Here is a 57,671-nt window from a genome sequence, read left to right on the forward strand (position 1 = left end):
GACGTTCTCCTCGCAGGTGAGCCAGCCCCAGGGGCTCGGGCCGCCCGCGCAGTTCCGGTTGGTGCCGGCGAGCACGAGGTTGCTCGAGCGGCGCTCGAACGTCGCGGCGTCGAGCACGAGCCGCGTGACGCCGCCCATGCTCGCGGCGTCGTACGCCTCCGCCGGCGCGCTCTGCCCGGCTTTGTAAGGGCCGATCGCCCTGTCCGCCGGCCCGTTCTCGTGATTCCTGAGCAGGACGACGGTGCCGTCGGGCCCAGGAAAGCACCCCATGCCGTCCGGCCGGCCGGGCACCCGATAGCCGTCGTCCATGTCGGCGCCGGCGCGCTCGAGGATCCGGTAGGTGAAGCCCGCGGGGAGATCGAGGATGCCCGCCGGGTCGCGCGCGAGGGGCCCGAACCGGCCGACCGCACGGGGCTGCGTCTTCCGAGAGAAGATCAGGGAGAACGGCAGGGCCAGCGTCGCGACCGCCGCCCCGCCGAAGCGCAGGAACGATCGCCTCGGGACGCGTCGTTGCATGAGAACCATGTAGAGCAGCGAGCGGTCCGGCGAAAGCCGTCGACCTCGCGTCGCGAGGCTGGTCCGGGGCTGGCGCGGAAGAGGTCAGCGGGCCTGTCGCGTCGCGAGAGCGCCTGTCGGGAGCTCACGCGACCGTCCTGGCCTCACCCGGGCTGGACTCCGTCGGGAGCGGTGGGGACCAGGTCCTTCGAGGATGCGCGGCCGATGAGCCGGCGCAGGATCTGCTTCGCGCCGATCGCCCCGCCCGCCCCCACGGCGAACACGAGGGGCGCCGCTGCGCCGCCCGTCACCGCGATGAGGCCCGCCGCGAGCAGCACGCCGGCGCCCGTCGCGACAGCGCCCGTCGAGGCCTCCTGGGCCGCGTGCGCGAGCGCTTCCTTCTTCGTCATCTGGCCTCGCTGGTAGGCCGTGACCCCCTCGTACGCGCCGAAGGCGCCGTCGATGACGAACCCGATCCCGGCCGCCTTGCCCGCGCCCTTCAGGACCTCCCGGCCGGCGGTCTTCATCGCCTCGCGGGCGAGCGCCTTGGCCGCCACAGCCGACGCGCCGTCGGCGAGCGCCGCCTGGCCTGCCTGCCGCGCCGCCTCGTGCACGACGAGCGCGCCCGCCTGCTTGCCGCCCTGATCGACGAGGATCTTCGCCGCCGTCGTCGTCGCCTGCGCGCCGAGCGAGAGCCCCGGCGCGAACGCGTCCACGACCGCCGTGGTGTTCTCGACCATCGCGCGCCGCAGGCCCTCCCGCGCGCCCTCGTCGAGGAGCCCCTTGCCCGCCGTCGAGAACAGCGCCTCTGCCGCCCCGCGCACGGCGACCGCGCCGCTCCCTGCAACCGAACCAAGGATCTTGTTTCGTCGTGAGCTCATCTCGACCTCTGCTCTCGCGCGTCTTCGCCTCGAGGAGGGGTAGCGCCCCGGGGCGGAAAGACAAGCTCAGCGCCGCGCGCCCGCGGGCGTCGCGCGCGGGCGAGATCCGTCCCCGCGCACTGGACGCGCCGCGGCCGCGTCGAGGGCGCTCGGCCCGTCGCGCCGGGCCGCTGCGCGCGCTCGCGCGCCGACGTCAGAACCTCACGCGCAGGCGCGAGCCGAGGCCGCCCGGCCACGGCGCGAGCGAGAGCTCGGCCGACCGCAGCGCGCCTCGCGCCGCGGGCGCGCCTTGCGCCGCCGACGCGGGGCTGGGAGGGCTCAGCAGGAGCAGCGTGACGCCGGCGCCGATGCCGACGAGCCCGACGCCAGCGAAGACGCCGGCGAGCGTCGAGGCCGTCCTGCCCGTGTCGTAGTCCCCCTGGAGCGACGGCGGGCACACGTAGGCGCCGTCGCCGGCCGGGGAGCACCCTTCCTCGACCGCGGACACCGCGCCGGCGCGCACCGCCAGCGCGACAACGGTCGCGATCGCTCCTGCGCCGCCGACGCCGAGCGCGATGTAGCCGCCCGTGCGCGCGCCGCTGGAAGACGGCACCGGAGCGGGGGCGCTCGGGGCGGCGGGCGCATCGCGCGCCGCGATCGGCGGCGGCACGGTGAGCGCGACGACCCGGCGGGCGCCCGGCGTGAGCTCGATGCGCTCCGTGAGCGGCGCGGCGCCGCCGTAGAACAGCTCGATCGTGTGCACGCCGAGATCGCGCTCGAGATCGATGCCGAGGAGCCTCGGGTCGAGGGGCTTGCCGTCCAGCGCCACCCGGACCTGCCGCCCCTCGGCGCCCTGCACCTTCAGGGCCAGCGTCCCGACCTTGCTGCCGAGCGCCCGGTAGCGGAGCTCGGCGTCCTCACTCCACCCCGCGTACTTCGCCTCGGTGGACTGGAGCGCGGCGCGCCGGAGATCCCACCAGTCGCGCCGCGCCGAGGCATAGAGGCCGAGCGCCTCCTCGCACTCGGCGATGTTCCGCAGGGCGCCGAGCCCCTCGGGGTAGATCTCCAGCGCGCTCCGGAAGGCGATGATCGCCTGCTCGCACTGGCCGGCGCCCCGCAGCTCACGGCCGCGGGCGAACAGCGTCTTCGCGTCCTCCTCGGCCCCGGCGGCGAGCGCTGGCGCCGGCGCCGCCGCGAGCAGGGCGGCGGTGCAGAGCGTGAGGAGCTGTCGCTCAAAGAATCTCACTCTTGTCGATCTCCTTGCGGCGCCGGGACGCGGGGGGCGGGGGCGGCGACGAGGGCGCGGCCGTCGCCGTCGCGCGGGGAGCTGCCCCGCCTCCGGCGGGACGGGGCTGGGCCCCGCGCGGCTGCGCAGGCGCGGCCGCCGGGGCGGGCGGAGCGGACTCCTCGGTGGGAGCCTCGGCAGGCTGCCCCGCCGCGCCAGGCTGCTGCTGCGGCGGCCGCGGCGGCGGCGGGCGCAGCGCGGCCTCCTGGAGCGCGCCGCGCAGGGCGGGGGACAGGCGCCGCGCAGGGCGATCCGCGCGCGGCGGATCGAGCAGGCTCCACGCGAGCGCCGTCGCGCCCACGAGCGTGCCGAGGCACGCCAGCGCCACCGCCGTCATCGCCGCCGGCCGCCGCGCCAGCGGGACCTCCGGCGGCGGCTCGGGCGGCGGCGGCGGCGCCGAGAGCGCGGCGCGGTAGGCCTGGACCATCTCGCGGATCGAGGCGAACCGCTGCGCCGGATCCTTCGCGAGGGCGCGCGTGAACCAGCCGTCGAGCCCCTGGGGGAGCGACCGACGGAGCTTCGTGACGGGCTCGAAATCGCGCGTGCTCACAGCGACGATGAGCTCGGCGATCGTGTTGCCCTGGAAGGGCGGCCAGTCCGTCAGCACCTCGTAGGCGAGCACGCCGAGCGCCCAGATGTCGGCCCGCGCGTCGACGGCGAGCGGCGTGGCGAGCTGCTCCGGGCTCATGTAGTTCGGGGAGCCCAGCATGACGTCGGCGTCCGTCTCGCGCGGCCGATCGAGGCCGAGGTTGCCGTGCAGCGCCTTGGCGATGCCGAAATCCGCGACCTTCACGGTGAGCGCCGCGCCGGGCTCGTCGAGGAGCATCACGTTGGACGGCTTGAGGTCGCGGTGGACGATGCCCATATCGTGCGCGACCGTGAGCGCGTCCGCGATCTGATCGAGCACGTCCGCGAAGCGGCGCGGATCGGTCGGCCCCTTCTCGTTCAGCTCGGCGAACAGCGTCCGTCCCCGGATGTACTCCATCACCAGGTAGGGGACGTCGTCGTGGATGCCGGCGTCGTGCACGGCGACGATGTGCCGCGTGCGCCCGCCCAGGCGGGCCGAGATCTGCGCCTCGAAGCGGAACCGCTCCAGCACGGTGCGGCACCGCTCCGGGTCGCCGGTGAGCGCAAGGCTGAGGAACTTGATGGCGAGCTCGGTCTTGAGCGTGACGTGGACGGCGAGCCAGACCTCGGCCATTCCCCCGCGCCCGAGCGGCCGGAGGAGCCGGTACTTGCCGTCGACGACCTCATCCGCGGCGTGCTGCCAGATGTCGGACTCATCCGCGCTGGCCGGTCCTTCCGCCGCGCTTGGGCTGACCCTGAGGGTCGTCGGCATGCGGGATGAGGCGACGCTCACACCCGGAAGGATAGTGGATGCCACGCGCGGGACTGGCACTATTCGACAGCGATCGCCGTCGGCCGCCCTCCGGCAGCGCGGCGCTTCACGCCGCGGCGTCGGCCAGGAGCTCCGCCCGCGCCGCGTCGGGCCGCGGGGCCGCCCTGCCCACGCCGCGGTCGAGCGCGTCGCAGAGGAGCGCGCCAGCGCCGGGGACCACGTTGTCGATCGCCTCGTCGGCCTCGCGCGGGCTCAGCCACCAGAGCGGGTTGAGCCGCCGGGGGAGATCGCGGAAGGAGCGGGCGGGACGGCTGACCTCCACCGTGAGGGCGAGGGTGCCCAGGTCGGCGTCCAGCCAGTCGTCCATGTCGCCGATCGTCGGGTACCAGCGCGCCGCCTGCCGCACCTCGCACCGATCGCGCGGCAGCGCGCGGCAGAAGGCGTCGCCGAGCGCCCGGTAGAGCGGCGCGCGAATGGCTGGGAGATCGCGTACGGAAGGCGCCAGATCGGCCATGTCATCGCGGCTTGAGGCGCCCTGCCACAGCGGCCGGGACCTCGAGCGCGAGGCCGGCGAAGGCCCGGGCGGTGTCGAGGAGCGCGGCGAGGCCCGAGGACGCGCGCCACCCGCCGGTCACGCCGGTCCAGTGCTTCATCGGAAAGAAGATGTTGCCGTCGGTGTGCGGCGCCGCGCGATCCAGGAAGGTCGCGCGGGTCGTGTACGCGGCGAGCACCCGCTCCGTGAGCGCCGGGAAGGCGACGAACGCCGCGGCGGTGATGCGGCCGGCGACGCCGACGTACGTGGCGCGCCGCGGCCGCTCGGCGAGGGAGACCATCGCGGCCGCGACCCGCTCGGGGTCGACGATCGGCCGGATCGGCTGGACGGCGCGGCCCGTGTAATTGCCGGCGTGCTGGTAGATCGGGGTGTCGACCGACGCGGGAAGGAGCGTGCAGACGTGAATGTCCGGGGTGCTGGCGAGCTCCTGTCTCAGGCAGGACGCGAGCCCGAGGATCCCGAACTTGGAGATCACGTAGGCGCTCATCGTCGGCGCGCCGAACTTGCCGAGGGCGGAGACGTTGTTGATGAGCACACCGGCGCCCTGCGCGCGGAAACAGGGCAGCACGGCCCGCACCCCGTGCACGTAGCCGAGCAGGTTCGTCTCGATGACCTGGCGGTAGGTCTCGTAGGGCGCCTCGTCCGCGCGCGCGTAGAGGAACACCGCGGCGTTGTTCACCCAGACGTCGATCCTGCCGAACACGTCGATCGCGGCGCGGGCGAGGGCCCTGACGGCGCACTCGTCCCGCACGTCCGTGGGGACGGCGAGCGCGCGCGCGCCGACGCTGGCGCACTCGGCGGCGACCTCCTCCAGGGCCGACGCGTTCCGCGCGGCGATGACCACCCTCGCGCCGCGCCGCGCGAACGCGATCGCCGCCGCCCTGCCGATCCCCGAGGACGCCCCGGTGATAACGACCACCGAATCGCGAACGCACTTCCGCATGACTGACAACCTCCCGCGCGGTCTGCTGCTCGCCGAGAGGAAAGCAACGCGCGGGCCACGCTGGCTCGGATCGTGTACAGGGAATCCGAGGTAGCGCGCGACTCCGCGCCTGCCGCGCGGGGACGTTTGCGCCCGTCACGCCATGCGCCGACAGAGGGCATGGCGTCGACACCGCGCCGCTTTTTCCAGGAGGATGGGCGGCCCGGAGAAGGGGTGCTCCGCCCGCGGAGGACCCCTGGGCCGCGTGCCCGCTCAGGGCGGGCTGCGCCGCGTCACCCGGAGCGGCGTCCCGTTCTTGATGCGCAGGGCTATCGACAGCGCTGGCACGGCGGTCCGGCGCGGCGAGCCGGCGGCGAACGTGTAGCGCTGGACGAGGCGCGCCAGGATGAGCTGCGCTTCGGCCATAGCGAACGTGCTGCCAATGCACTGGCGCTGGCCCGTTCCAAAAGGGATCCAGGCCAGCTTGTGGCGCGAGGCCGTGCGCTCCGGCGTGAAGCGCCCCGGATCGAAGCGTTCGGGATCCTCCCAGCAGTCCGGATGACGATGGATGGCGTACGTCGGGGCGAGGACGAAGGTGCCCGCCGGGACATGAAAGCCGTCGATCTCGTCATCGACGACGGCGACCCGCACCAGCCACCAGAGCGGCGGGCGCACGCGCAGCGCCTCCTGGAAGACCATGCGGGTATAAGACAGCCTGGCGAGGTGCGAGGCATCCGGTCGGCTCTGGCCGACCACGCGATCGACCTCGGCGCGCAGCTCCGCCATGACGGCGGGCTCATGCAGCAGCAACTGCAGTGTCCACGCGAGCCCGGTCGAGGTCGTCTCGTAGCCAGCCAGGAACAGGGTCACGACCTCATCGCGCAGCTGGTCGGCGGTCATCCGCTGGCCGGTCTCGGGATCGACAGCGCTCATGAGCGTCGCGAGCAAGCCCCCGCTGTCCCCGGCGCGCTGCTGCCGGCGCTGGCTGCGCTCGATGATCTTGAACAGGACCGCGTCCATGTCGCGGAGCGCCTGCTGGTAACGGCGCCTCCCGGGGACAGGGACCCAGGAAGGCAGCTCCTGCGCGACGATGCCGCGGAAGACGTAGCTGAGGGCGAACGTCACGCGGGCGGTGAGGAGCTCGATCTCCTCGCGGTCGATGTCGCCTCCGAGCACCGCTCTCGTGATCAGCTTCATGATGATCGGGCTGACGGCGTGCATCGGGTGGAGCGGTGAGCCCGTCCTCGCGGCGGTGTCCCAGACCTCGAGCTCGTCGTCGATGGCATCGACCATCACGCCGACGAGCTCGTCGAGCCGCTCGCGGTGAAAGTGCGGCTGCATCATGCGGCGCTGGCGCAGCCAGTAGTCCCCTTCGCTCACGCCCAGGCCGTTGCCCAGCAGGGTCCTGATCGAGTCCCACAGCGCGCCGCCTTTCCCGTACTTCGAGCTGCAGTCCCGGAGGACATGCTGGACGTGCCGCGGGTGATTCACGACGATCATGCTCAAGGGACCGAGCCGCAGCCTGTACACGTCCCCGTGTCGCGCGCGGGCCCTCGGGAAGAACTCGGCTTGCTGGCTGAGCAGCGCCGGCAGCGACCCGAGCAGCGGTAGCCCGCCGCCCACGAGCGGCGGCATGCGCGGGGCAGTGAGCGGTCGGCTGTCCGGAAACAGCGCAGAATCGGCTCCGATGTTCAATGCCACTCGTCCTCCTGTTCCCTCTCCCTGCTCCGCCGACAGGGCCCTCCTCTCGGTGGAGGGCCGGCGTGCGCTTCACAACGAGAAATATTTCTCGTTGGAGTACCGGTGGGTGATCAAGTACCAATCGAAGGTGCCGCGGATGATCGTGTACCCCGTACGAACGTACCTCGTGATCGCCTCCGCCATCCCCTCGTACCCGTCGACGAGCTCCGGGAGATCCCTCTCTATCTGGACCATGGCCTTCACCATGTCGTCGGCGAGCTTGCCGGCCAGGTCGCAGGCGCTCTGCAGCCCGATGCCGTGCTCGCGCTGAAGGAGGGCGATGAAATTGGCCTCCCCGCTCTTCACGTCCTTGTAGAGCCCGAGGAGCTCGTTGTGGATCACGATGACGAAGGCGACGAGCTCGGTGATGCTCTTGACGTATTGATCCTCCAGCACGGGCTGCATGCGCAGCCCGTGCGCGCGCTCGAGGAACACCGCGGCGAGCGGCATGAAGTAGCTGCTGCCGATGTTGTCCCGCCTCCGCATCAGGTGGGTGGTGGGCCCGAGGACGGCGCGCCCGTCCTGGAGCGCCTGGACCCTCAGCCCTTTGAGGTGGAACTGGAGGGCCCCGGCGAAGGCCTTGAAGAGCGGCGGCGACGCGAACGCCTCGATCTCCTTGAACCACCGGTGCCACGCCCTCACGATGTGATCGTCTCCCGCTGCAGGCGAGTCTCCGCGGGCGATCTGTCCGACCCTCCGGATGTAGTCCAGCTTCTTCGAGGCGTCGGCGTTCACGTTGTCAATGACGTCGTCGATCGCGAAGAACAGCGCGAGGGATATCGCCCCGTACAGCACGAGCTCCTTCGGATGATCTGGGAAGATCAGCCCAGAGCAGTCGTCTAGCTTCATGCCCACCAGGACGTCATGACCTTCGGTCCCCCGTTCGATGAGCTCCGCGCTCACCATCCAGTCAATGTACGGGGACCGTATCTCCTCCAGGTGCTCGCTCACCTTGTACTTCCCCGGGAGGAGCAGCTCCGGGGGCCTGATCTTCTCGAAGTCCGGGACGTCGATGTCCATGCCGCGCAGACGTTCGCCGAACTCCTCGGCCCTGCCCGATCCCTGGATCACCCCAAACGCGGCTCGCTCGTTCATCTCGCTCTCCTCTCGGCGGCGCCACCCCGGGAGCCCGCCGGTCGTGCGTTCTGGCTCAATCGCCGTCGAGCGCCTTCAGGGCGAACGCGGTGACCAGGGCCTCCGAGCCGACGTAGATATCGGAGCGGCCCAGCTTGTAGATGGGTGATATAGGCCATGAGCCATCCGACTTCTGTGCCCTTCGCAGGGCGTCCCTCTCGGGTGCGTTGTCGACACGCAGGCGGTTGGCCGCGATGACCCTGAGCGCGAGCTCCAGGGGGACGTCGCTGCTCCCGATCCGCGCCCTCAGCAAGCCCTCGACGACGTGCGCATACTTCTGCGTGAACCTCTCGAAGTCCAGCAACCTCGACGCCCAGTAGAGGAGCACGTCCGGCGTTAGATAGTAATAGAAGGCGTCCGGGCGCGCGATCTTCTCCGGGCGCAGGGAGTCGATCAGGTACTCCTCCGTGGGCCGCGCCTCGTCCTCCCTCCCCAGGAGGTAGGCCAGGTACAGCGCATTGGCGCAGGGGATCGGGTCGATCCTGCAGCGCCCTTCCCGCTCGCCCCTCGGGGGCATGTACACGTGGATGACCCCGGCTTCGTCGACGTTCTGCAGCACCTTCGAGACGGCCGAAAGAGCGACTCCGATGGGAGCGGCGCCGACCTTTATCAGGACCGACAACGCGAGCCCGGTGTCGTCCACGTCGCGGGGGAGCAGGCTCGCATCGACGAAATACGAGAAGAGCCCGTTGTCGTGGCTCTCGCCGAGAAACTCCGTGAGACGGCGCTTTACCCTGGAGCTCAGCCTGCTGTTCATCAGGAGGTCCAAGATGATCGCGGAGGTGAAGATCTCATCCGGCATCTCGATGCGGGACGTGAAATCCGGCGCCCTGCTCAGGTTGGCCTGGTAGCAGCGGTCGACGTCGAAGGTCTGGCTGAGGTATCGATAGCCCCGGTCGATCGGGTCTTCATCTCTCCTGCCCAGCGCGCTCAGCCGCTTCAGTATCCCTGCCTCACCCTCTCGCGGGCTCAACACGTCGGCTTGTGTCGAGCACATGTCAACCGTTGACTGTCCGTCGGTGTGGGACGCGCGATCGCTCAGCATAGACGACCCTCCTGCTGCATGCAGCGGATGCTGACAGCTCCGTTCAGTCCACGACAAAATCGCGGAACGAACCACCGATGTCAACGCCGATGCGTGGGCATGTGATCGATGCCTACATGTCAGTCCAGCCGCGTCCAGGAAGGGGCCAGTGACGGCGCATTCGTTATTTGTGTTATGATAACGTGGGCTTGCGCGATGACTCGCCGCAGGTCATTTCAGCGTTCTGGACAATGAAATGTTCTGGGCTCTGAACGAGCACCGCGCCCGCGAGCCATGCATCTGGGCGGGGAGCGCTCGCGCGATGTCGCCCGCTCCGGGTGGGGGCGCATCGCGTTCGCGGCCTCGGGTCGTGGCCCAGTTTGCCCTGGATAGAATCGATTTGCGGGGCGGACGGCAGGCAGACCATGGATCGATCGATCCTGACCGCATGCTCGAACCCGGTCACGGCCGGGCGCCTCGTCGCGCGCGTCCGCGGAGCCGCGGTCGGACCGCGGCGTCGGCGCTGCATCGCGCGTCGGCGGGCCTCAGCGCCGCGCGGCGACCTGAGGCCGGGACGCGACGGCGTGGGTCACATCCACGTCCGCCTGCATCATGCGCAGGCAGGTCTGCAGGCCGTGCCGGAGATTGCGGAGCGTGAGCATGGGGCCGAGATCCACGCGCAGCGCGGTGAGCGTCTGCGCCACCGCGGGCCGGACGCCGGTCAACATGCACCGGGCGCCGAGCAGCTCCACCGCGCTCACTAGCCTCAGGAGCCGATCCGCCGTCGAGGAGTCCATGATCTCGACGCCGGTCACATCGATGATGACGAAGCGGGACTGCTTCCGCGCGATCTCCTCGAGCAGCTGGTCCGTCACCTCGCCGCTGCGCCGTGAGTCGAGCATGCCGATGATGGGCAGGACGAGGACGTCATCCCAGATCTCCAGGATCGGAGTCGACAGCTGCTGGACGGTGAGCCGCAGGCGCTCGAGCGTGTCATTCCTCTCCTTCTCGCGGACGAGCTGGAGATCCATCTCCTGCTCCCACCGCTTGCGCTCGCTGACGTCACGGAACACGGCGACGGCGCCGACGAACGAGCCCCCGGGATCCAGGACCGGGCGCGCGCTCACGAGGAGCCAGCCGCCCTTCGGGTTCTTGTTGTTCCGGAAGAAGATCTCCTGCGCGGTGATGACCTCGCCTCGGAGCGCGCGGGCGAGGGGTAGATCGGTCGGGGGAAACGGCGTCTCCCCATCGACGTGGTAGAGTCCGTACCGCTTGCTCCACTCATCCGGCGAGCTATCGGTGATCGCGAGGTTGATGACCTGCTCGGCCGCCTGGTTGGAATACACGATCTTCCCGTCCTGCTGGCTCACCACCACGCCGTCGACGATGTTGTCGAGGATCGCCTGCTGCGCCCGCGCACGGTTCTCCAGCTGCTCGAGCGTACTGGCGAGCTCCGCCGGCGAGGCGCGCTTGCCCTTGTCTGCTGCGCGGCCGGCGGCATTCTTCGCGCTGGTGCGCGCCTTCGCGCTGGTGCGCGCCTGCTTCTTGACCTCATCCGACCGGCGGGCGGGATTGGGAGAACGGTCCTTACCTTCGTTTCGGCGAACAGGTTTCATTCCAACGTCTCCTGCTGGCTGCGGCACGAAGCTTTCGATGGTTTTCCAGGGCCAGCTCCATCGACCGGGACCTTCAATCCAGACGCAGGATCATCGAGGGCTCTGCCCTTCTGATGATGTACGCCGCTCACGCTATCCTCGGCGTTCCGAGCCTTCCACGACTGCGTCCCAGCTCGCCTCACTTCGAAGTGAGGCTAAACCAGCGATCGTACGCGATCAATGGGCCATCTTACAAAAAATATGTGTGGAACTCGGCTCTATGGCCGCGTGTCGACCATACATCGGCTCGCGCGTCGTCAGCATAGGTCGCGAAGGTTTTGCGGGTCGAGGAGCGCGCAGCCCGGCAATGCATGGCCGGCGGTGCGCAGGTTCCTCACCTCGCTGGCGCGCCTCCGCGCGGCGGCTGCCAGCGCGGAGGCGAGCGGCCACGCCGCGCCCAGGAGGCGTCAGGCGTAGAGGGGCTTGCCGGTCCTCGCCGCCTCGACGAGGGCCGGGGCGGGCGTCCAGCGCTTGCCGAAGCGGCGCTCGTAGACCTCGATGCGGCGGAGCACCTCGGCGGCGCCGAGGCTGTCGACGTAGCGGAACGGGCCGCCGCGGAAGGGCGGGAAGCCGAGGCCGAAGATCGCGCCGATGTCGCCGTCGCGCGGGCCGCGCAGGATGCCCTCGCCGAGGCAATGCAGCGCCTCGTTCACGAGCTGGAGAGAGCACCGCATCTGGATCTCCTCGACAGGCACCGGCGGCTTGTCCTTCGCCTTCGGCACCGGCAGGCCGAGCACGGCATACACGCTCTCGTCCGCGTGCTTCCCCTTGCCCTTCTTCCTCGCCGCCGCGCCGTACAGGTACATCCCGCGCTCGTTCTTGCGGCCCTTCCGGTCGTCGGAGACCAGCTTGGCCATCGTGGGCGGCGGGGACATGCGATCGCCGAACGCCTCGATCATGATCGGGCCGACGTGCGCGGCCACGTCGATGCCCACCTCGTCGAGCAACGCCAGCGGGCCGACCGGCCAGCCCCACGCGACAAGCGCACGGTCGACCTGCTCGATCGCCACCCCCTCGGCCAGGAGCCAGCTCGCCTCGTTCATGTACGGACCGAGGATGCGGCTCGTGTAGAAGCCGACTCCATCGTTCACGACGATCACCGTCTTGCCCTGCCGCTTGCCGACCGCCACGGCGGTCGCGACGACCTCGGGAGAGGTCCTTTCCGTACGGATGACCTCGAGCAGCGGCATCTTGTGCACCGGGCTGAAGTAATGCATCCCGACCACGTTCTCCGGCCGCCGGGACGCGGCCGCGATCCGCGCGATCGGGATCGACGACGTGTTCGACGCGAAGATGAGGTCGTCCTTGCCGTTCGCCTCGACCTCGCGCACGACGGCGTGCTTCACCGCGAGATCCTCGAACACCGCCTCGATCACGAGATCGGCGCCCCGCAGGCCCGAGGTGTCGGTCGTCGTCGTGAGCAGCGCGAGCTTTTGATCGCGCTCGAGCGCCGTGATCTGCTTCTTCTTCACCCGCTCGCCGAGGATGTCGGTCACGACCTTGAGCCCGCGGCCGAGCGAGGCGTCGTCGCGGTCCTTGAGGCGCACCGCGATGCCGGCGTTCAGGCTGACATAGGCGATGCCTGCGCCCATCAGGCCGGCGCCGAGCATCGCGATCTTCTCGACCTTCCTCGGCTGCACGGACGGGTCGTCCACGCCGGTGTCCTTCTTCATCGCCGTCGTGGCGAAGAAGATCTCCATCAGCCGGTGCGCCGTGCTCGAGACGACGAGCTCGCCGAACGCCCGGGCCTCGACGTCCTTCGACGCCTCGAAGCCCCGCTCCGCGTAGGTCCGCAGCACCTCGATGATCCGCTCGGGCGCCGGGTAATGCCCGCCTGTCTTCTCGCGCGTCTTTTTCTGCGCTTGCTGGAAAAGTACAGCGCGACCGATCGGGTTCTGCTCGAGGGCAAGCCGAGTGAGCGCGGCGGGGTCGAGCTTCGGCCCCTTCTTCGCGGCGGGCGCCGGGCGGAACGGCGGGCCGCCTTCAACACGCGCGAGCTTGAGCGCGAGCGCCGCGGCCGTCTCGTGCAGGATCGCCGCGGGGACCACGTCGTCGGCGACGCCGAGCTGCCGCGCCTTGGAGGGGCGCATGTTCTTGCCGGTGAGGCCGTGGTCGAGCGCCGCCTGCAGCCCGGCGCGCTCCGCCAGCCGCTGCAGGCCGTTGATGCCGGGGAGCAGGCCGAGCTGCACCTCGGGCAGGCCGAGCAGCGTCTTCCTGTCGTCGCTCAGCACGCGGGCGTGGCACGCGAGCGCTACCTCGAGGCCGCCGCCGAGCGCGGCGCCGTGGATCGCGGCGACGATCGGCTTCGGCGAGCGCACGATCCGCAGCACCGCCTCGTGGCCGGCGCGGCAGATCGCCTCGGCCTGCGCGGCCGTGGTGACGCTCTTCAGCATGTCGATGTCGGCGCCCGCGATCCATGTGTCGGCCTTGCCGGACACGAGGATGGCCGCCTTGATGAGCGGGTCGCCCGCGATCCGGGCCGTGATCCGCTCGAGATCGCCGGCGAACGTGGGCTTCAGCGTGTTGACCGCCTCGCCCGGGACATCGTAGGTGACGACCGCCACGCCGTCGGGGCGGACGTCGAGGGAGAGCGGGCCCCGCTCCGCGGGCGCCTGCGCCGCCTGGTTGAACGTCGTCGTCATGCTGCCTCCAGGACCACGGCGGCGCCGAGGCCGCCCGCTGCGCACACGGTGAGGAGCGCGTGCTGACCGCCGCGCTTCTTGAGCTCGCGGAGCGTGGAGAGCACCATGCGCCCGCCCGTCGCCGCGAAGGGGTGGCCGAGCGCGATGGAGCCGCCGTTCACGTTGAGCCGCTCCGGGTCGATCTCGCCGACGGCCTCGGACCGGCCGAGCTTATCCGCGGCGAACGACGGCGACGCGAGCGCCTTCAGGTTGGACGCGACCTGGGCGGCGAACGCCTCGTGCATGTCGACGAGATCCATGTCGGCGAGCGAGAGGCCGGCGCGATCGAGCGCCCGCGGCACGGCGAAGACCGGCGCCATCAGGAGCTGCCAGCCCGGGTCGACCGCGGCGTAGGACCACGATTTCACGTACCCGAGCGGCTCGTAGCCGAGCGCCTTGGCCTTCGCCTCGCGCATCAGGAGCAGCGCGCTCGCGCCGTCGGTGAGCGGCGACGCGTTGCCCGCGGTGATGGTGCCGTGGCGCCTGTCGAACGCCGGCGACAGCTTCGCGTAGGCCTCGAGGGTCGAGTCGTCCCGGACCACGTTGTCGCGCTCGACCGGCTTGTCGTAGGGCGGGGGGATCACGTGCATGACCTCGGCCGCGTACGTGCCGTCGCGCCAGGCGCGCGCGGCGTTCGTGTGCGAGCGGTGCGCGATCGCGTCCTGCTCCTCGCGCGAGATGCCGTTCTGCTTCGCCATCTTCTCGGCGGCCTCGCCCATCTGCTCGCCGGTGGTCGGCTCGCGCGAGAAGCCGGGGACCGGCGGCACGATGTCCTTCAGCGAGAGGCGGGAGAGGATCGCGAGCCGGGCGCCGAGCGTCCGCGCCTTCTGGAGCTCGGTCAGCGCGGCGGCGAGCTTGCGGGAGACGCCGAGCGGGACGTCGCTCATGCTGTCGGCGCCGCCGACGATCGCGACGTCGTGCTGGCCGGCGAGCATCGCCTCGGCGGCGCTTGTCATGGCCTGGAGCGACGTGGCGCAGGCGCGCGAGACGCTGTAGGCGTCGATGTCCTTTGGCAGGCCCGTGCGCAGCACGACCTCGCGCGCGATGTTGAGCCAGTCGAGCGTCGGCACCACCTGGCCGTAGACGACCAGCGTGACGTCGCGCGGGCTCACCTCGCTGCGCTGGATGAGCTCCTTGACCACGGTGGTGGCGAGATCGACGGTGCGCAGCGCCTTGAGCGACGTCCCCGCCTTGGTGAACGGCGTGCGCAGCCCGGCGACGACCGCCACGCGGTCACCCTCGCCCTTCCCGTCGCTCGCCCCCCCGCTCTTGCCGCCGCCCTTCCCCTTCTTGCCTGAAGCCATGCCGACTCCTCCGCCGCCGGAGAGCCCGCCGCGGGCCTGCCCCGCGCGCCCCCGCGCAGCCCCCCGGATCCCGGCTGGCCAGAGCACGCCGGTTGGGAGGTGATCCCTTAGGTGTGCTAACGCGACGTGTCAACCTCGCCCGGAGAGGAGCGCGACGCGGACAACGCACGTCGCGAGGGGGAAACACGCGAGGGGGAACACGCGTCGTCAGGGTGCAGGCAGGACGGCCGGACGATCGCTGTCGTGAATTTGGCCTACACCGGCGCACCTTCGTAGCGTGTTGGGCCATGCGGAAATTTATTCAATTCGGTTTGCTGGTCTGCAGCGCCTCGGCGATGGCCGGGTGTGCGACGTGGGCCACGGGCTCGGCGCCGGCCGGTCCGGGCTACGTGTATGTCACCGGGCACAAGAACAACATGCCTGCGATCTGGATGTGCCCTGATGCGCCGGGCAAGGCGGAGTGCAGCGAGGTCGAGATCACGGAGGCGGGCGAATGAAGAAGATCATGATTCTCGGGGTGCTGCTCGCGAGCCTCGGCGCGGTCGGCTGCCAGGGGGCCTACACGAGCATCCGGCAGATCGACGGGACGCGCTACCAGGTCACGCGCTCGAAGCAGGGCTTCTTCAAGACAACCGGCACGCTCCTCGACTGCCAGGCGCGCGGCGACGCGATGACGTGCACCGAGGTCAGCGACCTGTGAGCCGCGCGCGGAGCGCTGCTCCGCGCGTCGTTCCTGGATAGCGGTCGGTCGAGAGCAAAGCGTTAGGACGCAAAGGCGCGAAAAGACGTAAGGAGACGTAGAAGACCTCGAGAAGATCCTGTCTCGGCTTCTTCTGGCGCCTTTGCGTTTCCCTCTTCACTCCGCCGCGATGCGCGGCCGCTCACCCATCGCGCAGGAAGGCCTCGAGAAGCCTCGCCGAGACGTCGAGGAGATCGCGCTCGGTCACGATGCCGACGAGCCGCTCGCCGGCGACGACGAGGAGGCAGCCGACGCGCTGCTCGCGCATGATCCGCATGGCCTCGAGGGTCGGCGTCTCGGGCGTGATCGTCACCGGATCGGGGCGCATGATGGACGCGACAGTGGGCGGGGCGGAGCCGTTCGGCGCCGCGGCGCCGCGGGCGGTGAGGCGGAGCAGGGCGCGGTGCGAGACGACGCCGACGAGGCGGCCCTGGTCGTCCTCGACCGGGACGTGGCGCACGTGGCGCCAGTCCATGACGCTCGCGGCGAAGTCGACGATGTCGGCGGGGCGCACGGTGAAGAGATCGGTCGACATGAACTGGCCGACGGTCCTGTAGCTCTCGCGCAGCAGGTCGAGGTCGGGCTCGAGCGCGGCGGGCTCCCATGTGTGCACCGGGCGCGCCGAGCCGCCGCCGCGGGCCTCCTCCTGCTGGCGGGCGAGCATCGCGGCGCAGAGCGCGCGGTGCTGCATCTCCGGGGTGCCGCGCCCGGCCATGGACGCGAGCGAGCCGAGCGCCCACTGGGCGCCTGTCTGGCCGCGGCGCACGCGCTCCTCGACGACGCCGAGGTAGCGGTCGATGTCCGCCGCGTCGATGCCCGCGGCCGAGAGGCCCGCGCGGGCGGCCGGGAGGAGGCGCGAGAGGACGAGCTCCGCGGCGGGGAGGCTCTGCCCGAGCCAGGTGAGCTGCGCCTTGAGGCCGTGGCGCGCCGCCGCGAAGAAGTTCGCCTTGGCGTCCTCGAACGGCATCTCCAGGTCGATGCGCGGGTGCTCGGGGGCGAGGCCCGACATGAGGCCGAAGAAGAAGGCGGCGTTCGCGACCTCGTCGAGGATCGTGGGGCCCGCGGGCAGCGCGCGGCTCTCGACGCGCAGGTGCGCGATCCCGTCCGCGACGCCGTAGCAGGGGCGGTTCCAGCGGTAGACGGTGCCGTTGTGGACGCGCAGCGCCCTGAGGTCCGGCACCTCGCCGCGCGAGAGCACGGCCGCGGGGTGCTCGCCGGTCTCGGCGGTCATGATCACGCGGAAGCGGGCGATGTCCTCGCGGAAGAGCTCGAGCGCGCCCTCGCGCACCCAGCCGTCGCCGAAGTGCACGCGGGGCCGGTGCTGCCGGACGTCGCGGTCGGTCGGGCGCGTGTCGATCGAGCTCTCGAAGAGCGCGATCCGCGTCTCGTGCCAGAGCCGCTGGCCGAGGAGCAGCGGCGAGTTGACGGCGACGGCGAGGACGGGGGCGGTCACCACCTGGGCCAGGTTGTAGAGCGGCGCGAACTCCCGCGCGCCGACCTGGAGGTGGACCTGGAAGCTCGTGTTGCACGCCTCGAGCAGGATGTTGTCGTGCGTCATCTCGAGCTCGTCGAGCCCGTGGATCGACACGCGGAAATCGCCCTGGCGGAGCTGGAGGAGCGCGCGGTTGAGCTCGTTGTAGCGCGGCGACGGCGTGAGGTTCTCGAGGCGGAGATCGCCGGCGCGCAGGGTGGGGAGGATGCCCGCGAGCAGGACCTCGGCGCCGAGGGCGCGCGCGGCCTCGGCGGCCCGGCCGACGACGTCGGAGAGCTCGGCCTCGAGCCGCCGGAGGCAGTCGCCGCCGAACGGCAGCGGGCAGAGGTTCGCCTCCAGGTTGAAGCGGGCGAGCTCGGTGGTGAGCCGGCCGTCGGCCGCCCGCTCGAGCACCTCGGGCGCGAGCGGCGCGGGCCGGAGCGCGCGGTCGACAAGGAACATCTCCTGCTCGGCGCCGATGCGGCGCACGCCCGACTCGATGCGGTCGTCGCGGAGGATCTGCTCGAGCGCCTCCACGTCGTCGAGCAGCGCCCGCATGAAGGCCTGAAGCTGCTCCTCGTTCACCTGCTCGGAGACCTGATGCTCGCCCATCGCCGACCCACCCGCCTTTCGCCCGCGCGCGCTCCCTGTCCGCGCAGCGTACGACGGGCGGCGGGGGGCGCGCTCAGAACCTGTGGCCGACGGCGAGCCGCAGCGTGGCGATCTTGTCCTCGGCGAGGCCGAACCCGAGCGACGGGTCGAGCGCCACGAGCAGCCCCGCCCGGCCGTAGAAATTGGACTTCGCCGGCGCGTAGAGGGCGAACGGCTCGAACGCGAGCTGCGCCATGTCCTCCTGCGTGAGCGTCAGCGCCGCCTGCAGCCGCAGCCCGCCGCCGAACGAGCCCCTGGTGCGCAGCTCGAGCTCGGTGCCCTGCTCGAGCACGAGCTCGGCGTCGCCCCCGGCGGTCGGGAGGGCGAGCATGACCGCTGTCTCGGCGCGGCAGATGAGCCGCGTGGCGACCTCGGCCTCGACGCCGCCGCGGGCCCTCAGGGGAAAATGCTGGGGGATGAGCCGGTGCAGGTCGAAGAAGGCGCGCGCCGGGAGCGTCGCCTGGAGCGTGGCGCGCGCGTCGGCGTTGGGGTCGCTGAGGACGGGGAGCGAGAGCGAGCCGCCGCCGAAGACGGCGAGCTTGCGCGAGAGGGCGCGCGCGTAGTGGACGCCGAGCGTGGGGTTGCCGAAGAGGAGGCTGCCGGCGCTGCTGCTCTCGTCGACGCCGAGCCGCGTCGACCGGAACGAGGCGGAGACGCTGCCGTAGGCGAGCGGGAGCTCCGCGTCGAGGTGGAGCCGGCCGCGCCACGCGAGCTGACCGACGAGCGCGAAGCTCAGGCCGAAGGTGCTCACCTCGGCGTCGACGTCGTCCATCGACCAGTCGGCCGACTTGCTCAGGACGTCGATCTCGAGCTCCGCGCGGGAGCCCTGGGATTTGACCCAACCGTTCTTCTCTGCCGGGGCGGCCGACGGCGCCGCGAGCCACAGCGAGAGCAGGACGGCGGAGGAGAGCAGCGGTTTCGCGTTCAATCAGGCCCGGCTGCGATGACTAACACGCCTCGGCCCCTCTGTGGCCGCCGAACGGCGCCGTCCGCGGCCGCGAGATGGCATATCGGCCGAGGTGCGAGGGGGATGAAGGGAGATGTCGTGGCGCGCTGGGGGCGGCGCGCGCCCGGAGGATGCCCGGCGCGGGGAGGCGCTCTACGACCTGCGCGGGGCAGGCCGGCTCGATCCGGACGCGGGCGCCCCCTGCTTGGCGGAGCCGGCGGGGGCCGACGCAGGCGCCTCCTCCTCGTCGCTGTCGTCGTCCTCGTCGCCGTCGTCGTCGTCCTCTTCCTCGTCGTCGGCGTCGTCCTCGTCGTCCTCCCCCTCGCTGTCGCCCTCGAAGAGAAGGGAAGGCGCGCCATCGCTGCCGTGATCCGCGAAGATCGCGTCGGCGGCGATCACGAGCTCCTCCAGGCGCTCCGCGTCGACGGGGCCGTACGCCGCGAGCGCCATGACGCGGTCCTGCACGAACAGCCACGCGTCAGGGAAGTCGCGCAGCGCATCGCGGACGCGCGTCGAGAGCCACCGGCCGATGGCCTTCGCCTCCGCCCCCTCGACAAGGAATTGCTCCATGAACTCCGGGTCCTTCTTGAACTGGATGCCCGTGTTCGGGACGCGGCTGCCGTCGACGATGGGCAGCGGGCACACGGTGAGCCGGGGCGCGGGCTTGGCGAGCTTGGCGAGGACGACCTGGTACTCGCTGCCGTTCTTCGCGTCCGGCCCGACGACGGCGACAAAGGCGAGCTTCGGGACGAGCTCGTAGCGGGCGATGACGCTGCCGCCGCCCGTCTCCTGCAGCATCCGCTCGAGGCTGGACGGCGCGGAGCGCACCGGGCGCGGGCCGGCGACCTCGGCGGTCGTCTTCCGGCCGTGCGCCCCGGACCGGCGCGCGGCCGGCTTCGGGGTCATCAGCGCGCGCCACCGCACGAGCTCGGCGTCGCGCCGCGACTCGTGCCGACCGCGCAAGCCGGTCAGGTACCAGACGACGAGCAACGCGAGGGGACCTACGTACCAGAGCCAGGGCATGGGGCGGCGATGCTAGCAAACCTTGCGCGTCGGCGGTGGGGTCGCGCGGCTCGATGGTGGGGTCGCGCGCATCGGCGGGGCGGCGGCGGCGCTCGGGGCGCGGCCGCCGCGAGGGGCGGCGGCGCTCAGGGGGCGGCGGCCGCCGCGGGGGGCGGCGGCGCATCGGCGCGCCGCTCGAAGATGCACCAGTAGCCGTTCTTGCTGTGACGGACCATGCCGGCGACGTCGTAGACGCCCCGGAAGCGCCGGTCCTTGCGGAGCTTCTCCTGCGCCGGGAACGGGAGCTTGTCGCACGTGTCGGCGCCGCCGACGAACACGAAGTAGCGCGGCGCCTTGTCGAACACGCGCTTCACGTAGCCAGGGCCGGTCTTGTGCGTGTAGCCGCCCGGGAGCTTGGAGATCACCGGGTCGACAAGGCCGAGCAGGTCGAGCACCGGATAGTCGGTCGTGTACCCGATGTACCCGATGTCGCCCACCGCGACCTCGCCGGGCTGGCCGTGCTGCAGGAACCACGCGGCGGCGCCGCCGGCGGCGCTGTCCCAGAACCGCTTTTCGTCGTCGAGGATCCGGTGCTGCGCGCTGTCGATCCGCTGCGCCCGGAAGGCGCCCAGCGCGACGATGCTGCCGGCCATGAGCAGCCCGGCGCCCGCGGCGAGGGCGAGGCCGGCGCCCGCGCGCGCGGCGCGGGCCGAGAGCGCCGGGAGCATCGGCTCGAGCAGCGAGCGCGCGCCGAGGCCCGCGAGGAGGAAGCAGAACGGCTCGAACGGGCTCATGAAGCGATAGAACGGCATCCAGTCGCCGCCGACGAGGAGCACGTAGCCGGCCACCGCGAGCGCGAGGGCCCCGACGCACAGCGCGTCGCGGTGCCGCGCGACGATCGCCACGCAGAGGCCGAAGAGCGCGAGCAGGAGCGCCGGCCACGTGTGCTCGACGTACTCGCCGATGTAGTGCCGCCCGCCGGCGAGCTGCTGGGCGAGGCTCCCGGTCTTGGCGCTCAGCGTGTTCGGCAGCCACGTGCCGTAGTAGCTGTGCCGCCAGAGCATGTGGAGCGCGATGGGCGCGGCGAAGACGACGCCGCGCAGGAGGTTCTGCCGCCCGAAGAAGCGCAGGCCGAGGAAGAGCATCGGGATGCCGAGGAACATCGGCGCCTCGGGGCGGGTCAGGCCGGCCAGCCCGAAGACGAGGCCCGAATACGGGAAGCCCGTGCCCCGGTCGCGCTCGCGGAACATCATCTCTGTGCCGGCGAGGACGAGCAGCACGAAGAGCGGCGTCTCCAGGCCGAAGACGGCATATCCGCTCTGCACGATCGAGCTCGCGAACAGCCACGTCGCGATGCACGGGATCGCGCCGAGCGGGCGCAGCCGGTTCGCGAGCAGATAGAGCGCGCCGAGCGAGCCGCAGGCGGCGAGCCCGCCGAGCACCTTGGCGAGGACGTCGGGGTCGAGGCCGACCTTGATGCCGGCCGCGAGCAGCACGGTCCAGAGGAAGTTCGTGTACCCCTCGATCCGCTCGCCCGCGTTGTAGACGAGCCCGAGGCCCCGGGCGAAATTGCGCGCGTAGCGGTACGAGATGTACGCGTCGTCGATCGTGAACGAGCGCACCCGCACCATGTTCGCGACGAGGAGGACGGCCGGCAGCACGAGGCCGAGCGCGAGGTGCAGGCGGCCGGAGAGCGGCGCGCCGCGCAGCCATTCGCGCAAGCTCCGGGCGGGGGGCGCCTCTGGCTCGTCGCCGCCCGCCTCGTCCACCTCGCCGTCCGGAGGGGCGACGTCGGCGCGCCCGCGCTCGTCTTCCAGCCCAGGTCCCCGCCCTTGTTCCAGCTCTTGTTCCAGGGAAGCCATGCGACGCGTCTCCCTAGCATGGACGCTTCTTGCCGGGGTCGTTTCTTGGTCGAGGCGCGCGCGCCAGCTATCCTCGAAACATGCGTGCAGCCATTGTCGCTCTTACCGCCTCCTCCGCGCTCTTCCTCGCGCCGCCCGCGCTGGCCGCGCAGGACGTACCCTGCAGCTTCTATGGCGTCGATCCCGGCGCGCCCGTCAAGGCGGGGAAGGTGATCCTCGACGAGGACCGCGCAGACCAGCTCGCGCGCGCGGGCGCCGGCGCCGTGCGCGTCGAGTTCCAGCTCGACGGTGACGACGCGTGGGACGACGACAAGCTCGACGAGTACGAGGCCGTCATCGACGCCGTGCTCGACGCGGGCCTCGAGCCGCTCGGGGTGCTCTCCCACCGCGCGGTCCGGGGAGGACAGGACCTCTGGAACGACGACCGCGACGGGGACGGCAACAACCGCTATGTGGAGGAGTTCGCCGACACGGCAGAGGCGCTCATGACGTGGTTCGCCGGGGACGTCGTCCGCTGGGAGATCTGGAGTCAGCCGAACTGCGCGGTGAACCCCGACGCCGCGGCCGACCCCGCGAACGCCGGTTGCACCTACGTCCTGCCGCGGGTGCTCGCGCAGATCTTCGCCCAGATCCGCGCCCGCAACGAGGCGCTCTTCAACGCCGGCGAGCTCTCGCTGATCACGGGCGGCCTGCTCGTCTCGGACGACGCCCTGATGCCGTCTCCAGCGCTCGATTACCTGCGCGAGTTCTATGACCAGCGCGTGTGGGACGAGCTCGAGGCGACCTACGGCGAGCGGTATCCGTGGGCCTACGTCGGTCATCAGGTGTTCGTGAGCCAGTTCGGCGAGATCGATCCGGCCGCGATCACCGGCTATCTGGACGAGGTGCGCGACGTCGCCGAGCAGGAGCGGGACGAGAGCCCGGGCGTCGTGACCGGGACGGCGTGGGCGACGACGCTCGTCGGCGCGGAGCTCCAGGCGGCGAACCTGACCGCCGCCTTCGATCTCCTGTCGGCGCGGAAGGACATCGCCGGCGTGGTCTGGGCCGGCTACCAGGACACGGTGAGCGACGATGCGTCCTACGGCCTCGTGGACGAGACCGGCGTCGCCAAGCTCGCGCTCGACGCGCTCCGCGCGTCGGCCAAGGGCTGCGAGCCCGGGGAAGGCGGGCGGCCGGGGGGCGGCAGCGGCAACGGGGGCAACGGGTCGAGCGGCGGCGCGAGCGGCTCCCCGGCGCAACCCGTCGGCAACGGCACCGGGGGGCGGCCGATCGACGGACAGCGGCGGGAGAGCGCGTGCAGCCTCGCCGCCGGCGCGCCCGGCGGCATCGCCGATGTGGGCTGGCTCGCGTTGCTCGGTGCCGGCGCGCTCGCCTCGAGGCGCTCGCGGCGGCGGAGCTGACGGGCGCGTCACCCAACGGAAACAGCGGCGGGCGTTGGCATCGCCTACATTGACGTCATGCCTCACACGTCGATGCGCTTCGCGCGGCTGATGGCCGTGCTCGTGGGCCTTCTGTCCTTCAATGGCTGCGGGGACGACGACGGGGGGCAATACCCCTCCGGCATATGCGGCGACGGCGTTGTCGACGCGGGGGAGGTGTGCGACGACGGCAATACGGCGGACGGCGACGGCTGCTCGCCGACATGCCAGATCGAGGAGTCGCCGAAGCTCGGCTGCGGCGACGGCGCGCTCGACCCGGGCGAGCAATGCGACGACGACAACACGGAGGACGGCGACGGCTGCTCGGCGGCGTGCCAGATCGAGGCGCCCCCGCGCTGCGGCGACGGCGCCGTCGACCCGGGCGAGCAATGCGACGACGGCAACGTCGCGGGGGGGGACGGCTGCGAGGTCGACTGCACGAAGACGCCGCCCCGGGAGATCGTGTGCGAGGAGCTGGCGCCGCTCGGGGAGGGGACGTGCGAGGTCGTCCCCGGCGCGGGCGCCACGCTGATCCGGGGCGTCGTGCTCACGCCGGGCACGGTGCTCCGCGGCGGGCGGGTGCTCGTGGACGAGCGAGGGGCGATCGCGTGCGTCGGCTGCGACTGCGAGGCGCCGGGCGCGACGGAGATCACGTGTCCGACCGGCGTCGTCTCCCCGGCGCTGATCAACACGCACGACCACATCACGTTCACGCAGAACAGCCCGTATACCCCGACCGAGGAGCGCTACGAGCACCGGCACGACTGGCGCACCGGCAACAACGAGCACACGGCGATCGACACCCCCGGCTCGGCCACCCAGGCGCAGATCCGGTGGGGCGAGCTCCGCTTCTTGATGGGCGGCGCGACGTCGATCGTCGGCTCCGGGAGCGCGACCGGGCTGCTCCGGAACCTGGACCGGGCCGACCAGGAAGGCCTCGGGCAGAAGCCCGTCAACTTCGACACCTTCCCGCTCCGCGACTCGAGCGGCCGCGAGCTCGCGAGCGGCTGCGGCTACTCGAGCGGCATGGTGACGCAGGAGGACATCGCGGGAGAGGACGCCTATTGCCCGCACGTCGCCGAGGGGATCGAGGCGTCGGCGCGCAACGAGTTCGTCTGTCTGCAGACCGCGCCGAACGACGTGCTGCTGCCGCAGAGCGCGTACATCCACGGCATCGGCCTGACCGCGCTCGACTACGCGGCCATGGCGGTGAACGGCACGGCGCTCATCTGGTCTCCGCGCTCCAACATCACCCTCTACGGCGACACAGCGGTCGTCACCGCGGCCTCCCGCCTCGGGGTGCAGATCGCGCTGGGCACCGACTGGATCGCGACCGGCTCGATGAACCTCCTGCGCGAGCTCCGGTGCGCGGCGTCGCTCAACGAGAGATACTACGACGGCTTCTTCACCGACGAGGAGCTGTGGACGATGGTGACCGGGAACGCCGCCGCGGTCACCGCCACGGACGACGCGATCGGAGCGCTCGCCGCGGGGAAGGTCGCGGACATCGCGATCTTCGACGGCGCAGAGCGCGACGGCCACCGCGCGATCGTCGCGGCCGAGCCGCAGGACGTCGTCCTCGTGATGCGGGGCGGGAAGGTTCTCTACGGCGACGCGGCCGTGGTGTCGGCGGTCCGGGGCGAGGAGGCGTGCGACGCGCTCGAGGTGTGCGGCGCCTCCAAGCAGGTCTGTCTGCAGGACGAGATCGGGATGACGCTGGCGGAGCTCGAGGCGGCGGCGGGCGATATCTACCCGGCCTTCTTCTGCGGCGAGCCCGAGCGCGAGCCGCTGTGCACGCCGTCCCGCGCCGCGACAGCGCCCGTGAACGCCTCGGTGAACGGCTCGACCGTGTACACCGGGGAGCCGACGGACGACGATCGCGACGGCGACGGCATCGCCGACGGCGCGGACAACTGCCCCGGCGTCTTCAACCCCGTCCGGCCGCTCGACAACGAGGCCCAGGCCGACTTCGACGGCGACGGCGAGGGCGACGCCTGCGACCCGTGCCCGCTCGACGCGGGCAGCGAGGTCTGCTCGGAGCTGAACCCGGACGACAGCGACAACGACGGCGTGCTGAACGAGGCGGACAACTGCCCTGGCCTCCAGAACGCCGAGCAGGCCGACATGGACGGCGACGGCAAGGGCGACCCGTGCGACCTCTGCCCGGCGGAGGCGAACCCGGGGGTGCGGGGGTGCACGGTGTCGATCTACGACATCAAGAACGGCACGGTCGCCGAGGGCGCGACGGTGGCCCTGCAGAACGCGCTCGTCACCGGGCAGCACAGCAGCGGCTTCTTCGTGCAGGTGAAGCCGGGCGATCCGGGCTACACGGCGGCGGCCTACTCGGGCGTCTACGTGTACAGCCCCGAAAACCCCGTGAAGGTGGGCGATCGCGTGCGGATCACGAGCGCGGTCGTCTCGACCTTCTACGGCCAGATCCAGCTCGGCTCCGCGGTGACCGAGGTGGTCGCGTCGCTCGGCGAGGCGCCGCCGGCGCCCGAGCGCGTCGCGCCGGCGGACATCGCCACCGGCGGCCCGCGCGCGGCCGAGCTCGAGGGCGTCCTTGTCGAGGTGCAGGACGTCGCCGTGATCGGGCTCGACGCCATGTACTACGAGCTCATCGTCACGGGCGATCTGCGCGTGGACGACCTCCTGTACCGGGCGGCGCCGTTCCCCGCGGTCGGCCATGAATTCGCGACGATCCGCGGCATCCTCACCTTCCGCAACGACGACTCGAAGGTGGAGCCGCGCGGCGCGGAGGACCTGGTCTGGGGCGCTCCACGTCTCGCGGTGTTCGGGCCGGCCGCGTCGTTCGCGTACGTCGGACAGGCCGCCGCGCCGTCTCTCCCGGAGCCGGTCGCGGTGACGCTCTCCTGGCCTGCGCCGGCCGACACGTTCGTGGCGGTGACGTCGGCGGATCCGGCGCTCGCTGTGGTGGGCGGCGGCGTGACAGTGCCCGCGGGCGCCGTGAGCGCCCCCGTGCTGCTCGACGGCGTGGCGGCGACCACGGCGGCGACGCTCACGGCCACGCTCGGCGACGGCAGCCTGACCGCGACGGTGCGCGTCCTCGACCCGGTCGAGGAGCCGGCGCTTGCCTCGCTCGAGCCGGCCTCGGGCGAGGTGGCGCCCGGCGGCACGGTGTCGTTCACCGTGACGCTCGACATCCCGGCGCCACCGGGGGGCGCTGTCGTGGAGCTCGCGCTCGACCCGGCGGACGCTGGCACCCTCCCTGCATCGGTCACGGTCCCGGGCGGGCAGCAGAGCGCCACGTTCGACTACGTGGACGGCGGCTCGGCGGCCGGCGCGACGGTGACAGCGGCGCTCGGATCGAGCTCGCTCACCGCCACGGTCGGGACCGCGACGCCGACGGGAGGGCTCGTGATCAACGAGGTCGATTACGACCAGGCGATGACCGACGGGGCCGAGTTCATCGAGATCTATAACGGCACCGGCGCGCCGGTGGACCTCGCCGGTCACGTGCTCGTGCTGGTCAATGGCTCGTCGGTCCCGCCGTCGGTCTACGGCAGGTTCGACCTGGGCCCTGCCGGGACGCTCGCGGCGGGCCAGTACCTCGTTGTCGGCAGCACGGCCGTCGCGGTGCCGGACGGCGCGCTGAAGATCGATTTCGAGGGCGCGCAGACCGACCGGGTGCAGAACGGGGCTCCCGACGGGATCGCGCTCGTGAACACCGCCACGGGGATCCTGATCGACGCGCTCTCCTACGAGGGGGCGATCACCGCCGTCGCGATCGAGGGGGCCACCGTGAGCCTCGTCGAGGGGACCTTCCTGCCGACCTCGGTGGCGGACAGCAACGCGGCCGCCATGCCCGGCTCGCTCTGCCGCCTGCCCAACGGGACGGACACGAACGATGCCGCCTCGGACTGGGCCTTCTCCGCGACCATGACGCCAGGCGCGGCGAACGTGCCGTGAGCCCCGGCCGAGGCGACGCGCTCCCCGCGCAAGCGCCTCGGCCGCGCGCCGTTCTCCCGGTCCGGCCGCGCGGCCCTCGCCGCGCGGGCCTCGCCCGGCCCCTCGATCCTGTCAGCTTCGTCTGGAGAGGATGAGCCGCGCGCCGCAGCTCACAGGCAGCCGCAGAGCGGGTCGCCCTGCTTGCACACGCACTTGCCGGCCTTCTTCGCCGACACCACCGCGCGGGTGGCCCGCGCGGCCATGGCCGGCGCAGCCCGGCCGCGCCTGACAGCGACGGCCTTCGCCGGGAGCTTCGACGCCTTCGCGTCGACCTCTTCCTCGTCCCCCGCGGCGGCTTTCGCCTCCTCCGCGGCCTTGTACGCGGCGAACGCCTTCTGCGCCTTCTCCGCGTCGCTCTTGGCCGTCTCGAGCGCGAGGCTCAGCTCGGAGATCTTCCTGTTGCGCTCCTCGATATCGAGGTTGAGCTGCGCGATCCGGTCCTGCTCGGCGACGCGGGCGGCCACCGCCTCGGCCTGGGCGGCCTCGGCCTCCTTGACCTTGCCCGCGAAGGTGGTGACCGCGACCGCCGCCGCGGCCGCCATGATCAGCCCCATCCCGAACACGAGCCGATTCCGCCGCTTCTGCCGCACGCCCTGGGCGAGCGCCTCGAGCTCGCGATCCAGGTCCCCGGTCATCGACATGGGCGGCACGCTTGCCGCCACCGGCGCGATGCTGGGGGACGCCTGGACCGCTGCGTGCACGCCCGTCATCGCCCCCTGAGCGTGCGTGGCGGGTTGATAGTAACGCGCTCCCGGGCCCTCTTGGTTGTTCCTCATCGCGCGAGACCTCCTCCTCTGCCTCCGTGAGCGATCCCTCGCCAGGCAAGTGTGGTGCCAGGTGCGACGCCCTCGTCGATCGTGAACGTTCACACCCCGGCGAGCGAGAGCGGCGGGCGGGACGCGGCGTTCGCGGTGAGCGAGCGGCGAGCCGCGGTGGAGGGAGCGAGTCACGGTTGATCCGGGTGGATCAATCGTGCTGGTACACGGAGCGCTCACCCGGACAGCGTTGTGTTCCCCTGGTCCAACCGATGTCCTGCCCCTGCTCGGTAGATTGATCCACTGTGCCTGTTGATCGAAAAGCGATGGAGAGCCGCCGATGCCTCGATGAGGCACGAGGCATTCCTCTCAGCGCATTGGCTCCGAGCCGGGTCATCGCTTCACGCGAAAGCATCTCTCGGAGAGCAGCACAATTCCTGTTCGGGATTGGCCCGATGGCGTTTTCCTCTCTGAGGCTTCTATCGCGCCTGGCCCGCGTATGCTTCGCAGCGGCGAGCCGCTCGAGGGCCGCGCGCGCGACGCGCGGGCGCGATCGCGGTTCGCCGCAGCGCGCTCGGCGCGGCGTGGACGTCAGGGCTGCAGCTTGGCGACGAGCGCGTCCTGGCCCGTGCTGCTCGTCAGGGGAGGGCCCCCGAGATCGATGCTGCCGCTGAAGTGGCCCGTCAACGCGATGTTCCCCAGCGGGTCCACGGCGACGGCCGCGGCGCGCTGCTCCCCTCCGTCGCCGAACGACGTCGCCCAGAGCGTCTCGCCGTCGGTCGGCGCGAGCTTCGCCACGAAGGCGTCGAAGCCGCCGTTCGACGTGAGGAGCCGCTTCTTGAAATCGATCCTGCCCTCGAACTCTCCGACCACGAGGACGTTGCCCGCCCCGTCGACCGCCACCCCGAGCGCTCGCTGCTCCTCCCCGTCGCCGTAGGTGTGGCTCCAGAGGTGCGTGCCGTCGGCCCTGAAGGCCGCGACGACAGCGTCTGTCTCTCCGCCGTAAGGCAGGGGCAATCCACCGACGCGGATCTCTCCCTTCGTGTTTCCTGCGACGGCGATGTTCCCGTTCTTGCCCACCGCGACGCTCGTGAACTCCTGGTCCATCGTGTCGCCGAAGCCCCTGGACCACAGCGGCGCGCCCGTCGCCCCGTCGAGCTTCGCCACGAAGGCGTCGTGGCTCGTCGCGACGTAGACGTCCTGTCCGAACCGCACCGTGCCGGCCACACGGCCGGCCACGACCACGTTGTCGTCGGGCGCGACGGCCACGTCGAGCGCGGCCTGAGGGCTCGTGTCGCCGAAATGGCTGTTCCAGACGTGGTGGCCCTCCGCGTCGATCTTCACGACGAAGATGTCCTCTCCGCCGCCGCCCCTCATCGTCGTCTCATCCAGCACGTTCGCCGAGTTGGAGAACATGCCCGCGACGAAGATGTTGTTCTCCGAGTCCACCGCGACCCCGTACGCGTTGTCGGAGTTCGGGCCGCTGATGCGCTTGATCCAGAGCAGGGTGCCCCCCGGGTCGAGCTTCGCCACGAACACGTCGCTGCCCTGGCTCGTGAACGTCGTCCCGTCGAAGTTGACGGTGCCCTCGAAATTACCGGCCACGATCACGTTGTCGTCCCGGTCGCGCGCCACCGCGCTGCAGAGATCCGTGCCCGATCCGCCGAACACCGTTGGCCAGTCCGTCTGGCCGCTCTCGGGCGTGAGCTTCACGACGAAGCCGTCGGTCGATCCGAGGCTATTGGCGAAATCCGTCCGCCCGGAGAAGCTGCCGGCGACAAGGATGTTCCCCCCGCCGTCGAACGTGACGTCGAGGCCGCGCTGCTCGCCGCCGCCTCCGATCTGGACGCTCCACGTGGGCGCTCCGTCGCACGTGCCGCTGCCGCCGTCGCACGTCTCGTCCTCCGCTGTCGCGCAGTCCTCGGCCCCGGGGACCACCTGACGCTCGCACGTGCCGCCCTGCCGACAGCCGCCCTTGCACGCGCCGACTCCCTCGGTACCGACCGGGCCCTCATAGCAGGGCTCGCAGCCCCCGCCGCCTTCGGACGAGGACGACGTCGCGCCGCCCTGGCCGCCGACGCCGCCCGCGCCGCCCTCGGCGCCAGCTCCGCCCGCGCCGCCGCCGCCGCCGCCGCCGCCTTGCGCGGCGCCTCCGCCGCCGGTGTTCGCCAGGAGGACGCCCTTGTCGAAGCACCCGACCAGCGCGCCCGCCGCGGCGAGCGCGCCGCAAACGATCAGCAAACCGCTGCGTTCCATCAGAAGACCCCCGCGATCCCCGCGCCCCACGGCGATATCCACGCGCGGGCCGCCGCGCCGCCGCGCTTCGACGCCGAGGACGCGGACGGCACGGTGAGGAGCAGCGCGACGCCGCCCGCGGCGAGCACGCCGCCCACGATGAGCGACGGCGCGGGGACGAGGCGCACGCTGTTGTACGAGTCCAGCTTGTCGCGCGTCTGCGGCGTGTCAGGGCACTCGACCCGCCGGGAGCACCCGAGATCGATCAGATCGCCCCGCAGCGCGCTGGCGACGCCGAACGTGATGCCCCCGACGACGAGCCCGGCCGCGCCCGCGCCGACAGCGGTCCAGCCGAACACGCGCTGCGCGGTGTCCGGCGCGGGGTCGGCGCGCCGCGGGACGACAGCAGGGGGCTTCGGGGGGACGACGGGGAACTCGAGCGTGACAGCCGACTCGTCGCGCTCGGGCAGCGTGATCTCCTGCCGGACGACGCGGCCAGCCCACGCGCCCTCGACGACGTGCTTGCCCGGATCGACGGGCCGGCTGACCCCCACGAGCGCCGGCGGCACCACCTTGCCGTCGATGGTGATCTGCACCTCGCGCTCCGGGGCGCCGCGCACCCCGACAGCGAGCTTCGGGATCCGCGGCTTGAGATCGTTGTAGGCCTTCTCGGCGTCGGCGACCGCCGCCCTGAAGACGTCGCTGGCCGAGGCGTCGAGCTGCATGCGGCTCACCTGCAGGTAGCGCTCAGAGGCCTCGATGAGCCGCCCGAGCCGCTCGAGGCAGCGCGCCGCGTACAGGCCGATGGTGGGCGCCTGGATCAGCTCGTCGGCGCGCCCCAGCTTGTCGAGCGCCGCCGCGTAGTCGCCCTTGTCGAAGAGGGCGAGGCCCTCTTCCGCGAGGGCCCGGGCGGCGTTCACGGTGGCGGGGTCGACGTCGGCGGCCCGCGAAGGCGCCACGAGCGCGAGCGCGAGCGCGATGATTGCGGTCCCCAGGGCCCTCGATCGACCGTTCATTCGCTTTCTCAGAAGCCGAGACGCTTGTCCGCGGCGGCCGCCGTGCCGGCGGACGGCGGCGAGCCCGCGGGCGCGCCCTGCGTCCTGGTCCGCTGCGCGGAGGAGGCAGCCTTGCCCTGCCGCGCGGGCGCTGAAGCGCTGGACAGCGCGCGCGACGTCCACGTCGCGGCCGGATCGGGGGCGCCGCGCGCGCGCGCGGCGCCCTCCTGGCGCGCAGGCGTCACGGCGGTCGCGCCGCTCGGCTCCGGGGAGGGCGCGAGCACGGGCGCCTCCCTGGTGGGAGCCGCCTCGGTCGAGGGGCCGTCGTTCGTCGGCGCGGCGGGCGTCGGCGCGGCGGGCGTCGGCGCGGCGGGCGTCGGCGCGGCGGGCGTCGGCGCGTTGATCGCCACCGGCGGCGACTCCGCGCGGCGCGCCTGCTCGGGCGCGGCCGGGCCGCTTTCCGGCGCGCCGCGGCCCACGAACAGCCACACGCCGACGACCGAGGCCGCGAGGCCGAGCGCGACGGCGACAGGCGCGGTGCGGCGGGGCCTCCAGTCGACCTCGGCCTCCTCGACGACGAGGCTCGGCTGCGGGGCCGCGTCGCCGCTCGGCGGGCCCGAGACAGGCGGGGCCGAGACCGGCGGGGCCGAGACCGGCGGGGCCGAGACCGGCGGCGCCGAGGCGGGCGGGACCGAGACCGGCCCGGCGAGCACGCCGGACGCCAGCGACGCCCTGCCGGCCTCCTGCGCCTCGCCCGGCAGGAGCGCGGCGCGCAGGGCGTCGGCCATCGCGGTGGCCGACGGGAAGCGCGCGCCCGGATCGCGGCTGCACGCCTGCAGGAACCACTCGTCGAACGCCGGCGGCACGGGCACGGGCGCGACCCGCGAGGGGACGGGCAGCGGCTCACTGCATATCTCGAGGATCATCGCGCCAGGCGCCTCGGCCGTGATCGCGGCCCGGCCGCACACGCATTCGAAGGCGATGACGCCGAGCGCCCACAGGTCCGACCGGTAATCGACGGACGCGCCCTGGGCCTGCTCGGGGCTCATGTACGGGAGCGTTCCGATCAGCACGCCCGCCTGCGTGCCCATGCCCTCGGAGCCGTACAGGGGCGTCTTCGCGACGCCGAAATCGAGGACCTTGGCCACCTCGCGGTCGTCGTCGCGCGCGAGGAAGATGTTCTCGGGCTTGAGGTCGCGGTGGACGATGCCGGCGTCGTGGGCCTTGCGCACCGCGCGCGCGACGTCGGCGAAGATGCGCGCCATGTCGGCCGGGGAGAGCGGGCCGACGCGCTCGATCCGGTGCGAGAGATCCTCGCCTTCGAGGAGCTCCATCGCGATGAACGGGACGTCGTTGTCGACGCCGTGATCGAGGATCTGCACGACGTTCGGGCTGCGGAGCACCGCCGCCGCCTGCGCCTCCTGGTAGAAGCGCGCGCGGACCGCCTCGTCCTTCGCGTACAGCGGGCCGAGCATCTTGATCGCGACAGGCGACCCGAGCGTGAGATCGTCCGCGCGCCAGACGGTGCCCATGCTGCCCGAGCTGAGAGGGCGGACCAGCCGATACCGGCCGACCAGCACCTGCCCCTCCAGCCCGAACGCGTTCGTCGTCATTGTCGCAGGACCTGTGGTGCGCGCGTGGCCTACCCTACGCTGGTGATTGTTCAGTGCTGTTCAACAACAACGACAGATAGACTTGAAAGTCTACGGGCCATAGCGCGAGGCGTCAATCGCGCCATGCGCCGCGTGCTCGCTGGACGCTGCTAGAGCACCGAACAGATTGAAACGCCGTGCAGGGGAGAGTTTGAACCACAGCAGCACAGGGGGAACAACAACAAAAACTCTGCGCAACCGTCGTTCATTTCTGGTCTTTCGGGCCTGGCCGTACTCTATATCAACACGAAGTCCTCGGCCACGGAGACCTCCTCGGCCATGATGCTCGTGGTCTCGTCGTCGCGCTGGACGGCGAGCTTGTAGAGTTGCGCCAGCACGGCCGGGTGATCCTCGACCAGACCCATGAACTCGGTGGACGGCAGGTACAGCGCCACGGTGGGGTGGACGGCGATGACGTCCGCGTTCGCTGCGCGCCGCAGGACCATGGCGATCTCGCCGGCGACGTCGCCGGGGCCGAGCGTCGAGAGCACGAGCGGCTCGCCGCGGGGGCCGTCGGCCGCGTCGCGCCGGACCACGGCGACCTCGCCGGACGCGATGAGGAACAGGCCGGGGGGCCGCTCATCCTGGACGAGCAGGCGCTCGTTCTTCTCGAACGTCCGCGTGCGGAACCGCTTCACGAGCACGGGCCTGTCGGCCTCGGGGACGACGCGGAGCACGTCGCTCATGCGAACGAGGTTCTCCACCATGCGGTCGCGGCAGTAATCGGCGAGCTCCGCGCTGACCTCGGGCTCGCGCTGCGCGATGTCGTCGATCGCGTCGCGCTTCACCTCGAGCACGATGGACGGCCGCGTGGCGACGACGCTCCCGGTGCGCGGGGCGCGCGACAGGAGCGCCATCTCGCCGAACATGGCGCCGTTCGTGAGCCGGGCGAGGACGATCTCCTCGCTCCCGCGGCGGCGGCGCGCCTCGAGCTCGCCGCGCGCCACGAAGTAGGCCTCGCTGCGCGCCGCGCCCTGCTCGATCACGGTCGTCCCCGCCGCCACCCAGATCGGCGTGAAGGCCGCGCAGAGCGCGCGGAGCGCGTCGCGCCCGACGGCCGAGAAGACCGGCTGGGGCGCGATGCCGGGGTGGTCGGCCTGGGCGGCGAGCCTGCGGGTCGCGCCGTGGATGATCTCGGTCGCCTTGTTGAGCAGGAGCGCCCCGGTGAGCACGGCGGGGAGCGGCTGGAACGCCTCCGCGGGCGGCAGGGGCGGCGGCGGCGGCGCGCCCTCGCCGAGCCGCGGCGAGTCCTTGCAGAACGACGCGGCGATGAGGTCGAGCCCGGGCCCGGGATCGCCGCCGAAGCGCTCGCTCTCGCGCGCGGCGGCGACGGCGAGCGGCAGGTTCTCGAGGTCGATCGCGCGGACGACCGCGGTGGAGCACGCCTCGCGCGCTGTCTCGTGCCGGTTCAGCTCGCCGACGAGGCGCCCGCAGAGGCAAAGCGCCGACGGCATGGTCGGATCGTGGCGGACGAGCGCCGCGGCCCATCGGAGCGCCGCGTCGCGCTCTCCTGCGAGCGCGAGCGAGAGCGCTCGGTCGATCGGCGACTCCGCCTGCTGCGTTGAGCCCGGGAGCACCGGGGGGAGGGCCATGTAAGCGTGTATATCAGGGTTCGTTGCGCGACGGCAAAGAAGGCCGATCCCGCGGCGCGGCGCCGGCCCGGCGCGTCCAGCCGGCGAGGCACCGGGGCGAGGCGTCGGCGCGCGCGCCCAGCCGGCGCGGGCCGCGCCGGCGCGCTCAGCCGAGGTGCTGCTTCAGGAACTCGATGCTCCGTTCCCAGGCGATCTTGGCGGCATCGGGGTCGTGCACCTCGGGGCGCGTGTCGTTCGCGAACGCGTGGTCGGCGTCGTAGACGTGGAGCTCCATGGACTGGCCCCGGGCGGTGAGCTCCTTCCGGATCGCCTCGGCGGCGGCCGGCGTCGCCCACGCGTCGCGCGCGGCGAAATGGGCGAGGATGGGCGCCTTGACGCGCGCGTAGTCGGGGGCAGGGCTCGGGACCCCGTAGAAGGGCACCACGGCCGCGAGCTCGGGGACGGTGGCCGCGGCGGCGAAGCTCAGCGCGCCGCCCATGCAGAACCCCATGACGCCGACCTTGCCGTTCGACCGCTCGTGCGCCGCGAGGAAGCGCGCCGCGCCGGCGATCTCCTCGAGGGCGCCGGGCTTGTCGAGCTCGGTCATGAGCCGGTTGGCCTCGGTCGGGTCGCTGGTGACCTTGCCGTGGTAGAGGTCGGGCGCGAGGGCGATGAACCCCGCGGCGCCGAGGCGGTCGAGCAGCGAGCGGATGTGGTCGTTCAGGCCCCACCACTCCTGGATCAGGACGACGGCGGGCGCCTTGCCGGCCTGCTTCGGCCAGACGATCTCGCCGGTCGCCGAGGACCCATTCTTCGCGGGGAATGAAAGCTTCTCGGACATGCGACTCCTCCCTTTCAGGCAGGACCGGCGCGCGCCGGTCGCTGTGAACGATCGGGGATCGGCGTACGCCGTCCCCTGCGAACGATCAGGGATCCGGCTTACACCGTCCCCTCTGGGGCGGCGCAGGATAACCGTCCCCCCGACATCGCGCACCGCGATCTGCCGGGCGCGCTCCTCGCGGGCGCGCCGGCGAGCTAGATTGACCGCGTGGATCCGCTGGCGGAGCGATGGAGGCGAGCCGTCTCTTCCCTGAAGGAGCTCCGGCTGCGGGTCGCCTACGTGCGGAGCGAGCTGCTGCGCGACGACCTCTCCTCCATCGCCCGCGCGCTCGACGACCTCTGTCGCGACGCCGAGCAGGCCAGTCCCGTGGCGCGCGACGTGCTCGGCGCGGCCGTGCCGGTCCTCGCGGACCCGGCGCTCTCCGGGCGGGTCGAGCAGCTCCGGGAGCTCGCCGCCTCGGGCGCGCTCCTGTCGCTGTCGCGGCTCCTGCGCCGCAAGCCGCGGCGGCACGAGGCGCGGTCGACCCCGCCGGCGCCCGACGAGCGCCACGTCGCCACGTCGGGCGCCGGCCGCGCGCTCACGCTCGGCGAGCGGCGCGCGCTCGCGCGGCGGCCGACGCGCGCCGCGTTCGACGCCCTGCTCCGGGACCCGCACCCGCTCGTCATCCGCAACCTGCTCGGGAACCCGCGCCTCACCGAGGACGACGTCGTCCGCCTCGCGGCGCGGCGCCCGGCGATCCCGGAGGTCATGACCGAGATCGCGCGGCACCCCGAGTGGCCCCAGCGTTCGCGGGTGCGCATGGCGATCGTGCAGAACCCGGGCGCGCCGCCGGAGATCGCGGTGCCCATGGTGCGCCTGCTGCTGCGGCCCGAGCTCATGCAGCTCGTGGCGGCGCCCGACGTGCCCGCCGTCGTCCGCGCCGCGGCGCGGGAGCTGCTCGAGCGCCGCCCGCCCGTCCCGCACAAGCCGGGCGGGGCGCTCGAGCAGTGAGCGTCCCCGCGGCCAGCGAGCGGCCCCGCGGCGATGCCCGCGGGCAGCCAGGTCACCGCCCTGGCGGGTCGCGGCGCCGCGCGCGCCGCGCCGCCGCGAGGGCGAGCGCCGCCGCGAGGGCGGGCAGCGCGCCGTGCGCGGGGGCGGCGGCGTGCGCGCACGACGCCGTCGAGGCGCCGCCCGCGGGCGCAGGAGGCCCCCCTCGGGCCGGGAGCCGCGTTGTCGCGCAGCGCGCGCCGAGGTCGGGCGCCGTCCAGGCCTCGTGGAACGCCGCCACGCGCTCCAGGGGGTCGTCGACGTTGCTCGTGTCCTCGCTCGGCTCCTCGCCGATCGCGATCCAGAGCCGCACGCGGCGCTCCTCGGGGCTCCACGCGACCAGGTGATAGCGCCCGCCCTCCGGCACCTCGATCCGCCGCTCGAGCAGGAGCCAGGAGCGGGCCTCGGTCAAGGGATCGCCGAGCACCGCCGGGGCGCCCACGCTCGCTGTCGCGAAGATCCGCGCGCCGTGGCCCGCGGGCACCTCGAAGGGCAGCGCCGCCGCCCGCGGCAATCCGGGGCCGAGCAGCGCGAGCGACGGGCGCTCGCGCCGGAGCGCGGCGATCGCCGGCACGCCGAGCTGCACGAGCAGCGAATCTCCCCGCGCGGCCTCGAATTCGAGCCACACCGGGCGGCTCGGACAGCCGAGCTCGGAAAACACGATGCGAGAAGGACGGATATCGGAGAACTCGAGCGCCTCCTCGGCGCGCGCGTGGTCTCCATAATCGAAGAAGATCTCGCGTGCGCGCGCGGGGGACGCGGACGCGAGGAGCGTCGCCAGCGCCGCGATGAGCGGGGCGATCCGCGAGAGCCGCGCGCGTCGCGCGGTTCTCCCTGCCAGCGTCGAGCGGCGGTGTGCGGTGCTCATGTCCCCCGGCGATCTCTGGGGCGAGCGCGCGCGTTGTCCACGCCGGCCGAGCGGCGCCCGGCGCGAAGGACCCTTATCGGCCGGGAGGAAACGGAAGACGCCGAGAGGAGGTCAAGCCACCTCGGCCCAGCACCTCGCCAGGCGGCGCACGCCCTCGTCCAGCTCCTCGTCGCGCGACACGGACGAGAAGCAAAGGCGCAGGGCGAACGGCCGGGCGGCGCCGCTCGCCCGGAACATCGAGCCCGGGTCGAAGGCGACGCCGTGCTCGATGGCGGCGGCCAGGAAGAACGCCTCGTTCGGCTCGGCGTCGGGCTCGACCCAGATCGCGAATCCGCCGGCCGGCACCTCGAACCGCCAGCCGGGCAGGTACCGGCGGAGCGCTTGCTCCATGCGGGCGGCCCGGCGTGCATAGAACTCCCGCAGGCGCACGAGCCGCTGATCGAAGTCCTCGTTGCGGAGGTAGTCCTCGAGGATGGCTTGCGGCAGGCTGGCGGCTTGCAGATCGGCGGCCTGCTTCAGCTTGAGGACATCGGCCCGGAGCGCCCGCGGCGGCACCAGCCAGCCCACGCGCAGCCCGGGGCACAGCGTCTTCGAGAAGGTCCCCACGTGGAACACGCGATCGGGCGCCTCCGCCAGGAGCGGGCGCGGGGCGGCGCCGTCGAAGCAGAGATCGGCGTAGGCGTCGTCCTCGATGATGGGGCGGAGCGTCGAGAGGACCTGTGCGCGCTCGTGAGCCGACAGCCTGCGTCCGCGCGGGTTGGAGATCGCGGGCATGAGGTAATAGGCGTCCACGTGGCTTCTGTCGTCGACGACGTTCATGCCGAGCGCCTGGAACAGATCGATCGCGCCGGGGTAGCTCTCGGCGTCGACGCCGATCCTGGCGCCTGGCCCGCGGACCATCTGCGCCGCGAGGGACACGGCCTGCTGCGCCCCGCTCGTCACGATGATGTCGTCTCGCGTGACGCTGGCGCCGCGCCGGCGGAGCTGCCCGGCGATCCAGGAGCGCAGGTCCTCTTCCCCCTCGGGCCAGCCGTACTGGAGCGCCGGGCAGCTCGGGGTCTGGAGCGCGCGGACGAACGAGGCCGCGAGCTTCGAGCGCGGGAACTCCCCCGGCGCGGGCAGCCCGCCGGCGAAGCTGACGAGGCCAGGCGTGCCGGCGGCCCGCCGCTTCAGCATCTCGAACCCGTCGAGGCCGAACCGCGGCCCGCTCGGCGGCGGTTCGCTCGGTGTCGGGGCCGGCGATGGCCGGGTGTGGGACGATGGAGGGGAATTGAGTGCGAGCGCGGTGGCGTTCATAGATTCGGGGTCCGAGCCGATCCCATTCAAGGATGGTGCCGTCTGCGCTGTCCGTCTCCAGACGGAGCGGACGACCTCGTGAACGGCGGCAGGACGTAATTGCCTGGAAAATTGGTTACACGGCCGCGGCCCCGGACGGGCGAGGGCGTGTGCAGGGTGTGGCGTGAGCGCGCGCCGTGTCAGCCTGCCACGGGGCACCGGAGGGCGCGCTGGGGCGCGCCGGGCGCGTGACACGTCATGGAAAGCCAGATGTCGTGGTCGGGTAGGCCATGGGATGCCCGGAGCTCCCTGTCCGGAGATCGCCGCACGTCGACGTCTGGCGACCGGGTAAGCGGGATGTGGGCCATACGGCCGAACCTGACGGCAGCGCCCGTGCGCGCCATGGGGGAGGCGCGTGCGGCCGGCGTTCCAGGAGATCCGGGGAGGCGAACGTCAGATCGGGGAGGCGAACGTCGAGGACGTGCCGATCGGTTCCCGGCCTGCGGAGTCCCCTCATCTTAGCCGCTTCTCAGCGGGAAAATTGAACAGGGAGGCGTGGAGTATCTCGAAGATTTGCCTCCCCGCCTCCCTGTGAATATTCTGAGACTTCGAGGGGGTACTCCAGCTTCCGGCAGGACGGCGCTCAGCGCGCGCAGCTGCCCGCGACGCAGCACGGCGGCGCGGGGCAGCCGACGGGTGCGGGGGCTACGGCTCTGTGCCCCAGGCGAGCTCGCCGTCGCGGTAAGCGGTCATCTGCTCCCAGGGCGCGAAGTCGGTCAGCGTGGCGTCGAAGGAGTAGTCGTTGCTCTGCATCATGTATTCGTAGGTCGCGCTGTGGATGCGGATCTGCACCTCTCCCGACGTGGCGCCCGGGGCGAGGTTGCCGGCGGCCGCGGAGAAGCTGAGCTCGAGGTAGCGATCGGCCTCGGTGCCGGACGTCGTGGCGAATGTCCGTGTGATTTCGTCGCACCCGCCGGGGATCGGCGTGAAATCACATTCGCCCACGAACGCCGATGAGGCGCTGTCGGCCGTGAACCAGTAGCGGATCGTCACGTCGCCGAGCGGGATGGCCTCGTCTCCGGTGTTCCTGACCTTGACCCTGAACGACAGGCCCTGGACCCTGTCGGCGCCCTCCCGGACGGCATACTGCACCTCGAGCTCGCCTGTGGGGCCGCCGCCGCTGGAGGCGCTCGTGGTGGTGCTCGTGGCGCTACCGCCGCCGCCGCTGGACGCGCTCGTGGTGGAGCTGACCGAGCTGCTCGCCGTGGAGCTGACCGAGCTGCTCGCCATGGTGGAGCTGACCGAGCTGCTCGCCGTGGTGGAGCTGACCGAGCTGCTCGCCGTGGTGCTGGTGACCTCCGCACCGCCGTCGCCTCCAGCTCCGCCGGCGCCGCCGAGCCCCCCGGCCCCCCCGTCGCCGCCGGTACCGGACGAGCTGCTCGTCGCGGAGCTGCTCGTTGCCGACACCGTGGAGCCCGCGCTGCCCGAGCTGGAGGAGGTCACCCCCACCGAGCTGGAGGAGGTCACCCCCACCGAGCTGGAGGAGGTCACCCCCACCGAGCTGGAGCTGGCGACGTTCCCGCCCCCGGCGTTCTCGCCCTCCAGATTCTGGCCTTCGGCGCACGCCGCGAGCACCAGGAGCGAGACGGCAGAAAGCGTGATGGACGTCGTAGGGCCGAGCAGAGACGCACACCTTGGCATCGGTCGCATCTTGATTACTCCTGCGAGCGCCCGACCAGGTCCGAAGGTCGAACGGAAAGAAGTTGAGACCGGCAGTTTAGCCAGATCCACTTTGCACCAGCAAGGGGTTTGCGTAGGAACTTTCTGCTGGTGCCAGAACGCTTTGCCGCGTGAGTTCGGCGCGGGTTTGCGTGGGTTCGCGCTACCTGAACGTTGCCGGCGACATCGAGATCTTCTCCCTCTCTAATTTCCCCTCTGGTGTCTGCTGAGCCCGCCTCACGCGTCTTCCAGCGGAGGCGGCGCGTGGAGCCAGTTGAGCTCGGAGTCATCCATGAAGCGCGTCTGCCACTGGGCCGGTCTATCCCAGTCGCGAAACGAGAGCACCGCCTGGAAAAACGCCTCGCCCGTGCGCTTGCCAGGCGCCTCGATCAGCGCGTCGGCGAGGCGGAGGAGATCCTCGGGCTTCTCGGGCGCGTCCGTCACGAAGGCCCTCACCCACTTGTGGTATGGATACAGGATGCGGTTGTGCGCCAGGATCAGCCGGTATCCGAAGAGGACCGCGCGACACGCGGCCCAGCTCAGGAGATACCGGTTGTCGTGCTGCTCGGCCGACTCGACGTAGTAGCGCATCGCCTCGAGCTGGGCGATGAAGCCCTGCATCTTGTGAGCGCGCTCGTGCTCCGGGTAGGTCGCGATCGCGCGCACCAGCTCGTCCATCCTGTCGATCTCCGGCCGCCGCGACCACGCCACCATCGCGCCAAGGAACGCCGCGCGCGCCGGCTCGCTGCCGCGGTCACGGACCTCCCGGAGGAAGTCGTGCGTGACGATCTTGCCGTCCACGTACCCGCCTGGATAGTCCACGAGGCCTTCGTCGCTGGCGCAGTAGACCAGCGCGCCGGTCGCCCGACGCCGCTCGTGCTCCTCGTCGGTGACAACCCAGCAGAAGTCGACGTCGGACGCCTCTCTCCCCAGGCCCTTCGCCTGGGAACCGCCGATGAGGATCGCCATGGAGCACGGGTCCGCGCTCAAGCGCTCGACGAGGCGAGAGACGGTCCGGAGATGGTGCGCTTGAAAGTTCGGTTCTCGCATCGAGGCCATCCACCCTTCTTTCACCGGGGAAGTCCGCCGCCCGGAAGCTCGCCGTACGGTAGCGCCGGCGCCGAGAAATTTCTCGGGTCGATGGGGGCGATATCGCCGACGCCGACGCTGGCGACGCCCGCGGTGACAGCACGCGTCATGCCTCCACGGGCACCCACCCATGGACGGCAAGCTCCAGTGAGGGTATAGGTCGGGCCCGCGGCAGTTCACGTTCAGGGGAAAAGTTCATGAAGACCAATGCGATCAGCGGTCGACTGGGCGCGTGGGCCCTGAGTGCCCTCGTCTTGACCTCGTGCTCTCAGAAACAAGAGGGCGCGGGGGACAAGGGCTCGGCCGCGGGGGACAAGGGCGCAGCCGCGGGCGACAAGGCCAGCAAGCCGGCCGAGATCAAGATTGCCCTCCTCCTCCCGGAGTCGAAGACGGCGCGCTACGAGTCCAAGGACCGCCCCTTCTTCGAGGCCAAGATCAAGGCCCTCTGTCCGGAGTGCCAGATCCTCGCGAGCAACGCGAACCAGGACGCGTCGCAGCAGCAGGCCCAGGCCGAGGCGGCGCTCACCAACGGCGCGCGCGTGCTCGTCCTCGACGCGGTCGACAGCGCCTCGGCGGCCGTGATCGCGACCAAGGCCAAGGCCCAGAAGGTGCCTGTCATCGCCTACGATCGCCTCGTCCCGGGGACGGACGCCATCGACTTCTACGTCTCGTTCGACAACGAGTCCGTGGGCAGGCTCCAGGGCGAGTCGCTGCTGACCGCGCTCGGCAACAAGCCGACAGCGCGCGTTGTGATGATCAACGGCGCGCCGACCGACAACAACGGGATGCTGTTCAAGAAGGGGGCGCACAGCGCGCTCGACGGCAAGGCCCAGATCGTCAAGGAGTACGACACGCCGGACTGGAGCCCCGACAAGGCGCAGGACCAGATGACCCAGGCGCTCACCGCGCTCAACAACCAGGTCGACGGCGTGTACGCGGCGAACGACGGGACCGCCGGCGGGGCGATCGCCGCGATGAAGGCCGCCGGCATCAAGCCCCTTCCGCCCGTGACAGGCCAGGACGCCGAGCTCGCCGCCGTCCAGCGGATCCTCCTCGGGGAGCAGTACATGACGGTGTACAAGGCGATCAAGCCGCAGGCGGAGGCCGCGGCGGTGATCGCGGTCCACCTCGCCACCGGCAAGCCCGTGCCCACCGACATCACCGGCGGCAAGACGGTCAACAACGGCAAGAAGGACGTGCCCTCGGTGCTCCTGGTGCCGCTCGCTGTCACCAGGGAGAACCTGAAGGACACGGTCATCGCCGACGCCTTCTGGACCACCGAGCAGATCTGCACGAACCAGTACGTCGAGGCCTGCAAGGCGGCGGGCATCCTCTAGGTCCGGAGCTCCCCGGGGCGTTCATGAGCACTGCGCAGCGAACTCCGATCCTCGAACTGCGCGGCATCAGGAAGCGGTTCGGCGCGGTGCAGGCCCTCTCGGGGGTCGATCTCGAGGTCTTCCCGGGCGAGGTCGTGGCCCTCGTGGGGGACAACGGAGCCGGCAAATCGACGCTGATCAAGACCATCGCGGGCATCTTCCCGCCCGACGGCGGCGAGGTGCGGTTCGCCGGGCAGCCCGTCGCGCTGCGGGGGCCCAAGGACGCTTCGCGGCTCGGGATCGCGACCGTGTATCAGGATCTCGCGCTGTGCGACAACCTCGATGTCGTCGCGAACCTGTTCCTGGGCAGGGAGGCGATCGACCCCGTCTCGCGGACCATGGACGAGGAGCACATGGAGCAGCGCGCGCTCCAGGTGCTGAGGACGCTCAACGTGAACATCCCTGTCGTCCGGACGCCGATCGCCGCGCTGTCGGGCGGACAGCGGCAGTCCGTGGCCGTGGCGCGCGCGGTCATGGGGGAGGCGAAGCTCGTCATGCTGGATGAGCCCACCGCCGCCCTCGGCGTCGCCCAGACCCGGCAGGTCCTCGAGCTCATCACGCGCCTCAAGCAGCAGGGGCTGGGCGTCCTCGTCATCAGCCACAACCTCGCCGACGTCTTCCAGGTCTCGGACCGCATCGTCGTGCTCCGCCTCGGCCAGCTCGCCGGCGTGTTCGCCACGAGCGCCGCCTCGCGCGAGCAGGTCGTCGGCAGGATCACGGGGGCGGACGTCGCGGAGCCACGGAGGGCAGGGTGATGGGTGTTCCGGGACAGACAGGCGAGATGGCGGCCCCCGCCCCGCCGGAGGCGGGCGGCCTCTCGGCGATCGCCCGGCGCCTGCGCCAGGGGGACGCGAGCTCGCTGCCGGTGCTCCTCGGGCTCGTCCTCATCTGGGGCATCTTCGCTTCCCAGAACGAGAACTTCCTCTCGGCGCGCAACCTCACGAACCTTGTGCTGCAGATCGCCGCGATGGGGACGATCTCCGTGGGGATCGTGCTGGTCTTGCTGCTCGGCGAGATCGACCTCTCGGTCGGCGCTGTGAGCGGGATGAGCGCCGCGGTGATGGCGATCCTGAACGTGCAGCACGAGGTGAGCCCGGCGCTGTCGCTGCTCGCCGGGGTGGCGACCGGCGCGGCGATCGGGCTCGCGCAGGGGTTCTGGTTCACGCGGTTCCGGGTGCCGTCGTTCGTCGTCACGCTCGCGGGGCTCCTCGCGTGGCAGGGAGCGTTGCTGTGGGTGCTCGGCACGACGGGCACCGTGAACGTCTATGATCCGCTCCTCTCGGGGCTGGCGGGGACGTTCCTGTCTCCCGCGCTCGGGTGGGCGCTCGGCGCTGTGTGCGTCGGGATGGTGATCGTCGGCCAGGCGGTGACCCTGCGGCGCCGGGTCAGGGCCGGGCTCCCGCCGCTGCCGAGGGGCGCCATGGCGGCGCGCGTCGCGGGGGTGCTCGCGCTGGTGCCGGCGGTGGTCGGCCTGCTCAACGCGGACCGGGGGGTGCCGCTCGCGCTGCTGCTGCTGCTCGGCTTCGTGATCGGGTTCGACCTGCTGCTCCGGCGGACCCGGTTCGGGCGGCACATCCTCGCGGTGGGCGGCAACGCGGAGGCGGCGCGGCGCGCGGGGATCCGCGTGGACGCGATCCGCGTCGCCGTGTTCACGCTGTGCGGGGCGCTGGCGGCGGCGGGGGGCATCCTGGCCACCTCGCGGCTGCTCGCTGTCAACCAGTCGTCCGGGGGCGGCGACGTGCTGCTCAACGCGATCGCGGCGGCCGTGATCGGAGGGACGAGCCTGTTCGGGGGGCGAGGCACCGTGTGGTCGGCGCTGACCGGGGCGCTGCTGATCGGGTCGATCTCGAACGGGATGGACCTGCTGGCGCTGCCGTCGTCGGTGAAGTTCATGGTGACCGGCGCGGCGCTCCTGGCGGCGGTGACCATCGACGCGATCGCGAGGTCCGGACGGCAGCCGGCCGGGCGGGGCTGAGCGGGGCGTCAGGCGGCGCGGGGGGAGGACGCGGTCTCGAGCCGCGCCTTCTCGGCGAGCAGCAGCTCGGTGAAGACGGCGATGAAGATCTGCCGGGAGAGCGGCCCGAGCACGCGGCCGACGAGCGGGAGCGGGATCTCGAAGCGCGAGGTCCAGTCGACCTCGGTGCCGTCGCCGCGCGGGGTGAAGCGGAGGCGGGAGCCGTGGTGGCGGAGGGGCTGGGTGCTCTCGAGGATCTGGTACTCGAACGAGGAGGGGCGCTCGAAGGCGGTGATCTCCTCGACGTAGCGGATCCGCTTGCCGGCGCGCACCTCGCGGAGGGCGCCGAGGCCGTTGCGCTCGGTGAGGCCTGGGCGGATGACCTTGGTGTGGGTGCTGGACCCGGAGCGGAGGAAGCTCTCGTGGTCGGCCACCGCGTCGAAGACGCGCTCGACCGGGGCGTGGATGTAGACGTTCACGTGGACCTCTTCCATGCGGCGACAATCGCACGGATCCCGCCAAGCGGGCACGGGCCGCGGGGGTGGGGGCGTGGCGGTGGGGCGGGATATTTCCTGTGGGGCTTCACGGTGGGGCCGGGGGCGAGCTCAACCTGGGTCGGTGCGCCTCAACCCGGGTCGGCGTGCCTCAACCCGGGTCGGCGTGCCTCGCCTCGAGCCCGAACCACGTTGCGGTTGCCGGCGGCCTTGCCAGCAACACTGCGCGTTCCTAAAGTGAGTGAGCACTCACTCACTTTAGGGGAGGTACACCATGACCGTAACGTTGGACGCGCTCGTTGTCGGCGGAGGGCCGACGGGGCTCACGATGGCCGGGGAGCTCGCCAGGCGGGGGCTCACCGTGCGGATCATCGACAAGGCAACGGCGCCGCCGCCGGATCACTCGCGGGCGCTCGTCGTGCAGACGCGGACGATCGAGCTCCTCGGCGCCATGGGCCTCGCCGACGCAGCCCTGGCGCGCGCCCGGCGCGTCGAGGGGCTCAACGTGCTGCTCGCGAGCGGACGGCGCGCCCGGCTGCCCATCTTCAACTTTCCGGAGCTGGCCACGCCCGTTCCAGGGATCTTCGTCATCCAGCAGTTCGACACCGAGAACGTCCTGGAATCGCGGCTCCCCGGGCTCGGCGTGAAGCTCGAGCGCGGCGTCGCGCTCGCCTCCTACGCGCAGGACAGCGACGGCGTCACCTGCACGCTCCACCGGGCCGACGGGAGCGCCGAGGACGTGCGCGCGAAGTGGCTCCTCGGCTGCGACGGCGCGCGCAGCGCCGTCCGCAAGGGCGCGGACATCGCCTTCGATGGCGACACCTACGACGACGACTGCATGCTCGGCGACCTCGTCGTCGACTGGCCGCTGCCGGAGGGCGAGATCTACATCAGCCCCTCGCGCCGGGGCGTCGCAGCAGCCTTCCCTGTGCCCGGCAGCCATCGGTTCCGGATCGTCCTCATCCGGCCGGAAGCGTCGCCGGCGCACGGCGCCCCGCCCTCGCTCGAGGAGTTCGAGGGCCTGATGCGCGAGATGATCCCGGTGCCCTTCCAGGTGCAGAAGGCGATCGTCCTCTCGCGCTACCGCCTGCACCACCGCGTGGCCACGCGCCTGCGCAACGGGCGCGTGTTCCTCGCCGGAGACGCGGCGCACATCCACAGCCCGGCCGGCGGGCAGGGGATGAACACCGGAATCCAGGACGCCTACAACCTCGCGTGGAAGCTCGCGGCCGTCGAGCAGGGCCGCATGCCCGCGTGGGTGCTCGACACCTACGAGGCGGAGCGGCTGCCCGTGGCCCGTCGCCTGGTCGCCTTCACCGACCGCCTGTTCGGGGCCCTGGCCGGCCACGGCCCGGTGGGCCGGACGCTGCGCGCCGTCGCGCCGCGCCTCGTGTCCCGCGCCTTCGGCGTCGCCGCCGTGCAGCGCCGGATCCTGGGGTTCGTCTCCCAGCTCAGGATCCGTTACCGGAAGAGCCCCCTGTCGGTGCAGATCGGGACCCCGCCGAAGCGCGGCCCGCGCGCCGGCGACCGCGCGCCGGACGCCGTGCTGCGCAACGAGGCAGGCGAGGAGGTCCACCTGTTCGACCTGATGCGCGGCGTCGGATCGACGCTGCTGCTCTTCGCCGGCCGGCAGCAGGCGGACGGCGCGGCGCGCGAGCGCGCGCGGCAGCTCGCGGCGCAGCGCAGCGGGCCGGACGTGAAGGTCCTGGTCATCGGCGCGCGCGAGGACGGCGGAGGGTACGCAGACCCCGGCGGGCACGCCCACGCGGCGTACGGCGTCGACGCGGCGGCCGCCGTGCTCGTCCGGCCTGACGGCTACATCGGCGTGCGCAGCGATCCGCTCGACGAGCGCGAGCTCGGGCGGGCGCTCGACCGGATCTTCACCCGCAGGGCCGACGCCGCCCAGCGCTGAGCAGAGAGGACGCCGATGAGCCGACGCGCGCGCGCGAGCGAGACATTGACCGAGGCCCAGAAGAAGATCGTCGAGGCCGCGGTGACCGCCTTCGCCGAGCAGGGCTTCCACGGGACCGCCACCAGGGACATCGCGCGGCGTGCGGGCGTCGCGGAGGCGACGATCTTCAAGTACTTCCCCAGCAAGAGGGATCTCCTGCTCGGCGTGCTCGGCCCCGCCATCGAGCAGCTCGTGGGGCCCGCGATGGCGCGGTCCATGGACCCGCTCTTCGACGCGACGTACCCGAGCTTCGAGGCGTTCCTGCGGGCGCTCCTCGCCGAGCGCATCGCCTTCGTGCGCGCGCACCCGCAGCTCGTGCGCATCCTCGCCCAGGAGCTGCCGTTCGACGCGGAGCTGCGGGGCGGCGTCATGAGCCGGGTGTACGCGCCGTTCCTCGCGAAGGGGCTCGCCGTGATCGAGCGCTTCCAGCGCGAGGGGCAGATCGTCGACTGGCCGCCGCCCCTCGTCCTCCGGTGCGTCGTCTCGACGTTCGCCGGGTACATCCTCCACCGCGTCTTCGTCGCCCCCGACGCGGCGTGGGACGACGAGGTCGAGGTGGAGCGGGTCGTCGCGTTCGTGACGCGCGGCCTCTCGCCCCGCCAGCCGGCGTGACGAGCGCCGCGCCGGCGCGGGGCGCTGACCGCTCGGCGGTCAGCTCGTCGTCAGCAGCGAGCGGAGCTGCGACGGCGAGACCTGGTAGTCCTTGCCGCAGTAGTCGCAGCGGATGTCGAGGATCTTGCCGTCCTCGACCATCTCCTCGATGTCGCTCCTCGGCAGGCTCGCCAGCGTGGTCATGACCCGGAGGTCGCTGCAGCGACAGCTGAAGCTGAGCGGCGAGTCGTCGAGCCGCGAGAACGGCATGCCGTGGAGCAGCTCCTCCAGCAGCACGTCCGCCGACACGCCCTCGCGCGCGAGCACGTCGTCGAGGCGCTCGAAGTCCTTCAGCCGCTCGGTCATGACCATGAGCGGGCCGCGCTCGACCTCGGGGAGGAGCTGCACGAGGTACCCGCCGGAGGCGCCGACGCCGTCCTCGCCGAGGAGCGTCGCCACGGCGATCATCGAGACGACCTGCTCGGACTCCTGCATGTACGCCATGAGGCCGCCGGAGATGCCGCCCGCCGCCGGGACCTCGACGACCCCCTGGTGGAGCATGCCGCTCGGCAGCGTGCGCATGACCTGCAGCAGCGACCCTCCGCCGACCTCCACGGTGCTCCCGTCGGCGGCGCCCTTGCCCAGGTTGACGAGGCCGCGGCTCGTGCCGTCGGGGTGCGAGTCGGCCACGAGGGTCCCGTTGCCGGACGCGCCCTTGATGATCGCCTGCACCCGCAACTTCGGCGCCATCGCCTCGCGCACGAGGATGGCGCCGGTGATCAGCTCTCCGAGCCGCTGCGCTGTCGCGCCGGAGGCCGACTGCACGGCGATGGCCCCGCGCACCGTCTCGGTTGTCAGCGCGGTGATGACGCGAAAGGCGCCATCGATCGTGATGGCGCGAACGACGGAATCAGAAGGTCGGAGCAAGATGCATTCTCCCGTGAAAAATCATCGTTAGGCCACGGACGGCGGATGGCAACCCGCGGCGCATCGGGCCCGAAGGTTCGTGGGGGCCGCGCCCGTCGGCCAGGGCAGCGAGCGCCGGGCGCAACGTGGGTCGATGGCAGGCGCAACCTCGGATGGGCTCGCCCTGATGGGCCAGGTCCTCGAATAATTCAGTTATCCCGCTGACTTACAACACCGGCGCCCCCGCCGGCTCCGCGTCGGGGGCGCCGTCGAGGCGGCGCGCTCAGCTCCGGCGGCGCCGGTGCAGCGCGGCCGCGCAGGCGCCGATCGCCAGCAGGGCCCACGGCGCCGACCGGCCGCCATCGTCGTCGTCCGCGCCGACCGTGCAGGCGCAGCCGCCGCCTTGCACCACGACGCCTTCGCCGGGCGGCGCCGTGGGGCACGGGCCGATCGACCCGTCCGGAGCGCGGCAACCCGCGACGCACTCCTTCGTCGCCGCGTCGCACACCATCCCGGCGCCGCAATCGCTGTCCTCCTCGCACACCGGCGGCACGTCGTCCGACGGGTCGTTCGGATCCCGCTCGCCCGCGTCGACAACGCCGTCGTGGTCCGCGTCCTCCTCGCCGTCGATCACCCCGCCGCCGTCCGTGTCGGCCACCGTCGGATCGGTCGTTGTGTCCCCGCCGTCGCCGTCGGGCACGCAGGTCTCCGCGGCGGCGTCGGTGTCCTCGTGCGAGCAGTCCTTGCCCATCTCGGTCCCGTCGAAGAGCCCGTCGCCGTCGCTGTCGGGATCGCGCGCGTTGATCTTCCCGTCCTCGTCCGTGTCGGCGCCAGGATCGATCTCCTCGCCGTCGATCACCCCGTCGTCGTCGGTGTCGGCGTCGTCCGGATCGGTGCCGAGCTCCGTCTCCTCGCTGTTCGAGAGCCCGTCGCCGTCGCGATCGCCGCGATCGTCGCCGGCGTTGTTCGGATCGGTCTCGGCGCTGCCCTCGTCGACGGTGCCGTTGTGGTTCAGGTCCTCCTCGCCGTCGACGACGCCGCCGCGATCGGTGTCGGGATCCACGGCGCTCGTGGTCGAGAGCCCGCCGTCCGCGTCCGGCGTGCAGCTCGCCGCCTCGGCGTCGGTGTCCGGGTCGGCGCAGTCCTTCCCCGCCTCGGTGCCGTCGAAGAGCCCGTCGCCGTCGCTGTCCGCGTCGAGGACGTCCACGAGACCGTCGCCGTCGCCGTCGTCGCTCGGGTTCGGCTCGTCGCCGTCGAGCAGGCCGTCGTTGTCGGTGTCGCGATCCGCCGGATCCGATCCGAGGAACACCTCGAGGTCGTCGCCCAGGCCGTCGCCGTCGCTGTCGACGTTCTGCGCGTCGTCGTCGCCGTGCCCCGCGCTCGGATCGGTCTCGCCCGCCTCGATCGCGCCGTTCAGGTTGGCGTCCTCGGAGCCGTCGGTCGCGCCGCCCCTGTCGCTGTCGCGGTTCACCGCCGACGTCGTGACCGTGCTGTCGGCGTCCGCCGTGCAGTGGCCGGCCGCCGCGTCGGTGCCCGGGCCGTCGCAGCCGAGGCCGAGCTCCGTGCCGTCGAAGAGGCCGTCGTCGTCGCTGTCCACGTCGCGCGCGTTGACGAGGCCGTCGCCGTCCGTGTCGTCGCTGGGGTTCGGCTCCTGCCCGTCCTGCACGCCGTCGTCGTCGGTGTCGGCGTCGTCCGGATCGGTGCCCAGCGTCTTCTCGAGATCGTCGCTCAGCCCGTCCTCGTCCCGGTCGTCGTTGCCGCCGTCGTCGTCGCCGTGGCCGCGGGTCGGGTTGGTCTCGCCGTTGTCCGCGACGCCGTTCAGGTTGGCGTCCTCCGAGCCGTCGGTCGCGCCGCCGTTGTCCGAGTCCGCGTCGAGCGGCGACGTCCTCGTGGCGCCCGCGTCCGCGTCGGCGACGCAGCGCCTCGACGGCGCGGTGCCGGGGCCGTCGCAGCTCAGGCCGAGCTCGGTGCCGTCGAAGAGGCCGTCGTCGTCGCTGTCGACGTCGAGCGGGTTGATGAGCCCGTCGCCGTCCGTGTCGTCCGCCGGGTTCGGCTCGCGCCCGTCGCTCACGCCGTCGTCGTCCGTGTCGGCGTCGTTCGGGTCCGTGCCGAGCGCTGCCTCGAGGCCGTCGCTCAGCCCGTCGCCGTCGCTGTCCGTGTTCAGCGGGTCGTCTGCGTGCTGGCCGGCGCGAGGGTCGGTCTCGCCCGCGTCGACCATGCCGTCGAGATCCGTGTCCTCCGAGCCGTCGGTCACGCCGCCGCGGTCGGTGTCGGCCTGGAGCGGCGACGTCTTGCTCGCGCCGGCGTCGCCGTCCGGCCTGCAGTGGCCCGCCGCCGCGTCGGTGCCCGGACCGCTGCAGCCGAGGCCGAGCTCGGTGCCGTCGAAGAGGCCGTCGTCGTCGCTGTCGATGTCGAGCGCGTTGATCAGCCCGTCGCCGTCGTTGTCGTCCGTCGGGTTCGGCTCACGCCCGTCCTGTACGCCGTCGTCGTCCGAGTCGGCGTCGGTCGGCGTCGTGCCGAGGTACTCCTCGAGGGCGTCGCTGAGCCCGTCGCCGTCCGAGTCGGCGTTCTGGTTGTCGTCGGCGCCGTGCCCGGTCGTCGGATCCGTCTCGCCGGGGTCGAGCACGCCGTTCAGGTTCGCATCCTCCGAGCCGTCGGGCATGCCGCCGTTGTCCGTGTCCGCGTCCAGCGGATCGGTCGTCGTCGCCCCGCCGTCGCCGTCGGGCACGCAGTGCCCCGCCCGCGTGTTCGTCCCCGGCCCGTTGCAGTCCGTCAGGCCGATCTCCGTCGCGTCGAACAGGCCGTCGTTGTCGCTGTCGACGTCGAGCGCGTTCACGAGGCCGTCGCCGTCGGTGTCGCGGTCCCAGAGCTCCTCGTCGCCGTCGGCGATGCCGTCGTCGTCGGAGTCGGCGTCGTTCGGATCAGTGCCGGCGTCGATCTCGTCGCCGTCGCTGAGGCCGTCGCTGTCGCTGTCGACGAGGATCGCCGTGGGCTGCGCGCCCGGCGCGGCGCCGTTGCCGTCGGTCGGGTACTCCTGGGCGGCCCCGCCCTCCGGGCTCTGCCCGGAGACGGAGGCCTGGTTCACGATCTCGCCGTCCGTGCCCTCGTCGATGGTGACGCGGAACCGCACCGTCGTTGTCTCGCCGACGCCGAGCGACCCGCCGCTGGCCGCGCTGGCGCCGCTCCCGAGCCGGACGCGGATCCTCCGGGAGCCGGCGATGTACTCGCCCTCGTCGTCGCCGGCCGCGTCGGTCACGCCGCCCGCGTTCGGGCCCGTGGCGATCTCGAGCGAGCCCGCCACGTACGTGACCCCGGGGGGCAGCGGGTCGTTCAGCTCGACCTCCGCGGCCTCGTCGTCCCCGGTGTTCGCGACGATGATCGTGTACTCGAGGGTGTCGCCGGGCGAGACGCCGCCGCCGTCGAGGTCCAGGACCGACTTGCTCGAGGTGGAGAGATCCGGCAGGAGCGTCGGCACCGACGTGACGATGCCGCCGAGCAGGTAGCTGTCGGCGCCCGAGACGACCGCGCCGATCTGCGCCGTCGTGTCGCCGGCCCTGAGCAGATCGGGCGGGACCTGGACGACGTCGATGTCGATGCCGCTCATGCTCTGCGGCCCGCCGGTGAGCCGCGGCAGGTCGCCCGCCGTGGACGCCGGCGCGCCGAGGAAGGAGCGGGAGCTGTTGAAGAAATTGCTCGCCGGGTTCTGCGCGTCGAACAGCGCCGTCCCGTTCCACTCGAGCGCGTCGCCGGTCGAGCTGTCGCCGTCGTAGCCGATGACGCCGAGCTTCGCCGGGCCCGCGCCCGAGGGCACGACGAACCCCGAGATCGTCCAGCCCACTGTCGCGCCGTCGATCACCGCATCCAGCCCGTCGAAGATGGCGAGGTTCCGCGCGGGCGCGCTCGTCTGCTCGTAGAGCACGACCATCCACCAGCCGGCGAACGCGAACGCCTGGTTCGCGCCGTTGAGGAGGAACGCGTTCGAGATGCCGCTCAGGCGATAGGCCCCCGCGCCGCGCGCCTGCACGATCGAGGTGACGTCGGCGACCACCTGCGCGTGCGTGAGGCCGGTGAGCGCCTCGCCCGAGAGGGTGCCGGTCACGTCGGAGGCGAAGGTGCCGGGCCGATCCAGGGTCACGGAGAGATCGGCCGTGCCCGAGGAGCGGCTCACCGCCCAGTAGAGGTAGGCGTGCGTCACCCGCGCGCCCGTCGGGAGGCTGAGCACCGCGGTGCTGCGGGCCTGCGAGGCAGTTATCGTGTTGCTCGCCTCGGCCTGCCCGGCGAGCGGGCTGTCGGACCGCCAGTAGATGTCGGGCGCCGAGTCGCTGAGCGTGTTGCTCGTGCCGCACGCCCCGACCGTGCCCACGATCGGCGCCGGCGTGCCCTGGGCGCACTCGTGCGCGAGCGTGTTGCCGATGAGGACGAAGTCGCCCCGCTGCGCCACCTGGACCCGGTTGAACGGTTCCGCGCTCGCGGTCCCCGAGAGCGCCCCGAGCAGCGCGGCGCCGGTGAGCCCCGTGTATGCCAATCGCTTTGCCATCGAAGCCTCCAGCCCTATTGCTGCTTCTTTGCCTTATCGATGATGTTGAACTGGACGCGCCGGTTCTTCTGGCGCCCCGCCTCGGTCTTGTTCTCCGCGATCGGGACGTCAGGCCCGTACCCCTTCGCCTGCAGGCGCTCGGCCGCGATGCCGCGCTCGACGAGCGCCCGCAGCACCGACTCGGCGCGGGCCTGGCTCAGCTTCGTGTTGAACTGGCGCGTGCCGCGGTCGTCGGTGTGGCCCTGGACCTCGATCTTGAGGATCTCGGGGTGGTCCTTGAGCACGCCGGCGACCTCGTCGAGCAGCTCGTTGCTCACCGGCCGGATGGTCGCCTTGCCGGTGTCGAACTGCACCTGCTGGAGGATGACGATCTCGGTCTCGGTCACGCGGACCGCGACAGGGCACCCGTTCTGCTTCGGGTCCTCGTCGGCCTTGCCCTTCTCGTTCGGGCAGGCGTCCTTGTCGTCGCGGATGCCGTCGCCGTCGGTGTCGCCCGGGCAGCCGTTCGTGGCCGGATCGGTCGTGGCGACGCCGGGGATCTCCGGGCACGCGTCCGAGGGATCGGGGATCGTGTCGCTGTCGCGATCGGGCGGCGGCGGGCAGCCGTTCGCCTTCGGGTCGTCGCTCGCGGGGCCGGCCTGATCCGGGCACGCGTCGACGTCGTCGAGGACGCCGTCCTTGTCGCGATCCCCGGGCGGCGGGCAGCCGTTCTTCTTCGGGTCCGGCGAGGCGACGCCGGCCACCGCGGGGCAGGCGTCGACAGCGTCGAGGATGCCGTCGTTGTCCGCGTCCTTCGGCGGCGGACAGCCGTGCTTCGCGCGATCCGCGCTGCCGACGCCGGCGACGTCCGGGCAGGCGTCGTCCGCGTCGGGGATGCCGTCGCCGTCGCGGTCCTTCACGGGCGGCTTCACCTCGGGCGAGTAGGCGATGAGGGCCGCCGCGCGGAACGACGGCGTGCCGACGCCCGCGGTGAGGCCGGGGCCCACGCCGAGCCCGGCCTCGAAGTCGTCGGCGAAGCGGTAGCGCCCGCCGAGCAGGGCCTCGAGGTTGGTGGTGCGCTGCTGGACGTCGGAGACGGTGACCGAGCCGGTGATCTCCGGCCCGATCTGCAGGCGCCGCTCGTCGTCGAGCAGCAGCCCGACGCCGGCGCCCCAGTGCACCATCATCCCCTGCTCGACGTTGGCGAACTGCCGGGTGGACCGGAACTCCGGCCCCGCGGCGAGCGACCACACCGCGCGATCGAGGTGGCCGCCGAGGATGAGCTGGGGCCCGCCGCGCACGCTGCCGTCGCCGGAGTACGCCTCGGGGCTGCCGGTCGGCAGCCACACGTTGCCGGCGATCGCGATCTGGAACGGATCGAAGTAGCCGCCGTAGAGCGTCGCGCGCGCGCCGAGCCGGAGGTCACCGAGCGCGCTGCTGGACGGCTGCGGGAGCACGGCCCCCGAGGCGGCCCCGCCGTCGCCGGACTGGAGCGCGAGCGGCAGATCGACGTTCACGGTGAGGTGCTTCCAGAGGGAGAGCGAGGCGTTCAGGTGGAGCAGGAGCTGGCTGCCGACGACCTTGCCGGCGTCGAACTCCTCGTCTCCCGACTCTCTCCGCAACACCAGCGGATCCTGGGCATAATCGCCGAGGATCATGATGTGGGGTGAGGTGTCCCCTGCTGTGTAGGCGGATGGGACTCCGAACATCCTGTCGCCGGCGGGCGCGGGCTGGAACCTGTCGAGCGCGAACCCTTCAGGTCTCGCGGGTTCCTGCGCTTCTGCGCGCGCCGCTGCGCCGAGCAGGCACAGCGCCGCTGCGAGCGCGGCCGTCGGATGGGTTCCCTGTGTACGAGCCGGCATGGGACGAGGTCGCCTCCTTGCGTGAAGGAACAGCAAGTCCCGTGAGTATCGACCGAAACGGTCGCGGCGTTCAACGTTTCGCGAGGCTTTCGGGTGCCCGCCGGGCGATGGGGCCGGCACGGGGGAGGGGCTCAGCGCACCTGCTGGCGCAGGCGCGCTGACGCGGGCGCGCGGCGCATTTCTGGCGCAGGCGCGCGGCGCGTGTGGGCGGTCGGATCGGCGCCTCCACCGCTGGCGGCGCCGCGCGCCGGCGTACGGATTTCCCGCATGGATCTCGGGCGGACCGGCGCCGCGAGACGGTCGTGTGTCACCGCGCACGGCAGGGTTGCTACCGGACAGCGGCAGCGGTAGAGCGGCCGCCTGATCCGCGGCACGCGTTGCCCGCGGCACTCGTCAGGAGGCACCGATGGCTCGCGAACCGAAGAACTTCGACCACCTCCTCGGCGGCAACGCCAAGGGCTTGAGTGACTTGCAGCTCAAGGCGCATTTCACCCTGTACCAGGGCTACGTGAAGAAGCTCAACGAGATCTGGGAGCAGCTCGGCAAGGCGGACCGCAGCGCGCCGAACTACTCGTACAACGCGTACAGCGAGCTCAAGCGTCGCGAGCCTGTCGCCTTCAACGGCACGGTGCTGCACGAGCTCTACTTCGAGAACATCGGCAACGGCTCGACGCAGCCGAGCGCCCAGGCGAAGCAGCTCATCGAGGCGTCGTTCGGCAGCTTCGATAGCTGGCTGGCCGACGCGAAGGCGTCGCTCATGAGCGCCCACGGCTGGACGGTGCTCGTGTACGACTATCAGGAGAAGAAGCTCCTGAATAACCTCATCCGGACCGAGCACGACGTGGGTCTGTTTGCCAACACGCATATCATGGTCGCCATCGACGCCTGGGAGCACGCTTACTTCGCGGACTACCAGACCAAGAAGGCGGACTACGTGGCCAACGTGCTCTCCGGCCTGGACTGGGACGTCATCAACGCGCGCCTCCAGCAGGTCGGCGGCCAGTAGGCCCAGCTACACCGCGCGGGCACGCGCCGCAGTCGCACGGCGGGGGCACGCGCCCCCGCCGCCCCACCGGGCCGGGCAGCTCGGCAAGACCTCTCCGCGGCTCCCCCGGAAGCGTGGCGCTCGTCGCGATGTGCCCTCGCCGCCTGCCTCCTGTAGACTGCACGCGACAATGCGCAAGGCCCCGTCGAGCTCCCCCGGCACCGGGGAGGAGAGCCTCATCTACGTCCGCCGGATCCACCGACGCGACCTGAACCGCGTTTGGGAGTTTCTCAAGAAGGTGTTCCGCGACGTGAACCGGGAGACGGTCGAGTACCAGCGGCCGCGCTCGAAGAAGCGGTTCCTCGAGGTCTACGAGGAAGAGGGCGTCGAGCAGCTCCTCTTCGAGGTCCGTCAGGGGGAAGTCCAGGAGATCGTCGGCTACGCCGAGTGCGCGTTCGAGATCACCGGGACCGACAACTGGATGAACGAGCGGTACTTCACGAAGCACGACATGCGGCCGCTCTTCGTCGAGGAGCTCGCGGTCCACCCCGACTACCAGGGCCGCGGCGTCGGCGCCTTCATGCTCGAGCAGCTCGAGCACCTCGCGCGCATCCACGGGTGCACCCACCTCGTGCTCGAGGTGGCCGAGAACAACATCGGCGCGCTGAAGTTCTATCGAAAGCGCAGCTTCTCCCGGCTCGACGCCGCGATCTTCATGGCGAAGAAGGTCGCCGTCGACTCCGAGCTCCTGCCGCCGCGCGCGCTCAAGAAGCCGCGCCCCCCGGAGGAGCTCGGCGCGCCCGCGAAGCCGAAGCGCTCGTCCAGGCGGGCCACGAAGGGGCGCGGCGCCGACAAGAGATCGGGCGCCCCGCCGTCGCAGCCGCCGGAGTCCTCCCGGCCGGACGCGCCGGCCGGCGGGACGTGCGAGCCCCCCGCCAAGGCGGGCCCGACGGCGACGAGGCCGAGCCGCCCCGGGCCGGAGCGCGATCGCGGCGCGTCGTCCTGAGCCCTGGCGCGGCGCGACGACCGCGCCGCGCCGGGCGACCGGGGCGCGCGCTCAGAGCTCGACCGTGCCGTGCTGGCGCAGGGTCGCGGGCAACGACAGCGCGTGATCGATGCAGGCGCGGATGTCGTCGAAGCTCGATAGCCCGTACCAGAACACCGTCCAGCTCTCGTTGCGGTAGCTGCCCTCGGCCTGCTGGAAATACCAGGGGTTGATCTCGTTGCCGTTCCGCGCGCGCCAGAACAGCCGCGGGTTCTCGCTCTTCATCCGCGTCCAGAGCGAGCCGCCGATCCCCACGCCCTGCGCCTCCGTCGTCACAGCGAACTTGTCGAGGTACGGGGTCGACGGCGCCTTGCCCTTCGCGTCGAGCGTGAGGATCGCCGTCGCCCGGTACGAGTCGGACAGGTAGATGCGGTAGAACGGCTTCTTGTCGAAGTAGTGCTCGTCGAGCTTCCGCTCGAAGCACGCCTCGAGCAGATCGCGCAGCCGGCAGCGGTCGATGCCGTCCAGCGTGTCGTGCCGCAGGATGCGCTCGCCGCGGCGGACGAGCGTGCCAGAGCCCGTGTGCGTGAAGAGCTCCTTCGCCAGGTGATCGGGCGCGGTGATCGACACCGACGAGGTCGCCGGCAGCCCGTCGAGCAGGAGCTTGATCTCCTGCAGCTTGAGCCGCACGCCGTCGGTCAGCCAGGGCTGGGCGATGAGGCCCGCGTAGTCCTCCTGGAGGTTGATGGCCGAGATGATGCGCCCGTGCTCGTCGAGGAGGCCGCCCGCGCTCGTGAGGAAGATCATCTTGAACGGCTGCGTCGCGAGCGCGAGCTCGCGCGCGGCCACGTCCGCGTTGATGTTGACGATCTGCCCGCCCGGCGTCTCGCCGAGGCAGGCGAGGATCGGCAGGTGCCCCGCGCGGAGGCTGGACCTCACCGCGTCGACATGGACGCGCTCGACCCTGCCGACCAG

General features: G+C 71.9%; 44 protein-coding genes (2 of these 44 cut by a window edge). 13 read left to right on the top strand and 31 right to left on the bottom strand.

What is annotated here, in order from left to right; genetic code table 11:
- The 12 genes from WMF42_RS00205 to fadI all read right to left on the bottom strand — a co-directional run.
- A protein-coding gene (locus WMF42_RS00205) for an alkaline phosphatase PhoX (protein WP_437689644.1) crosses the window boundary here: on the bottom strand, positions 1–516 show its start. 813 nt of this gene lie to the left of the window's left edge; only the first 516 of its 1,329 coding nucleotides appear in the window; it begins with the start codon at positions 514–516; its stop codon lies beyond the left edge, outside the window.
- Positions 517–659: 143 nt separating this feature from the next.
- On the bottom strand, positions 660–1,376 hold the full coding sequence (locus WMF42_RS00210; RefSeq protein WP_061605363.1) for a hypothetical protein: 717 nt from the start codon (positions 1,374–1,376) through the stop codon (positions 660–662).
- A gap of 193 nt (positions 1,377–1,569) precedes the next feature.
- A complete protein-coding gene (locus WMF42_RS00215) occupies positions 1,570–2,601 on the bottom strand; it encodes a tetratricopeptide repeat protein (protein WP_437689646.1) in 1,032 nt (343 codons plus the stop codon).
- Positions 2,588–4,000 carry a serine/threonine-protein kinase gene (locus WMF42_RS00220; RefSeq protein WP_437689648.1) on the bottom strand — a complete coding sequence of 471 codons (1,413 nt, stop codon included), beginning with the start codon at positions 3,998–4,000 and terminating at the stop codon, positions 2,588–2,590. Before WMF42_RS00220 ends, WMF42_RS00215 begins: the two co-directional genes overlap by 14 nt.
- 85 nt (positions 4,001–4,085) lie before the next feature.
- Positions 4,086–4,493: a hypothetical protein gene (locus tag WMF42_RS00225; RefSeq protein WP_437689650.1), complete on the bottom strand. Its 408-nt coding sequence runs from the start codon at positions 4,491–4,493 to the stop codon at positions 4,086–4,088.
- A 1-nt stretch (position 4,494) separates the two neighbouring features.
- Positions 4,495–5,475: an SDR family oxidoreductase gene (locus tag WMF42_RS00230; RefSeq protein WP_437689652.1), complete on the bottom strand. Its 981-nt coding sequence runs from the start codon at positions 5,473–5,475 to the stop codon at positions 4,495–4,497.
- A 252-nt stretch (positions 5,476–5,727) separates the two neighbouring features.
- Positions 5,728–7,089, bottom strand: coding sequence for a cytochrome P450 (locus WMF42_RS00235; protein WP_437689654.1), 1,362 nt, complete (start codon positions 7,087–7,089; stop codon positions 5,728–5,730).
- A 135-nt stretch (positions 7,090–7,224) separates the two neighbouring features.
- Positions 7,225–8,289: a terpene synthase family protein gene (locus WMF42_RS00240; RefSeq protein ID WP_437689655.1), complete on the bottom strand. Its 1,065-nt coding sequence runs from the start codon at positions 8,287–8,289 to the stop codon at positions 7,225–7,227.
- Positions 8,290–8,344: 55 nt separating this feature from the next.
- A complete protein-coding gene (locus tag WMF42_RS00245) occupies positions 8,345–9,373 on the bottom strand; it encodes a hypothetical protein (protein WP_061607993.1) in 1,029 nt (342 codons plus the stop codon).
- Positions 9,374–9,897: 524 nt separating this feature from the next.
- Complete coding sequence (locus tag WMF42_RS00250; protein WP_437689658.1) at positions 9,898–10,968, bottom strand: STAS domain-containing protein; 1,071 nt, start codon at positions 10,966–10,968, stop codon at positions 9,898–9,900.
- Between the two features lie 446 nt (positions 10,969–11,414).
- Positions 11,415–13,649: a fatty acid oxidation complex subunit alpha FadJ gene (gene fadJ / locus WMF42_RS00255; protein ID WP_437689660.1), complete on the bottom strand. Its 2,235-nt coding sequence runs from the start codon at positions 13,647–13,649 to the stop codon at positions 11,415–11,417.
- The gene (fadI, locus tag WMF42_RS00260; RefSeq protein WP_081426439.1) at positions 13,646–14,992 is read right to left on the bottom strand and encodes an acetyl-CoA C-acyltransferase FadI; all 1,347 of its coding nucleotides are present in this window, start codon (positions 14,990–14,992) and stop codon (positions 13,646–13,648) included. The genes fadJ and fadI overlap by 4 nt, the downstream gene beginning before the upstream one ends.
- A gap of 287 nt (positions 14,993–15,279) precedes the next feature.
- Between fadI and WMF42_RS00265 the strand changes: the two genes are divergently transcribed.
- Positions 15,280–15,489 carry a hypothetical protein gene (locus WMF42_RS00265; RefSeq protein ID WP_155798347.1) on the top strand — a complete coding sequence of 70 codons (210 nt, stop codon included), beginning with the start codon at positions 15,280–15,282 and terminating at the stop codon, positions 15,487–15,489.
- Positions 15,486–15,692 carry a hypothetical protein gene (locus tag WMF42_RS00270; protein WP_061607997.1) on the top strand — a complete coding sequence of 69 codons (207 nt, stop codon included), beginning with the start codon at positions 15,486–15,488 and terminating at the stop codon, positions 15,690–15,692. Before WMF42_RS00265 ends, WMF42_RS00270 begins: the two co-directional genes overlap by 4 nt.
- A gap of 181 nt (positions 15,693–15,873) precedes the next feature.
- On the opposite strand, the gene WMF42_RS00275 is transcribed toward WMF42_RS00270, so the two are convergent.
- From WMF42_RS00275 to WMF42_RS00290, 4 genes are all read right to left on the bottom strand, one after another.
- The gene (locus WMF42_RS00275; RefSeq protein WP_437689662.1) at positions 15,874–17,814 is read right to left on the bottom strand and encodes a glutamate-cysteine ligase family protein; all 1,941 of its coding nucleotides are present in this window, start codon (positions 17,812–17,814) and stop codon (positions 15,874–15,876) included.
- A 73-nt stretch (positions 17,815–17,887) separates the two neighbouring features.
- Positions 17,888–18,781, bottom strand: coding sequence for a hypothetical protein (locus WMF42_RS00280; protein ID WP_437689664.1), 894 nt, complete (start codon positions 18,779–18,781; stop codon positions 17,888–17,890).
- Between the two features lie 171 nt (positions 18,782–18,952).
- Positions 18,953–19,822: a hypothetical protein gene (locus WMF42_RS00285; RefSeq protein WP_437689666.1), complete on the bottom strand. Its 870-nt coding sequence runs from the start codon at positions 19,820–19,822 to the stop codon at positions 18,953–18,955.
- A 125-nt stretch (positions 19,823–19,947) separates the two neighbouring features.
- On the bottom strand, positions 19,948–21,663 hold the full coding sequence (locus WMF42_RS00290; protein ID WP_061608156.1) for a hypothetical protein: 1,716 nt from the start codon (positions 21,661–21,663) through the stop codon (positions 19,948–19,950).
- Between the two features lie 209 nt (positions 21,664–21,872).
- Here WMF42_RS00290 and WMF42_RS00295 point away from each other — a divergent pair, with 209 nt between their 5' ends.
- Entirely contained in the window at positions 21,873–23,063 is a 1,191-nt protein-coding gene (locus tag WMF42_RS00295) for a hypothetical protein (RefSeq protein ID WP_437689668.1), read from the top strand.
- A gap of 57 nt (positions 23,064–23,120) precedes the next feature.
- Positions 23,121–27,011, top strand: coding sequence for a lamin tail domain-containing protein (locus tag WMF42_RS00300; protein WP_437689670.1), 3,891 nt, complete (start codon positions 23,121–23,123; stop codon positions 27,009–27,011).
- Positions 27,012–27,160: 149 nt separating this feature from the next.
- On the opposite strand, the gene WMF42_RS00305 is transcribed toward WMF42_RS00300, so the two are convergent.
- The 6 genes from WMF42_RS00305 to WMF42_RS00330 all read right to left on the bottom strand — a co-directional run bounded on the left by WMF42_RS00305 (position 27,161) and on the right by WMF42_RS00330 (position 35,099).
- Positions 27,161–27,826 (bottom strand): hypothetical protein, encoded by a 666-nt coding sequence (locus WMF42_RS00305; RefSeq protein ID WP_233561457.1) that lies wholly within the window; start codon positions 27,824–27,826, stop codon positions 27,161–27,163.
- A gap of 570 nt (positions 27,827–28,396) precedes the next feature.
- Positions 28,397–30,061, bottom strand: a complete 1,665-nt coding sequence (locus WMF42_RS00310) for an SBBP repeat-containing protein (protein ID WP_437689672.1) — start codon at positions 30,059–30,061, stop codon at positions 28,397–28,399.
- Positions 30,061–31,056 carry a tetratricopeptide repeat protein gene (locus WMF42_RS00315; protein WP_061610207.1) on the bottom strand — a complete coding sequence of 332 codons (996 nt, stop codon included), beginning with the start codon at positions 31,054–31,056 and terminating at the stop codon, positions 30,061–30,063. The genes WMF42_RS00310 and WMF42_RS00315 overlap by 1 nt, the downstream gene beginning before the upstream one ends.
- Before the next feature lie 8 nt (positions 31,057–31,064).
- Positions 31,065–32,648, bottom strand: coding sequence for a protein kinase domain-containing protein (locus tag WMF42_RS00320; protein ID WP_437689674.1), 1,584 nt, complete (start codon positions 32,646–32,648; stop codon positions 31,065–31,067).
- Between the two features lie 275 nt (positions 32,649–32,923).
- Positions 32,924–34,279 (bottom strand): cyclic nucleotide-binding domain-containing protein, encoded by a 1,356-nt coding sequence (locus WMF42_RS00325; protein ID WP_061610209.1) that lies wholly within the window; start codon positions 34,277–34,279, stop codon positions 32,924–32,926.
- A 145-nt stretch (positions 34,280–34,424) separates the two neighbouring features.
- Complete coding sequence (locus WMF42_RS00330) at positions 34,425–35,099, bottom strand: dienelactone hydrolase family protein (protein ID WP_061610210.1); 675 nt, start codon at positions 35,097–35,099, stop codon at positions 34,425–34,427.
- A gap of 207 nt (positions 35,100–35,306) precedes the next feature.
- Between WMF42_RS00330 and WMF42_RS00335 the strand changes: the two genes are divergently transcribed.
- Positions 35,307–36,089 carry a hypothetical protein gene (locus tag WMF42_RS00335; protein WP_434044914.1) on the top strand — a complete coding sequence of 261 codons (783 nt, stop codon included), beginning with the start codon at positions 35,307–35,309 and terminating at the stop codon, positions 36,087–36,089.
- 52 nt (positions 36,090–36,141) lie between these two features.
- Here the strand turns inward: WMF42_RS00335 and WMF42_RS00340 are convergent, their stop codons facing one another.
- The 3 genes from WMF42_RS00340 to WMF42_RS00350 all read right to left on the bottom strand — a co-directional run bounded on the left by WMF42_RS00340 (position 36,142) and on the right by WMF42_RS00350 (position 39,420).
- Positions 36,142–36,993, bottom strand: a complete 852-nt coding sequence (locus WMF42_RS00340) for a hypothetical protein (RefSeq protein ID WP_437689675.1) — start codon at positions 36,991–36,993, stop codon at positions 36,142–36,144.
- Between the two features lie 111 nt (positions 36,994–37,104).
- Positions 37,105–38,169, bottom strand: a complete 1,065-nt coding sequence (locus tag WMF42_RS00345) for a PLP-dependent aminotransferase family protein (protein WP_437689677.1) — start codon at positions 38,167–38,169, stop codon at positions 37,105–37,107.
- An 804-nt stretch (positions 38,170–38,973) separates the two neighbouring features.
- Positions 38,974–39,420: a cellulose binding domain-containing protein gene (locus WMF42_RS00350; RefSeq protein ID WP_437689679.1), complete on the bottom strand. Its 447-nt coding sequence runs from the start codon at positions 39,418–39,420 to the stop codon at positions 38,974–38,976.
- Between the two features lie 40 nt (positions 39,421–39,460).
- Here WMF42_RS00350 and WMF42_RS00355 point away from each other — a divergent pair, with 40 nt between their 5' ends.
- A complete protein-coding gene (locus tag WMF42_RS00355) occupies positions 39,461–40,195 on the top strand; it encodes a hypothetical protein (RefSeq protein ID WP_437689681.1) in 735 nt (244 codons plus the stop codon).
- 29 nt (positions 40,196–40,224) lie between these two features.
- Here the strand turns inward: WMF42_RS00355 and WMF42_RS00360 are convergent, their stop codons facing one another.
- A complete protein-coding gene (locus tag WMF42_RS00360; protein ID WP_061609077.1) occupies positions 40,225–40,956 on the bottom strand; it encodes a hypothetical protein in 732 nt (243 codons plus the stop codon).
- Between the two features lie 317 nt (positions 40,957–41,273).
- On the opposite strand from WMF42_RS00360, the gene WMF42_RS00365 reads away from it, so the two are divergent.
- The 3 genes from WMF42_RS00365 to WMF42_RS00375 are packed head-to-tail and all read left to right on the top strand — an operon-like array spanning position 41,274 to position 44,427.
- Positions 41,274–42,413, top strand: coding sequence for a sugar ABC transporter substrate-binding protein (locus WMF42_RS00365; RefSeq protein WP_437689683.1), 1,140 nt, complete (start codon positions 41,274–41,276; stop codon positions 42,411–42,413).
- 23 nt (positions 42,414–42,436) lie between these two features.
- Entirely contained in the window at positions 42,437–43,207 is a 771-nt protein-coding gene (locus WMF42_RS00370) for an ATP-binding cassette domain-containing protein (protein WP_061609075.1), read from the top strand.
- Positions 43,207–44,427: a sugar ABC transporter permease gene (locus tag WMF42_RS00375; RefSeq protein WP_437689686.1), complete on the top strand. Its 1,221-nt coding sequence runs from the start codon at positions 43,207–43,209 to the stop codon at positions 44,425–44,427. Before WMF42_RS00370 ends, WMF42_RS00375 begins: the two co-directional genes overlap by 1 nt.
- 8 nt (positions 44,428–44,435) lie before the next feature.
- On the opposite strand, the gene WMF42_RS00380 is transcribed toward WMF42_RS00375, so the two are convergent.
- Positions 44,436–44,900, bottom strand: coding sequence for an SRPBCC family protein (locus tag WMF42_RS00380; protein WP_061609073.1), 465 nt, complete (start codon positions 44,898–44,900; stop codon positions 44,436–44,438).
- Positions 44,901–45,174: 274 nt separating this feature from the next.
- On the opposite strand from WMF42_RS00380, the gene WMF42_RS00385 reads away from it, so the two are divergent.
- The gene (locus tag WMF42_RS00385) at positions 45,175–46,812 is read left to right on the top strand and encodes an FAD-dependent monooxygenase (RefSeq protein ID WP_437689688.1); all 1,638 of its coding nucleotides are present in this window, start codon (positions 45,175–45,177) and stop codon (positions 46,810–46,812) included.
- A gap of 15 nt (positions 46,813–46,827) precedes the next feature.
- Complete coding sequence (locus tag WMF42_RS00390; protein WP_061609072.1) at positions 46,828–47,463, top strand: TetR/AcrR family transcriptional regulator; 636 nt, start codon at positions 46,828–46,830, stop codon at positions 47,461–47,463.
- A gap of 39 nt (positions 47,464–47,502) precedes the next feature.
- On the opposite strand, the gene WMF42_RS00395 is transcribed toward WMF42_RS00390, so the two are convergent.
- The 3 genes from WMF42_RS00395 to WMF42_RS00405 all read right to left on the bottom strand — a co-directional run bounded on the left by WMF42_RS00395 (position 47,503) and on the right by WMF42_RS00405 (position 54,522).
- Entirely contained in the window at positions 47,503–48,369 is an 867-nt protein-coding gene (locus WMF42_RS00395) for an Hsp33 family molecular chaperone HslO (RefSeq protein WP_437689690.1), read from the bottom strand.
- Positions 48,370–48,631: 262 nt separating this feature from the next.
- The gene (locus WMF42_RS00400) at positions 48,632–52,570 is read right to left on the bottom strand and encodes a hypothetical protein (RefSeq protein WP_437689692.1); all 3,939 of its coding nucleotides are present in this window, start codon (positions 52,568–52,570) and stop codon (positions 48,632–48,634) included.
- Positions 52,571–52,899: 329 nt separating this feature from the next.
- A complete protein-coding gene (locus tag WMF42_RS00405; RefSeq protein ID WP_233561671.1) occupies positions 52,900–54,522 on the bottom strand; it encodes an OmpA family protein in 1,623 nt (540 codons plus the stop codon).
- A gap of 610 nt (positions 54,523–55,132) precedes the next feature.
- Here WMF42_RS00405 and WMF42_RS00410 point away from each other — a divergent pair.
- Complete coding sequence (locus WMF42_RS00410) at positions 55,133–55,732, top strand: superoxide dismutase (RefSeq protein WP_061609068.1); 600 nt, start codon at positions 55,133–55,135, stop codon at positions 55,730–55,732.
- A 169-nt stretch (positions 55,733–55,901) separates the two neighbouring features.
- Positions 55,902–56,717, top strand: a complete 816-nt coding sequence (locus WMF42_RS00415; protein ID WP_081426587.1) for a GNAT family N-acetyltransferase — start codon at positions 55,902–55,904, stop codon at positions 56,715–56,717.
- Between the two features lie 51 nt (positions 56,718–56,768).
- Here the strand turns inward: WMF42_RS00415 and WMF42_RS00420 are convergent, their stop codons facing one another.
- A protein-coding gene (locus tag WMF42_RS00420) for an acetylglutamate kinase (protein WP_061609080.1) crosses the window boundary here: on the bottom strand, positions 56,769–57,671 show its 3' portion. Its footprint extends 438 nt past the window's final position; 903 of the gene's 1,341 nt are visible here — the last part of the coding sequence; its start codon lies beyond the right edge, outside the window — the gene reads right to left on this strand; the stop codon is at positions 56,769–56,771.

Origin of the sequence: Sorangium sp. So ce176, assembly GCF_051519835.1 — a bacterium.
GTDB classification, from domain to species: Bacteria; Myxococcota_A; Polyangia; order Polyangiales; family Polyangiaceae; genus Sorangium; species Sorangium cellulosum_G.

Coding starts and splice junctions, on each gene's coding strand:
- fadJ (WP_437689660.1), bottom strand. CDS start 13,649: ATGACGACGACGTTCAACCAGGCGGCGCAGGCGCCCGCGGAGCGGGGC.
- WMF42_RS00390 (WP_061609072.1), top strand. CDS start 46,828: ATGAGCCGACGCGCGCGCGCGAGCGAGACATTGACCGAGGCCCAGAAG.
- WMF42_RS00275 (WP_437689662.1), bottom strand. CDS start 17,814: ATGGGCGAGCATCAGGTCTCCGAGCAGGTGAACGAGGAGCAGCTTCAG.
- WMF42_RS00270 (WP_061607997.1), top strand. CDS start 15,486: ATGAAGAAGATCATGATTCTCGGGGTGCTGCTCGCGAGCCTCGGCGCG.
- WMF42_RS00340 (WP_437689675.1), bottom strand. CDS start 36,993: ATGAGCACCGCACACCGCCGCTCGACGCTGGCAGGGAGAACCGCGCGA.
- WMF42_RS00240 (WP_437689655.1), bottom strand. CDS start 8,289: ATGAACGAGCGAGCCGCGTTTGGGGTGATCCAGGGATCGGGCAGGGCC.
- WMF42_RS00320 (WP_437689674.1), bottom strand. CDS start 32,648: ATGACGACGAACGCGTTCGGGCTGGAGGGGCAGGTGCTGGTCGGCCGG.
- WMF42_RS00305 (WP_233561457.1), bottom strand. CDS start 27,826: ATGAGGAACAACCAAGAGGGCCCGGGAGCGCGTTACTATCAACCCGCC.
- WMF42_RS00360 (WP_061609077.1), bottom strand. CDS start 40,956: ATGGCGATCCTCATCGGCGGTTCCCAGGCGAAGGGCCTGGGGAGAGAG.
- WMF42_RS00225 (WP_437689650.1), bottom strand. CDS start 4,493: ATGGCCGATCTGGCGCCTTCCGTACGCGATCTCCCAGCCATTCGCGCG.
- WMF42_RS00315 (WP_061610207.1), bottom strand. CDS start 31,056: ATGAACGGTCGATCGAGGGCCCTGGGGACCGCAATCATCGCGCTCGCG.
- WMF42_RS00310 (WP_437689672.1), bottom strand. CDS start 30,061: ATGGAACGCAGCGGTTTGCTGATCGTTTGCGGCGCGCTCGCCGCGGCG.
- WMF42_RS00380 (WP_061609073.1), bottom strand. CDS start 44,900: ATGGAAGAGGTCCACGTGAACGTCTACATCCACGCCCCGGTCGAGCGC.
- WMF42_RS00365 (WP_437689683.1), top strand. CDS start 41,274: ATGAAGACCAATGCGATCAGCGGTCGACTGGGCGCGTGGGCCCTGAGT.
- WMF42_RS00410 (WP_061609068.1), top strand. CDS start 55,133: ATGGCTCGCGAACCGAAGAACTTCGACCACCTCCTCGGCGGCAACGCC.
- WMF42_RS00250 (WP_437689658.1), bottom strand. CDS start 10,968: ATGAAACCTGTTCGCCGAAACGAAGGTAAGGACCGTTCTCCCAATCCC.
- WMF42_RS00265 (WP_155798347.1), top strand. CDS start 15,280: ATGCGGAAATTTATTCAATTCGGTTTGCTGGTCTGCAGCGCCTCGGCG.
- WMF42_RS00325 (WP_061610209.1), bottom strand. CDS start 34,279: ATGGCCCTCCCCCCGGTGCTCCCGGGCTCAACGCAGCAGGCGGAGTCG.
- WMF42_RS00415 (WP_081426587.1), top strand. CDS start 55,902: ATGCGCAAGGCCCCGTCGAGCTCCCCCGGCACCGGGGAGGAGAGCCTC.
- WMF42_RS00345 (WP_437689677.1), bottom strand. CDS start 38,169: ATGCTGAAGCGGCGGGCCGCCGGCACGCCTGGCCTCGTCAGCTTCGCC.
- WMF42_RS00370 (WP_061609075.1), top strand. CDS start 42,437: ATGAGCACTGCGCAGCGAACTCCGATCCTCGAACTGCGCGGCATCAGG.
- WMF42_RS00405 (WP_233561671.1), bottom strand. CDS start 54,522: ATGATCCTCGGCGATTATGCCCAGGATCCGCTGGTGTTGCGGAGAGAG.
- WMF42_RS00290 (WP_061608156.1), bottom strand. CDS start 21,663: ATGGCTTCCCTGGAACAAGAGCTGGAACAAGGGCGGGGACCTGGGCTG.
- fadI (WP_081426439.1), bottom strand. CDS start 14,992: ATGGCTTCAGGCAAGAAGGGGAAGGGCGGCGGCAAGAGCGGGGGGGCG.
- WMF42_RS00245 (WP_061607993.1), bottom strand. CDS start 9,373: ATGCTGAGCGATCGCGCGTCCCACACCGACGGACAGTCAACGGTTGAC.
- WMF42_RS00235 (WP_437689654.1), bottom strand. CDS start 7,089: ATGCCGCCGCTCGTGGGCGGCGGGCTACCGCTGCTCGGGTCGCTGCCG.
- WMF42_RS00385 (WP_437689688.1), top strand. CDS start 45,175: ATGACCGTAACGTTGGACGCGCTCGTTGTCGGCGGAGGGCCGACGGGG.
- WMF42_RS00300 (WP_437689670.1), top strand. CDS start 23,121: ATGCCTCACACGTCGATGCGCTTCGCGCGGCTGATGGCCGTGCTCGTG.
- WMF42_RS00230 (WP_437689652.1), bottom strand. CDS start 5,475: ATGCGGAAGTGCGTTCGCGATTCGGTGGTCGTTATCACCGGGGCGTCC.
- WMF42_RS00330 (WP_061610210.1), bottom strand. CDS start 35,099: ATGTCCGAGAAGCTTTCATTCCCCGCGAAGAATGGGTCCTCGGCGACC.
- WMF42_RS00285 (WP_437689666.1), bottom strand. CDS start 19,822: ATGCCCTGGCTCTGGTACGTAGGTCCCCTCGCGTTGCTCGTCGTCTGG.
- WMF42_RS00210 (WP_061605363.1), bottom strand. CDS start 1,376: ATGAGCTCACGACGAAACAAGATCCTTGGTTCGGTTGCAGGGAGCGGC.
- WMF42_RS00375 (WP_437689686.1), top strand. CDS start 43,207: ATGGGTGTTCCGGGACAGACAGGCGAGATGGCGGCCCCCGCCCCGCCG.